We start from the raw sequence: 48,979 nt of genomic DNA, 5'->3' as shown, positions 1-48,979 counted from the left end.
CAGAAGTAGAGAAACCAGAAGTAGAGAAACCAGAAGTAGAGAAACCAGAAGTAGAAAAGCCAGATGGAAACAAGAATCCAGATGCTGACACAATGAAAGACGGCGAATACAGCATCAATTTTAAAACATTAAAAGATCAAACAGATGAAATATCAATGATGAACACATATACAAAAAGTCCAGGTGTGTTAAAAGTAAAAGATGGTAAGAAGTATGTATCATTTACGTTAACGAATAGCGCTTGGATTACAAAGTTTGAATTTGATAAAAATGGTTCGTTTGTTGATGCGAATGTATTAAGTGAAGATACGAAAGCTGATACACGTGTAGTCGAAGTGGAAGTAGCAGATTTATCGAAAAAATTAAATGCAAAAGTAAAAGTAGATATCGATTCAATGAATTATCACCATTTCTATGACATTCAATTTGTATTTGATAAAGGTAGCATTAAACCGTTAGACAACCAAGGTGGAAACGACAACCAAGGTGGAAACGATAACCAAGGCGGAAACAACAACCAAGGCGGAAACGACAACCAAGGCGGAAACGATAACCAAGGCGGAAACAACAACCAAGGCGGGAACAATAACCAAGGTAACAACACAACCATTGATCCAAAAGCCCTTAAAGATGGTGAATACAGCATTGGCTTTAAAGTTCTAAAAGATAAAACAGAAGAAATCTCAATGATGAACACATATACAAAGAGTCCAGCTGTACTAAAAGTGAAAGATGGTAAGAAGTATGTATCGTTTACATTAACGAATAGTGCATGGATTACAAAGTTTGAGTTTGAGAAGAATAGTTCTTTTGTTAATGCAAAAGTATTAAGTGAGAATAAAGAGCAAAATACAAAAGTAGTAGAGTTAGAAGTAGATGATTTATCTAAAAAATTAAACGCAAAAGTAAAAGTAGATATTGATGCGATGAATTATCACCATTTCTACGATGTTCAATTTGTATTTGATCAAGGTAGTATAAAAGTTTTAGGTAACCAAGGCGGAAACGACAACCAAGTTGGAAATGACAACCAAGGCGGAAACGACAACCAAGGCGGAAACGATAACCAAGGTGGAAACGACAATCAAGGCGAAAATAATCAACCAAAAGTAATAGTTGATCCAAAAAATTTAGTGGATGGTCAATATGATATTCCATTTAAAGTGTTAAAAGATAAAACAAATGAGCTTTCAAAGATGCATGACTATACTGTACATCCAGCAAAATTAATCGTTAAAGATGGTAAAAAGTACATTGAGATGACGTTGAAAAATAGTGCATGGATTACAAAATTCCAAACGGAAAATAACAGTCTTTTTGCTGATGCGAAAGTAGTAAGCGAAGATAAAAATGCAAATACGAGAGTAGTGCAATTTGAAGTAAGTGATTTATTTGCAAAATTAAATGCAAAAGTAAAAGTTGATATCGACGAAATGAACTACCATCATTTCTACGATGTCCAAATTCAATTTGATACAAAAAATATTGGTGCGTTAGGAACGATTAAAGAGGATCCAAAAAAAGATCCGAACAATGATCCGAACAATCCAGTGATTACACCGAAAGTAGATAATGTAAAAAAAGTAGATAATCCTGATTTTAACCGAAATGCAGATGATAAGAAGAAAAAAGAAGATCAAAAAAATGATTCGAAAAAAGAGAAAAACTCAAAAACGGCAGATACAGCACAACTAGGTTTATACATGGTGCTATTGCTTGGGTCACTTGCTTTACTAGTTCGTAAATATAGAGCAGGAAGATTGTAATTTTTGGAGTCTTGATGCATGTTCGCATGCATCAAGACTTGTTTCATATTGTTTGGAAAGGAGTGGTGATTGAGAGTGAAGAAAATTGCTAGTGTACTAATGGCTATCATTCTATTAGTGAGTATAGCTGGATGCTCGGCGCCCAAAAAAGAAGCAGCAAAACAGGTAAAGAGTGAGAGTAAAGAGAGAATTGTTGCAACGACAGTTGCTGTTACTGAAATTATGGATGCGTTAGAAGTAGATTTAGTTGGTGTTCCAACAAGTACGAAAGATTTACCAAAGAGATATAAAGGTTTACCTGAAGTCGGGAATCCGATGAGTCCTGATATGGAAAAGGTAAAATCATTAAAGCCGTCAGAAGTATTATCCGTGACAACACTTGAATATGAATTAAAGCCAGTTTTTGATGGTGTGGGCACGAAAGCAAACTTTTTAGATTTAACAAGCTTGAAAAATATGCAAAATTCCATTAGCGATTTAGGTAAGCAATATGGACGTGAAAAGCAGGCTGAAGCAGTTGTAACGAAGTTAGATAACAAGGTTGCAGAAATTAAAAAAGCAGTAAAGGGAAAGAAAGAACCGACAGTGCTTATTTTATTAGGTGTACCAGGGAGTTATTTAGTAGCAACAGAGCATTCTTATATTGGAGATTTAGTGAAACAACTAGGTGGTAAAAATATTGTGCAAGGTGAACAAGTAGAGTATTTAGCTTCTAATACAGAGTATTTAAAAAAAGCTGATCCAGATATTATTTTACGAGCAGCTCATGGTATGCCTGATGAAGTTGTGAAAATGTTTGATAAAGAATTTAAAACAAATGATATTTGGAAACATTTCGCTGCAGTTAAAAATAACCGTGTTTACGATTTAGAAGAGCGCTTATTTGGGACGACAGGTAATTTAGCAGCAATTGAAGCGTTAGATGAATTGAAAAAAATGATGTATCCGTGATGCATTTTAATATAAAGGAAGAGTGGAATGAATAAAAAAACTTGGAGTTTCCTCATTGTTACTGCATTGCTTATTGTTATGACATCATTGTCAGCGATGAAAGGGAGTTTAGAAATAGGTATTGTTGAGCTTGTGCAAGGGATATTTACAGGGGGGAATGAAGATGTTGAAGTGATTAAAGATTTACGTTTCCCACGTATTATTATTGCACTATTTACTGGAGCAGCTCTGGCCGTTTCAGGTGTGCTTTTTCAAGCTGTTATGAAAAATCCACTTGCTGATGCTGGGGTAATCGGGATATCTTCTGGAGCAAGTTTTATGACACTTGTTATTATTACGCTATTCCCGCAATTCTTTTTCTGGACACCAGTATTCGCCTTTTTAGGTGGTGCGTTTGCATGTTATCTCGTTTATGCATTTTCATGGAAGTCAGGGTTAAGTCCGCTTCGCATTATTTTAGTTGGTATAGCTATTAATGCAATGTTCACTGGATTAAATGAATCGTTCATTACGATTTGCGGATACTTCATTAAGAGTATTAAGCAAACGACGACTTCTAACATAACGATGAAGACGTGGGGCGATGTAGAAATAATGGTTACATATGGAACAATTGGTCTTATTCTTGCTCTGTTTGTAGGAGCTTGGTGTAACTTATTATCGCTACAAGATAAGACTGCGAAAAACTTAGGTTTGCACGTGACGAGAGTTCGTCTTATTATTTCTGCTATTGCAGTACTTTTAGCAGCAGTATCAACAGCAATTGCAGGTGTTATTGCTTTCGTAGGATTACTCGTTCCGCACATTTCAAGACAACTAGTCGGTTCGGATCATAAAGTATTAATTCCATTTTCTGCTCTTGCAGGAGCGTTATTAATTTTGACGGCGGATACGATTGGAAGGTTAATTGTGCCACCTAACGAAATTCCAGCAGCGACGATTATGGCAGTGATTGGTGGCCCATTCTTAATATTCTTGCTTAGAAAGAGTGATAAAGTTCATGGAAATTAAAAATGTAACCTTTTCGTATGATAATGTAACGGATCGATTAAAGTCGGTTAGTAGTGAAATAGAAATTGGTAAAATTACAACAATTATTGGTCCAAACGGTTGCGGGAAATCGACATTACTTGGCGTGATGTCAAGAAATCACGACCCTCGTAGCGGAGAGATAATACTCGATGGGAAGGTGATTAGTCAATATAAACCGAAAGAGTTTGCTAGAAAGTTAGCCGTTGTCCATCAACAAAATGAAGCACCGGCAGACATGACGGTAGAGAAATTAACAAGTTATGGTCGTATGCCTCATAAAAATATTTTTTCCTCGCAAACTGATGAAGATAGAGAAGCAATCGAAAGGGCTTTAGCATGTACGAATTTGCTAAGTAAACGTGATAAAGAGATTCACGCTTTATCTGGGGGAGAAAGACAACGGGTTTGGATTGCCATGACGTTAGCTCAGAAAACACCAATGCTCTTTTTAGATGAACCGACAACATATTTAGATATTTATTATCAACTTGAAATATTAGAGCTAGTAAAAGAGTTAAATGAAGTACATGGATTGACGATCGTTATGGTATTACATGATATCAATCAGGCGATTCGCTATAGTGATCATATCATCGTTATGAAAGACGGCGAAATTGTTACGAAAGGTAAGCCGAATGATGTTGTGACAGAAAGTATGATAAAGACGATATACGGTGTAGATGTCGTTGTAAAGCAAGATGAAGATACAGGGTTGTATATGGTCCCAATGGGTATTTAAATATGCGAACAATCCGTTTTGAGGTGATAATTTGAGTAGTAAAAAAGAACGGAAGAAGAATTCTTTTTTTCAACGAATACTTACAGTTGTTTTTTTAGGTACCTTTTTCTATTCAGTATATGAATTAGGTGATATTTTCATGGATTACTATGAAAATCGTAAAGTAATGGCCGAAGCACAAAACATTTATGAAAAGAGTCCGATGGAAGAGCAATCACAAGAAGGGGAAGTACGTAAACAGTTCAAAGCTCTGCAGCAAATTAACCAAGAAATAGTTGGATGGATTACGATGGACGATACACAAATTAATTATCCAATCGTTCAGGCGAAAGACAATGATTACTATTTATTTCGTAATTATAAAGGTGAAGATATGAGAGCAGGCAGCATTTTTATGGACTATCGTAATGATGTGAAATCTCAAAATCGAAATACTATTTTATATGGTCACCGTATGAAAGATGGTTCTATGTTTGGAAGTTTAAAGAAAATGTTAGATGAAGAGTTCTTCATGTCGCATCGTAAATTATATTACGATACATTATTTGAAGGATATGATCTTGAAGTGTTCTCGGTGTATACAACAACAACTGATTTTTATTACATTGAAACGGATTTTAGCAATGATACGGAATACACATCATTTTTGGAGAAAATTCAAGAAAAATCTCTGTACAAAACGGATACAAAATTGACAGCAAGTGATCAAATCGTAACACTTTCGACGTGTGACTATGCACTTGATCCGGAAGCAGGAAGGTTAGTCGTGCATGCGAAACTAGTAAAGAGACAGTAAAAAAAGTATAGAATATGAGAAGTGGTAACGCTTCTCATATTCTATACTTTAAAAAAGAAATATGTTTACTGTGCTGCAGCCATTGGCATACGTACAACTTCAACATTGTAGTAAGTGATTTTATTATCAAGAATATATTCTGGCATTCCGCCTTGATGTGAGTGAGCATCTTTAAATGCTGAGCTCTTCGTCCAACCCTGGAAATCTTCTTTTGCATTCCAGCGTGTGCTAATTGTTACTTCATCATAATCAACTGTATTTTGCGTTAAAAGAACTTCTAATCCTAAAAAGCCTGGCATCGTTTCGACTTGACCTACTTTATTAAAACGCTCAATTAATTTATGTCCATTTCCCTTTGTAATTTTAGCTGTGTTTGTAACAATAATCATGTTTTATTCCTCCTATAAATGTAGCCTTTATTTTCGAGAACTCATATACATTAAATGATAATGAAAATCATTATCATTGTCAATGGTAAATGTGAAACAAATAAGTTTTTTTATTATTTTGGACAGTAAGATTCCCGTTTCAAAATGTAGTAAATATGTGGCGGTTAAGTGAGAGAATGAGCTAGTTGTACTAGCAAAGCAATAATATGGTATAGTGAAACGAGGCTGTTTTTTAGCCTTGTTTTTTTATATGCTTCCTACTAATTAGAAAGCATTCAAATGGAAAGGAAGACATTACATGCGATCTGAAGTAACTATAAAAATAAAACCGAAATTTATAAAAGAAATTAAAAGTGGATATCCACTTATTTTAAAAGATGCTATTCAAAATTTAAATGATGTACGTGAAGAAGGGACAATCATCAAAGTAGTAGATGAGAAGAACCAATTCATCGGAAAAGGCTATTATGGAAGACAAAATAAAGGATATGGCTGGATTTTAACAAGAAAAGAGAAAGAGCAAATTAATCAACCTTTCTTTGAAAGTAAAATCAAATCTGCTTTACATAAACGAAAACATTTTTATAAATCAAATGATACAACAGCTTTTCGTGTCCTAAATGGTGAAGGTGATGGCCTTGGTGGTTTAATCATCGATTATTATGACGGTTATTACGTAATAAGTTGGTATAGTGAAGGGATTTATACTTTCCGCGATGAAATCGTAGAAGCACTTCAAAAAGTAGCGAACTTTAAAGGTATCTATGAGAAAAAGCGTTTTGATACGAAAGGGAAATACATTGAAGATGATGATTTTGTAGCAGGAGAGCGCGGTGAGTTCCCACTTATCGTAAAAGAAAACGGTGTAAACTTTGCTGTATATTTAAATGACGGGGCGATGGTTGGTGTATTTTTAGATCAGCGTAACGTTCGAAAACAAATTCGTGATAAATATGCACAAGGAAGAACTGTTTTAAATATGTTCTCTTATACAGGAGCGTTCTCTGTATTTGCAGCACTTGGCGGCGCAAGTAAAACAACAAGTGTTGACCTTGCCAATCGTAGTTTAAGTAAAACGATTGAGCAGTTCAGTGTAAATGAAATTGATTACGAAGCACAAGACATTATTGTAGAAGATGTATTTCTATATTTCAAATATGCAGCTAAGAAAAAGATGAAATTTGATATGGTGGTACTTGATCCTCCAAGTTTTGCACGCTCTAAAAAATATACATTTAGCGCAGCGAAAGACTATAAAAACTTATTAAAAGAAACAATCGCGATTACAGAAAATAACGGTATTATCGTTGCTTCTACAAATTGTAGCGCGTTCGATATGAAAAAGTTTAAAGGTTTTATCGATACAGCATTTAAAGAAATGAATGGCAAATATAAAATATTAGAAGAACATTCTTTACCAGAAGATTTCCGTACAATTGATCAGTTTAAAGAGGGAGACTATTTAAAAGTAGTTTTCATCGAGAAAATTAAAGGTTAATAAAGAAAAAGGAGCTCAAGTTTAAATGAGCTCCTTTTCTTATTGAACGATATTTTGCACTCTGCCAACTTGCCCATCCTGCAATCGTACTTTAATACCGTGCGGATGAGAGGGGGAGTTAGTTAGAATATCTTTTACAATTCCTCTTGTTAGCTTGCCTGTACGTTGATCTTGTTTTAATACAATATCAACTTCAAGACCTGATGAAATGTTAGATCGTTTTTGTCCGTTCATTTACACACCTGTACGTCTACGTTGGTTGTTTGTTTTCTTCGTTTGTTGGTTTTGTAATTTTTTTGTTGCTTGGCTTTGATTTGTATTATTTGAACCATTTCCATTTCCTTGCTTTTTCTTTGCAAGTTGTTCGCGCATTAAATCAGCTAAGCTTACTTTTTTGTTTTCTGACATGATAAGTCTCCTTTATATAAAGTTAATTATGAACAATAGTAGTGAATTTTATCATATCATTGTTAAGGAAGGAAGGGAAGTTGGTTTGAAAATTCATATAATTCTTTCCAGCATTCCTTCGTTACGATACAATTAAAATGTTAATGTTTGTAAAAAAGGGGATAGAAATATGTCACATCATATTTTATTAGTTGAAGATGACATCTCAATTCAAGAGATGGTTGAAACATATTTAGTAAAAGAAGGTTTTCAAGTTACAATCGCATCTGATGGACAAGAAGGCGTGAACACATATTTAAAAGGTTCATTTGATTTGATTATCCTCGATATTATGATGCCAAAGCTAGATGGCTTAGAGGTTGTGCGAATCATTCGAGAAAAAAGTGCCATTCCGATTTTAATGATGTCGGCAAAAGATACAGATGTTGATAAAGCTGTTGGATTAGGACTTGGAGCAGATGATTACATTTGTAAGCCGTTTTCTATGATTGAACTAGCTGCACGTGTAAAAGCGGGTATTCGGAGGTCTACAAAGTATTCAGCTGTGGAATCAAAAGATGAGGCCATTCAGATTGGTGATTTAATAATTGACCCAATTAATTTTACTGTGGAGAAAAAGGGAAGACAGCTTAAACTTACTTTAAAAGAATTTGAGATTTTAAAGCTATTCGTGAAGAATCAAAATCGTGTTTTTACGAAAGCACAAATATATACGCTTGTTTGGAATGAAGAATATTATGGTGATGATAATGTTATTAATGTTCATATGAGAAGATTACGTGAGAAAATTGAAAGTGATCCATCTAATCCAGAATATATTAAAACATTATGGGGCATCGGCTATAAGTTGGAAGTGATGTAGTATGGTTGTATTTTTAACAGTGGTGATTATTATATTGCTTATCGTTATTTACGTGCAATATAAAATTAGGAAAAATAGTAGTAGGAATTTACGCTACACGTATGAGAAGTTAAATCGAATTGTAAAAGAACAAACTGGTGAGAAGCTATTAATTATGACAGATGATCTAGAATTGCAAAAGTTATTAGTGGCGATTAATCATTTATTAGATGCAAAACAGAAAACGAATGCAGATCATGCGAAAGTAGAAATTTCGATGAGAAAAATGCTTTCAAATATTTCACATGATTTAAAGACGCCACTAACCGTTATTCTTGGATATACAGAAATGTTAAATAAAGATAAAACGATAACCAAAGAAGAACAGCAAATATTACTTGAAAAGGTGCATGTGAAAACACTAGAAGTAATGGAACTGATTCATAAGTTTTTTGATTTAGCAAAATTAGAATCTGGTGACAAAGCAATCGAGATGACAAAAGTAAATATGAATGAAGTTTGTCGCGAGAAGATTTTATCTTTTTATGATTTAGTGACGACGAAAGGGTTTCAAGTTCATATTGATATACCAGAAAGAAATATATATGCACTTGGAAATGTGGAAGTATTAGGCAGGGTATTGAATAATTTAATATCAAATGCGATTACATATGGAGACGATGGAAAGACACTTGGTATGACGTTAAGAGATGATGAAACGAGTGTGTATATAGATGTATGGGATACAGGAAAAGGAATTGATGAATCTCATATTGATAAAGTGTTTGAGCGTATGTACACACTTGAAGATTCCAGAAATAGATTGTACCAAGGGAGTGGTTTAGGGTTAACGATTACGAAAAGGCTTGTGGAAGCGATAGACGGAGAAATACATCTTTCTAGTAAGCCGTATGAAAAAACAATTTTTACAGTTGTATTAAAAAAGATGCTGTTTTAGCTTGTAGAGAAGTAGATTCTACAAGCTTTTTTTCAGCGTAAGGAATTTGTAAGGAACGGGTAAGAAAAAAGAGATTTCCGTTGTCTATTATAGAAGTATAAGGTAGTGCGAAAGGAGACAGTGACATGACATATATATTAAAAACGAATCAGTTAACGAAAGTGTTTAAAGGGAAAGAAGTTATTTCTAGCGTTAACATGCATGTGAAAAAGGGAGAGATATATGGTTTCTTAGGACCGAATGGTGCAGGTAAAACAACGATTATGAAAATGATCACAAATTTAATAAAACCGACGAGCGGTGATATTGAAATTTTTGGTGAGAAGTTAACGGATACATCTTATGAATTGTTAAAGCGCATGGGGACAATTATCGAATATCCAATCTTTTATGATAAATTAACGGCGAAGGAAAACCTAGAATTACATTGTGAATATATGGGGTATTACGATAAAAACGCAATTGATCATGCTTTACATTTAGTGAAACTGCACGGTATAGATGATAAAAAAGTAAAAGATTTTTCATTAGGGATGAAGCAAAGACTTGGTATTGCAAGGGCGATTATGACGAAGCCAGAATTACTCATCTTAGATGAGCCAATTAACGGTTTAGATCCAATTGGTATTAAAGAATTAAGAGACTTATTTAAAATGCTTTGCAAAGAATATGGTATTACGTTATTAGTCTCTAGTCATATTTTAGGCGAGATGGAACTAATGGCAGATACAATCGGTATGATTCAAAATGGAAAACTAATAAAAGAAGTTTCAATGAAGAGTATTAACGGAAAACAAACAGAGTACATTGAAATTACTGTTCCTGATGTGAAGCGTGCAGTTTATATTTTAGAAGATAAACTCGGTATAAAAAATTACAAAATAATGAGTGGAAATATGATTCGTGTGTATGATACGACAGCGTCTCAGCAAGCCATTTCAAAAGCACTCATTATGAACGATGTAGAAATTGAAAGTATTAATAAGAAACATAGTTCCTTAGAAGAGTATTTCTTAAATGTAATGGATGGAGAGGGCATTCATGCTTAATGGATTGTTAGTGAATCTAGTAAGTGGATTGATTGTAATGTTCATAAGTGGGATTTTATATTATAGAAAACCTGAGCGGAAATGGTTGTTAATTCTAATAGTAATAGGAATGTTCAGCGTAGTTACTGCTGGAATTAGAATGTTAGTAGCATAGAGATAGTTATGTCAGTAATGGAGGTGTGGTTTATATGTTTAAATTAATGAAACTTGAATGGAAGAAACATAAATTATCTAGTTACTTTAAAGGGGTAGCCATTTGTATTATAGCAATTTTTGCTGCAGTAAGTCTTATGGGGATGGGAGCAAAAGGTGAAGGAGATGCGGCGCTCACTGATTTCACAAAATATATGACTTTAGCAAACCTATTTATTAGGATTACATTTCTTATTTTTAGTGCGGTCATTTTATCACGTTTAGTAATTGATGAGTATAAGAATAAAACAATGCAACTATTGTTTATGTATCCACTACAAAGGAAAAAGTTAATGAGAGCGAAATTAACAATTGTTTTTAGTTTTTGTTTTGTGAGCATGATTATTGCTACTTTCACTATTAGTTTGCTCATATTTTTTATGAACCCAATGATGGAGCTGTTTGAAACACCTATGACGATGGGGGAAATAATAGCTACCGTTCCAGCTACTTTTATAAGTGCATTTATGATATCTGGTATTAGTTTAATTCCTTTATTTTTTGGGATGAGAAAGAAATCGGCACCGACAACGATTACTTCTGCAGTAATAATTGGGATGTTAGTGAACAGTAACGTTGGTCCTGGAAACGGTCAAGTAAGTATGTATGATTTTATATTTATCCCAATTGTACTCTGTTTATTAGGAATTTTTATTAGTTATCTATCGTATCGTAAAATTGATAAGATCGATGTAGCGTGAAGAAAGCATAAAACAACAACGAACTGGGGTATGCATGGTGAAAAAAATAATAGTAATTGTAATTTTATTTCTGACAATTGCTAGTGTGGTTTTTGGATTTAAGACATCTCAGGGGAAAGATTTTAAGAAAGAAAAGTCTTTTGAGATAAATCATATAAAAGAAATAGAAGTGGACAATGAAAACTGGGATGTTGAATTTAAAAGTACAGACGCTAATAAAATAGTAATTTCCGCTCAAGGTCAACGAGTAGATAAAGAGGTAGATCCTGTCGAAATAGAACATGAAGGAAATAAAGTTGTGATTAAGCAAAAACAAAAGGTGAACCAATTTTTTAATGGTTTTACGTTTCGGAAGAAAAATAGTATATCTATAGCTATTCCGAAGAAAGAAATAGATAAAATTACATTAAATAATAAATCGGGTGATGTGAAAATAAGCGATATAGAAGTGAAAAATATCGAGACAAAAAGTGAGTCTGGAGATGAAATGGTTGTAGGACTATCAGCGGAGAAAGGTGAATTCATATCGCAAAGTGGAGAGTTAGCTGTAAAAGATAGTTCAGTACAAGAATTAAATATAAAGTCTACGACTGGTGATAACTATATAACAAATGTAAGTAACTCAAATATGAACATCACTTCAACATCCGGTGAAGTATTATTGAAAGATATGACAGAAGGAAAATCGTTATTTGTAGAAACAAAATCAGGAGATATTGGCGTACGGTATAAAGGTGTTCCGACTTCTTTGAAACTTACGGCTAAAAGTAATTCGTCTGACGTAATGGTGAATGTAAAAGGACTTAAGAAAGATAAAAATACAGAAAAGATAAAAGCAGGAGCTATTGGTGATGCAAAAAACAAAGTGGAGATTTTAAGTAAAACAGGGGCGATTTATATCGATTAAAATGTAAATGAAAGGAGGACTATTATGCTACGTCTTATGAAGCTAGAATTGAAAAAGTTTAAGCTCGGATGGTATGTAAGGGGAGCGATTATTGCAAATATCGCTATACTGGCATTAATGATCTTTACGAGCATCGTTGCTCAAGTAGAAGGTGATCCGGAAATAAGGGATCCGCAGATGATGTTGTTAACGGCTAGTACATTAGTAAGAGCAACATTTATTATTTTTGGTAGTGTGTTAATCGCAAGGTTAATAATTAGTGAATATAAAAACAAAACAATACTACTTATGTTTTCTTATCCTATTAATCGGAGGAAAATGATGAGTAGTAAGTTGGCCATTATAGCGATAGTAACATTTATAACAGTTATTTTATCTAACATTTTAGTAGTAGGAGTTTTCTTTGGGATAGATAGCTATTTTTCAATTCTTCCTAATTCATTCACAATAGATCAATTGAAGCAAGAAGGGATAAACCTTGTTCCTTTAGCCATTGCAACTGCGGGAATAAGTTTAATCCCTCTATATTTCGGAATGCGTAAACGTTCGGTGCCAACTACAATCGTTTCATCTCTGATTGTTGTATCAATTGCAATTAATAATACTCCTATGTTTTCTACAGCAACTTTTCTTCCCCTTCAACTAGCACTTGCTGTAATTGGAGTTGCAATTGCATATTACGGAATTAAAAATATAGAGAAGGAAGATATAACTGTATGACAAGAATAAGAAAAAGAGTTGGCGTTACACCAACTCTTTTTTGTATATGTATGCTTCGTTACTACTCTGTAAATTTGGAGTGTTTGCTTAAATACGCTTGTACTCCTGGAGAAATGTTAAAGTTATTAGGACCTTTATATTCGATAGTAAACTCCCCATCTTCAATTGTTTCAAAGGCGATTGCATAGCTATCCATTTTAGAATCGTAAGAAGTATTTTTGACTTTTGCATCTAGATTAAAGTATTTTGTAATATACTCTTTTGATTCAGCAATTGCTGTTTGTTTTCCCCAAGGGGTACCATAACTTGTGAAATAAAGAGATACACCGATAACTCCAATGATAGAAGTTAGTAAGAGAGTTCTTATTGTTATTTTTTTGTTTTTTGTATTCAATTTAGTTCCCTCCAATTAATATGAATTTATCTTAACGTATTTTCTCATAAAATACCATTTAGTAGAAAATAGTTTCACATGAAACAAGTTACAGAAAAAGACAAGGTGCATAAACACCTTGTCTTTTTCTGTCGTTACATTTGGGGAGCTTCCATTCCAGTAGCAGCCCATTCTTCTTTTGCAGGACCATATACGCCAGGGACTGTTAAGCCAGCTTGTCGCATTAAAACCGTCATTTGTCCGCGATGATGATTTTGATGATTAATAAGTGTCATTAAAAATATAGAATTCGGCATAGGACGACCAAAGAAGTTATTAATAGTAGCTAAGTCTTCATCAGTCCACTCACTTTGAAGTGCTTCAATAAAAGCCGTATTCACTTTGCGATACCCATCTGCAATTGTTTTTGCTGAAGTTGGTACAGGATAATCTTTCGTTTCTCCTTCAAACTTAAGTCCTGTCCCTGATAGCATAACAGGAAGTGCTGTAACGATATGCCAAGCGACTCTCCCTAAAGTCCAGTGCCCAGGTGCAATTTCTTGTGATAAAGATTCATCGGTTAATGCATCGAGCATCTTCTGAGTAGACTCAGCCTCGTATGTCCATGATTGTAGAAAACCTTCAATAGTTTGGTACATTATTGTTATCCCCCCTACTTATGTTCATAGATTAAGTTCGTGGAGAAATGGCTAGTTTCCTTTATATTTTAATAAGGGTATTTAAAAGGTTTATATATAAATTTTATGATATTATTGAGTATATATGGAATTATATTGATTTAGTATATAGATTTTACAGCATCAAGGGGGATATTATGAAAAGATTGATTTTAGGAATCATAATTCTATTTTTAATGGCAGGATGTAGCAATGAGACTTATAAAAAGGCAATGGATCAGGGGAAATTAGCTTTAGCGAGTAAAGAATATGACACTGCACAAGCATCATTTGAATTGGCATTAGAAGAGAAAAAGAATGATAAAGAAGCAAAAGTATTAAAAGAACAAACTACTAAGATGATACGTGCAATAAAAGAGAAATCGAGTGGAAATATAGAACAAGCAATAGATTTGTTTCAAGAAGTAGAAAACATGAAAGAGGGTTCTACAACTCTTCAAAATCAAGCGAAAGAGCAAAAAGCTTTGCTCATGGAGAATAAAGAGTTAAAAAGTAAATATATAGGTCAATTGGAAAAGGCAGAGAAATTAAAGAATGATAAAAAGTATGAAGAGGCTAAAGTAATAGTAAATAAAATTATTGATGATACTGGTCAAAATGAACAATGGATTTCGGAAAATCACCAGGCCAAAGAGCTGAGTACGCAAATCGATGACATACTAACTCAACAGGCAGAAGCAAAGAAAAAAGAGGAAAAATTAAAAAATGAAAAGAAAAAAGAGGCTGATATTAGAAAGCTAGAGGGATCTTGGATGTCACAAGAAAGTACAGACAGACCAGTTGGTTTGGAAATAGAATTTAATAGTGAGAAAACAGGCGGAGAATTTATGGAACATAATATTTTTGGGAAAGGGACTACTATAGGGGATTTCCGGGTATTAAGTGTGAACAAAGGAATTATTTCTGTAGAGCTTGTATTTTTAGTGGGAGAAAGAAAGCAGAAAGCTGATTTGAAACTTGAGGAGAACACATTAACTGTACATCATGAGTTTATGGAGGGGAGTGAATCTGTGAAATTAGTGAGATCAGAGTAATTTATGTAGTATATAAAAAGGAGGCCTCTCATATAAGAAGCCTCCTTTTTAACTAACCTTCTTCCCACTCTTCCTCATCAACCACAAGAAATAAGGTGCTCCAAGTACAGCAACGACAAGACCAGAAGGGATTTCTTTCGGATATGCAATCGTTCGTCCGAGTAAATCAGCAATGGAAAGAAGTATTGCTCCAAACAGTGCTGAACAAACGAATAGTCTTTGATGATTCATACCAACGACGATTCGTGCTAAGTGAGGTGCAACAAGACCTAAAAAGGCAATTGTACCGACAGCAGTAATGTTAATTGATGCAAGTAGTGTCGCTAACACAATTAGAGCAAGACGCGTTTTATTTACAGGCTGCCCGAGTCCGGTTGCTAAATCATCTCCAAGTACAAGAACGTCAAGTTGTTTCATTAAGAAAAAGATAATTGGTATAAGAATAAGAGATGGATATAGAATGATATTTTCTAAGTGATTCCATCCTCTTGCATACGTACTGCCTGACAACCATGTTAAGGCCGCAGCAACATTCAAATTTGCCCTAACGATAAAGATTTGAATAATCGCTGAGCCGAGCGCTGAAATGCCAATTCCTATTAAAGCAAGAGCTGTTGGACTAAATCCTGATTTCCATGAGAAGAAGAGGACAATTCCAACTGCAAGTAGTCCACCAATAAATGCACCAATTGGTAGGAAGAAACCAGGAAGTGCAGGGAAGACATACATAATGGTTAAAGCGCCAACACCTGCTCCCGATGAAATACCAATAATAGAAGGATCGGCAAGTGGATTTCGTAATATACCTTGGAAAACAAGTCCGCTTATCGCAAGGCATGCTCCAGCAATAGCGGCAACGAGCATTCTTGGTAAACGAAGATTCATCATCATATTTTTATCAAATTGTGTTAATTGTCCTGTTATGGCATTTGTAATGCTTTCGATATAAGCGTTACTACCGATTGTAACACCAAGAGAAATCGTCACAATACAAAGCACGATAGATATAATGATTACTTTTTTATAAGAGTAATAACGGGAACTAGCTCCAGCTGTATTCGCTCCGTTATCATTCATATATTGTTTCGATTTCATCATTCGATACACTAAATAAATAAGCCAAGGTGATCCAATCATTGCCGTGACTGCTCCGACAGGAAGTTCAGCACCGGTTGGATCTATTAATCTACCAACAACGTCTGCTCCTAGTAATAATATTGCTCCCCATAAGAAAGAGGAGAGAAGGAGGGTAAAGTGTTGCCGATAACCAATAAGGCGCATTAAGTGTGGTGCAACTAAGCCGACAAACCCAATCGGTCCAACAACAGTTACAATTACTGCTGTTAAAAAGATGGCGGCGATAAATGCAATAAACCGTGTTACTGCGGTTTTCTCTCCAAGTGAAACAGCTATATCATCGCCGAGTAAGAGGACATTAAGCTTACGTGACATGAATAGTAAAACTAGGAAAGAAAAAATAATGAATGGAAATGCGAATTGAACACCGTTCCAGTTATTTTGAATAAGGGAACCAGCCCCCCATAAAAACAAACCTGCTGTTTCATTTTCATAGAAAAGTTGCATCGTTCCAGTAAAAGCTGAAAGCATTAATGTAACGACCATACCAGCTAAAGCCATACGAAGTGGAGTGCCTTTTTTTCCGCCAGAAATACGGTACACAAATAAAGCAGTAATTGCACCACCGATAAATGTGAAAAGAAGAGAGTTAATTTGTAACCCCTTCGGTAAAAAAATAGTAGCGGTTACTAGAAAGAAATATGCACCAGAATGAATTCCCATTGTACTGGCTTCAGCAAGTGGATTTTTCGTTAAAGTTTGTAAAATGACTCCAGATGCAGCAAGAGCCCCTCCAGCTAAAATGGCGATTACAGCTCTAGGTAATCGAAGCATGATTAAAGTTTGATGCTCTAGCGATTGGTTCGGTGAGATAAGAGCATCGATAATCATACTATAGGAAATATTTGCTTGTCCTTGTCCGATATGAATAAAGAAAAGGAGGAGCAAGAGAGCTGCTCCTCCTCCGAATACAAGACTTGCTCGAAGTGTATGTTGTAAGCTATTCATCGTGTAATCACTTCTTCGCTGTCATTACATCAGCTACTTGTGTTGCTAAAGATTTTGCAGACTCAGGACCACCGAAAATCCAAGTGTCGCCTTTTAATTTATACATTTTGTTTTCTTTTTTGAACTTTAACTCTTCCCAAGCAGGGTTACCTTTTAGTTGAGTGTCAAAAATATTATCTTCATCAGCTACAATGTAAATGAAGTTCGAATCTTGTACACTTTGTAATGATTCTACAGTAGTTTGTTTGAAACCATCTGCCTCTGATTTACCTGCTTCAAAAGTATTTGTTAAACCTAATTTTTTTGTAACTTGTAAAGCTGTAGAATTGTCAGTTAAGATACGGAATGTTGGCACGTTTTTAGCAGTAAATGCTTGTGCCATTGCGATGTTTTTATCTTTTAAGCCAGCTTTGTCAATTTTCGCTTTTGCATCTGCAAATGTTTTATCCATATCAGCTAATACTTTTTTACCTTCTTCTTCCTTTCCAACTGCTTTTGCAATTTGTTTAAATGTTTCTGTCATTTCTGCAAAGTGATCGTTATTGCTTGTTGATGGATCGAACATAACTGTAGGAGCGATTTTCTCTAATTCGTTTTTAATTGCTTTACCACGGAATGAAGCTGTGATAATTAAATCTGGTTTTAGACGGCTGATTTCCTCTAAGTTTGGTTGTTGACGAGTCCCAACATCTACAACATCCTTACTCGGTTTTGTTTCTGTATTTACCCATTTATTATAATTCTTAATGTCTGCCATCCCTACTGGCTGAACACCAAGTGCTAATAAGTCTTCTGAATATACCCACTCAAGTACAACAACTTTTTTCGCTGGTTTATCTAACTTCGTTTCCCCTTCAGCGTGTTTAATTGTTATAGCTTGATTTTTATTGTCCGCTTTTGTTTCTTTTTTCTCCTCTTTTTGCTGCCCACATCCAACAGCGAATAGAAGAACTACTATGAAAATACTGATAATTTTCTTCATCTTCTGCCCCCAAATAAAATGTTTTATTTGCAATATGTACGATAATGAAAATCGTTATCAATTACAACAACCAAATCATACTATGAGGGTATTTTAAGTGTCAATATTTTTTTAAAATTTCGACTAAGAATAACGATTTATACGGATTTTAATATATTGTATTGAAATGCATACGTGTATCAAGGTTGAAGGAGCTGAAATTCCTTTAATGAGGAAGGCGAAAGTACAAGCGAAAGGAGAGCGTATTGCATGTAATATTTATTAGAATGTAAGGAAAAAACTTTGTTTATAAAAGGTTTATCCCAGAGCGGGTAGTTGATAAGGAAAATAAAAACTGATTTTTATTAGAAAGATATTTTTAATTAGTGGGCTGTACTTAAAAGATTGAACACGGGGGAGGGATCAACATGTCTTTATGGAGTAATAATGCAAATGGATATTGTGGATGTAATAATCAAAATGGTTTACATGTTGATTCGTGCTGTTTTAGTTGCGATGGGACAGTTCCGAAGCTTGGTCCAACAGGTCCAACAGGTCCAACGGGAGTAACGGGAGCAACAGGAGCGACAGGTGACACAGGAGCGACAGGTGACACGGGAGCAACAGGTCCAACAGGAGCAACAGGAGCAACAGGAGCAACGGGAGTAACGGGAGCAACGGGAGCGACGGGAGCAACGGGAGCAACGGGAGCAACAGGAGCAACAGGTCCAACGGGAGCAACAGGAGCAACGGGAGTAACGGGAGCAACGGGAGCAACGGGAGCAACGGGAGTAACGGGAGCAACGGGAGTAACGGGAGCAACAGGAGATACAGGAGCAACGGGAGTAACAGGTACAAGTATAACTGCGACGTATGCATTTGCGAATAATACATCGGGTACGGCAATATCAGTATTACTCGGTGGGACAAATGTCCCACTTCCAAATAATCAGAATATCGGTCCAGGAATTACAGTTTCGGGAGGGAATACAGTATTTACGGCCGCAAATGCGGGGAATTATTATATTTCATATACAATTAATATAACAGCTTCATTATTAGTTAGTTCGCGAATTACAATTAATGGGGCACCGCTTGCTGGGACTATCAACTCTCCTGCGTTAGCAACGACTTCATTTAGTGCAACGATTATTACGACTCTTGCAGCGGGGAGTGCAATTAGTTTACAGTTGTTTGGATTGTTAGCTGTTGCAACATTATCAACGACTACCCCTGGTGCAGTTTTAACGATTATAAGATTAAGCTAATTAACGATAACTCTCTTATTCTTTTAAAATTAAGAGAGTTTATACATATAATAAGAAGTTAATGAAGTAAAGCATAGTTATATAAAAGTCAGAATATTATGATTGTAACGCTGTTCTGACTATAATATAATGAAAACAATCATCATGAATGAACATTCATTTATTTTAACAAGTATTGGAAGGGGGAATGAGAGTGGAAAAACCTTGGTTGCAGAGTTATCCAGAGGAAATCCCAGGGACGATTTCATATGATATTCAGCCACTTCATGGATATTTAGAGAAAATGGCTTCTCGTTATCCAGAAAAGAAAGCGCTTCACTTTTTAGGTAAAGATGTTACATTTTCAGATTTCCATGACAAGGTGAAGAAATTTGCAAATTACCTTCAAAGGCTTGGTGTTGAAAAAGGTGATAGAGTTGCGATTATGCTACCAAATTGTCCGCAATCTGTAATAGGTTATTATGGTACATTGCTTGCGGGGGGAATTGTCGTACAAACGAATCCTCTTTATACAGAAAGAGAGCTTGAGTATCAACTTCATGACTCAGGGGCAAAAGTTATTCTTTGTCTTGATTTGGTGTTTCCTAGAGTTACTAACGTTCAAAAGGCTACAAGGCTTGAGCACATTATCGTAACTCGTATTGCAGATTTTTTACCTTTCCCTAAAAATTTACTTTATCCATTTGTACAAAAAAAGCAAACAAATCTTGTTGTGAATGTGTCGGAAAGCGAAACAATTCATCTATGGAAATCAGTAGAAAGGGAAAGTAATGCTGGTGTTGAAGTTCCCTGTGATCCTGAAAACGATTTGGCTCTTTTGCAGTATACAGGTGGAACGACAGGATTTCCAAAAGGGGTTATGTTAACGCATAAAAATCTCGTTTCGAACACTTTAATGGGAGCGCATTGGTTATATAATTGTAAAGAAGGAGAAGAAGTGATTCTTGGTGTTCTTCCGTTTTTTCATGTGTACGGCATGACAGCTGTAATGAATTTGAGTATTATGCAAGGATATAAAATGGTTCTTATTCCAAAGTTTGATATGAAAATGGTCTTTGAAGCAATTAAGAAGCATAAAGTCACACTATTTCCAGGAGCACCAACTATTTATATTGCTCTTTTAAATAGCCCTCTTTTAAAAGAATACGATATTTCGTCTATTCAGGCTTGTATTAGTGGCTCTGCACCACTTCCGGTAGAAGTACAGGAAGAGTTTGAGAGAGTTACAGGTGGTAAATTAGTAGAAGGTTATGGATTAACGGAGTCATCACCAGTTACACATGGGAATTTCTTGTGGGAAAAACGTGTGCCAGGAAGTATTGGCGTGCCATGGCCGGATACGGAGGCAATCATTATGTCACTTGAAACAGGAGAGGCATTACCTCCAGGTGAAATTGGTGAAATTGTTGTAAAGGGTCCGCAAATCATGAAAGGCTATTGGAATAAACCAGAGGAAACGGCAGCAGTACTGCAAGATGGCTGGCTCCATACAGGTGATGTAGGATACATGGATGAGGATGGATTTTTCTATGTGAAAGATCGTAAGAAAGATATGATTGTTGCTAGTGGTTTTAACGTATACCCTCGTGAAGTAGAAGAGGTATTATATGAATGTGAAAAGGTGCAAGAAGTAGTAACAATCGGTGTTCCTGATCCGTATCGAGGAGAAACTGTAAAAGCTTTTGTTGTTTTGAAAGAAGGCGCCGAATGTACTGAAGAAGAATTAGATCAGTTTGCACGTAAATATTTAGCAGCTTACAAAGTTCCGAAAGTATATGAGTTTCGAAGTGAGTTGCCAAAGACGACAGTCGGAAAAATTTTACGTCGTGTCCTAATAGATGAAGAGAAGAGAAAGAATGAGGATGAGCAAACGGGCTAAGGCCCTTTCTTTTTGAAAAAATAGGATTGACACTTTTCTAAATAGTCAGTATTATAAGAATATGAATGACTATTCATTCAGTCATCTTCTTGAAGGGGACAGTAAAGTGAAGAAAAATAGACCGAAATACAATCAAATTATTGATGCAGCAGTCATTGTGATTGCGGAGAATGGATACCATCAAGCGCAAGTTTCTAAAATTGCAAAGCAAGCTGGGGTAGCTGATGGCACGATTTATTTATATTTTAAAAATAAAGAAGATATATTAATATCCTTATTCCAAGAGAAGATGGGAGAATTTGTTGAAACAATTCGTCAAAAAACAGCAGGAATTGAAAGCGCTGTAGCGAAGTTATTCATGTTGGTAGAAACGCACTTCTTGCTGTTGTCGCAAAATGATCCTCTTGCTATTGTTACGCAATTAGAGCTAAGACAGTCCAATCAAGACTTGCGCCTTAAAATAAATGAAGTATTAAAGGGCTACTTACAAGTTATGGATGAGATTTTAGAAACAGGTATAAAGCAAGGTGAATTCCAGGCGGATTTAAATGTTCGCGTGGCAAGACAAATGATCTTTGGAACAGTGGATGAAGTTGTGACCAATTGGGTAATGAGCGATCATAAGTATGATCTGGTCGCACTTTCGAAAACGGTACATGGGCTACTTAGTGCAGCTTGTGGTTATCGTCAATAATGGGAGGGATCATGTTGAAATTCCTATCTGTAAAAGTTGAAGACCATATTGCGGTGGCGACGCTAAATCATGCGCCAGCTAATGCAATGTCTTCACAAGTTATGCATGACGTTACTGAATTAATCGATCAAGTGGAAAAGGATGATAACATTCGTGTTGTTGTTCTACATGGTGAAGGGCGTTTCTTCTCAGCAGGAGCAGATATTAAAGAATTTACATCTGTTACTGAAGCGAAGCAAGCGACAGAATTAGCACAGCTTGGACAAGTTACGTTTGAGCGTGTTGAAAAATGTTCAAAACCAGTTATTGCGGCAATTCATGGAGCGGCACTTGGCGGCGGCCTGGAGTTTGCTATGTCTTGCCACATGCGCTTTGTAACTGAAAGTACAAAGCTTGGTTTACCTGAATTAACACTTGGATTAATTCCTGGTTTTGCAGGTACACAGCGTTTACCGCGTTATGTTGGTAAAGCGAAAGCTTGTGAAATGATGTTAACAAGTACACCAATTACTGGTGCAGAAGCATTACAATGGGGGCTTGTTAACGGGGTATTTTCTGAGGAATCTATTTTAGAAGATACGCTTAAAATTGCAAAACAGATTGCTGGAAAAAGTCCAGCAACAACTCGTGCTGTGTTAGAGTTATTACAAACGACAAAATCTTCTCATTATTATGAAGGTGTACAGCGTGAATCACAGATTTTTGGTGAAGTGTTTACGAGTGAAGATGGAAGAGAAGGTGTAGCAGCGTTTTTAGAAAAACGTAAGCCTTCATTTAGTGGTAGGTAGTCCAATTATTTTTTTAATATAAATTAACAGAATTTTAAAATTGATAGAATCTTTCTGAAAAACAAGGGGGTAAATGGAATGAACATCTACGTACTCATGAAACGAACATTTGATACAGAAGAAAAAATCGTAATTAAAAACGGTGCAATTTATGATGGCGAAGCGGAATTCATCATCAACCCTTACGACGAATATGCGATTGAAGAAGCAATTCAAGTAAGAGATGCACAAGGTGGAGAGGTTACTGTTGTAACAGTTGGTGGCGAGGATAGTGAGAAAGAACTTCGTACTGCGTTAGCGATGGGCTGCGATAAAGCGGTATTAATCAATATTGAAGATGATGTTGAAAATGGTGATCAGTTCACGACAGCAAAAGTACTTGCTGAATATTTAAAAGATAAAGAAGTAGATTTAATTTTAGGCGGGAACGTTGCAATTGACGGTGCATCTGGACAAGTTGGTCCACGCGTGGCTGAAGCGTTAAACATTCCATACGTAACGACAATTACAAAGCTTGAAATTGACGGTACAAATGTGAAGATTGAACGTGATGTTGAAGGAGATACAGAAGTAATTGAAACATCATTACCAGTTTTAGTAACAGCACAACAAGGTTTAAATGAACCGCGTTATCCATCACTTCCAGGTATTATGAAAGCGAAGAAAAAGCCACTAGAAGAAGTAGAATTAGATGATTTAGATTTAGAAGAAGATGATGTGGAAGCAAAAACAAAAACAATTGAAATCTATTTGCCTCCGAAGAAAGATGCAGGAAAAGTGTTACAAGGCGAGCTGCAAGATCAAGTAAAAGAACTTGTATCGTTGCTCCATACAGAAGCGAAAGTAATCTAATAAAATACGAAATTATATATGCAGGAGGGAAAATCTATGGCTCGTAAAGTATTAGTAATGGGTGAAGTTCGTGATGGATCGCTACGTAACGTTTCATTTGAAGCGGTAGCAGCAGCAAAAACAATTGCAGAAGGCGGTGAAGTGGTAGGTCTTCTAGTTGGAGACAGCGTTGCCTCTTTTGCAAATGAATTGATTCATTACGGTGCAGATCGCGTTGTGACAGTTGAAAATGATAAATTAAAATCATATACGTCTGATGGTTATGCGCAAGCGTTTTTAGCTGTATATGCTGAAGAAAATCCAGAAGGTATTGTATTTGGACATACAGCACTTGGTAAAGATTTATCACCAAAATTAGCAGCGAAGCTTGAAGCTGGTTTAGTTTCTGACGTAACTGCTTTAGAAGTTGAAGGTGGAAATGTTATCTTCACTCGTCCAATTTACTCTGGTAAAGCGTTCGAGAAGAAGATTGTAACAGACGGTATATTATTTGCGACAGTACGTCCAAATAACATTGCAACTCTTGAAAAAGATGAGTCTCGCAGCGGTGATGTATCTTCTATTACAGTTGATGTAAAAGATTTACGTACAATCATTCAAGATGTCGTCCGTAAAACTGCAGAAGGTGTTGATCTTTCTGAAGCGAAAGTTATTATTGCAGGTGGACGCGGTGTGAAGAGTGAAGAAGGATTTAAACCATTAAAAGAGTTAGCTGATGTGCTAGGCGGCGCTGTTGGGGCATCTCGTGGTGCTTGTGACGCTGAGTATTGTGATTACTCATTACAAATCGGTCAAACTGGTAAAGTTGTTACGCCAGACCTATACATTGCGTGCGGTATCTCTGGTGCGATTCAGCATTTAGCTGGTATGTCTAACTCAAAAATAATTGTTGCGATTAATAAAGATCCAGAAGCAAGTATCTTCAAAGTAGCTGACTATGGTATTGTTGGTGACCTATTTGAAGTCTTACCTCTTTTAACAGAAGAATTTAAAAAGTTAAAAGTACATTCATGATTTGATTACCCTTGAGTTCTAAGTGAAGTACCCCTATATATAGAAAAAGGTGAGGGATCCCCTGTCTCTCACCTTTTTAGTATTTAATCCGTATTTTTATATAGTATAAAGGAACATTTTTTTGTTACAATACATAACGATACATAATATTCGCCACGTATATAAGTTAATGTTATACTCTTGGTAGAATATACTTGAAGGAGGAAATAAAATGGCAATTGTAAATGCAAACGACCAAAGCTTCGCAGCTGAAACTGGCGAAGGTGTTGTATTATTAGATTTCTGGGCACCTTGGTGTGGACCTTGTAAAATGATCGCTCCTGTATTAGAAGAAATCGATGCAGAGTTAGGCGAGAAAGTAAAAGTAGTAAAAGTAGACGTTGATGAGAACCAAGAAACTGCTCGTCAATTCGAAGTAATGAGTATTCCAGCTCTTTTCGTATTAAAAGACGGTAAAGTAGTTGATCAAGCGTTAGGTTATAAACCGAAAGAAGCGTTAGTAGAATTAGTTGCTAAACACTTCTAAAATAAAGAAGCTACCATTTGGTAGCTTTTTTTATTTTCTTTTTTATAACCTTTCCGTTACAATAAAAGAACGTATGTTGGGTGTTTTGGCATAGTATGTTTTCATGTGAAAATAAAAATGCTAAGCATGTAGAAATGGAGGGTGACGAGTGCACGAACATTTGAAAGAGAAGTTGGCTATTTTACCAGATCAACCTGGTTGTTATTTAATGAAAGATAAGCAAGGAACGGTTATATATGTCGGTAAGGCAAAAGTACTAAAAAATCGTGTGCGCTCGTACTTTACTGGTTCGCATGATGGGAAAACACTTCGGCTTGTAGGAGAAATTGTTGACTTTGAATATATCGTAACCTCCTCGAATTTGGAGGCTCTTATTTTAGAGTTAAATTTAATTAAAAAATATGATCCAAAATATAATATTCAATTAAAAGATGATAAAACATATCCTTTCATTAAAATTACAGCTGAAAAACAGCCGCGCTTACTCATTACGCGAAATGTAAAAAAGGATAAAGGAAAGTATTTTGGTCCTTATCCGAATGCACAATCAGCTCATGAAACGAAAAAACTGCTAGATCGTATGTATCCGCTTCGTAAGTGCTCAAATATGCCCGATAAAGTTTGCTTATATTATCATATGGGTCAATGTTTAGCACCTTGTGTGAAAGAAGTGACGGAAGAACAAAATAAAGAAATTGTAGATGAAATTATTAAGTTTTTAAATGGTGGGCATAAAGAAGTTCGTTCAGAATTAGAAACAAAGATGTATGAAGCTTCAGAGAAACTAGAATTTGAACGGGCAAAAGAGTTGCGGGATCAAATTGCGCATATTGATGCGATTATGGAAAAACAAAAGATGATTATGAGTGACTTAGTGGATCGTGACGTGTTTGGATATGCGGTTGATAAAGGATGGATGTGTGTTCAAGTTTTCTTTGTTAGAAAAGGAAAGTTAATTGAGCGTGATGTTTCTATGTTTCCAATCTATGATGAACCAGAAGAGGGATTTTTAACGTTTATCGGTCAATTTTATGAAAACAGTAGTCACTTTAAACCGAAGGAAATTGTCGTTCCAGGAAGTATAGATTCAGAATTAGTCGAGCGCTTTTTAGAAGTTGAAGCGACACAGCCGAAACGTGGTAAGAAAAAAGACCTTGTAGAATTAGCAAATAAAAACGCAAAAATTGCACTAGAAGAGAAATTTTACTTAATTGAACGTGATGAAGACCGGACGGTTAAAGCCATTGATAATTTAGGGAAGCAGCTTGACATTGAAACCCCATATCGTATTGAAGCGTTTGATAACTCGAATATTCAAGGGACAAATCCCGTTTCCGCAATGATTGCTTTTATCGATGGGAAACCAGCAAAGAAAGAATATCGGAAATATAAAATTAAAACGGTTCAAGGTCCTGATGATTACGAATCTATGAGGGAAGTTGTAAGACGCCGTTATACGAGGGCGCTTAAAGAGAATTTACCTTTACCAGATTTAATCATTATTGATGGTGGAAAAGGCCACCTGGCCGCTACGAGTGATGTTCTGGAGAATGAACTCGGATTATATATTCCAATGGCAGGACTTGTAAAAGATGACAAACATAAAACATCACATTTAATCATTGGAGATCCGCCTGAACCTGTGATGCTTGAGAGGAATAGCCAAGAATTTTATTTATTGCAACGCATTCAAGATGAAGTGCATAGATTTGCAATTACATTCCATCGCCAGTTGCACGGGAAATCGGTCATTCAATCAGCGTTGGATGATATTCCAGGAATCGGCGATAAACGAAAAAAGGTATTGTTAAAACATTTTGGCTCGTTAAAAAAGATGAAAGAAGCTTCCATAGCTGAATTTGTCGAAGCAGGTATGCCGAAAAATGTTGCAGAGACGATATATACTTATTTAACAGATAAGAAGACGTTGTAGTTTACAACGTCTTCTGTTTTTTGGTATAATTTCTGAAGATTTAAAATAAACGCATCTGAATGAATATACAAAAAAGTCAACTAAACTTATCTGTCTAGTTGACTGTAGGTAGATGCTACGCTTCAATGAGATCTTTAATATCCCATTTAACAAGAAATGTAATAGAGTCTGAACGTTTCTTTTGTTCTTCGTAGGACTCTGCAACGACGTTTCTTTGTCTTTGAATTTGCTCGGCGATAAATCCAGCTTCTAATTGATAAGAAGAATGTCTCTTTTGTTTTTGACGCTCAGTAATAAGTGTACCCTTAAGTTGGAATTGCATTTCACGACGTTTATGTTCAACGATGCTTAAAGTGCCCCAACCAGCTTTTTCAAAAAACTGAATGACTTCTTCAATTGTTTCTAGCGGATATTTTCTTGCAAGGTTTCTGCCGGACCAGTATAAAATACCGTCTAAATCGTTACCAATTAAATCAGTTAGTAATTCTTCACGTAGCAATTCATAAGCGAAGGCGTTCAATGAAACATCTTCTAAAGATGTTATATCGATTGTATTTTTGCTCACAATATTCCCCTCTTTCTATAGGGAATATTATATAACATTTTTCATTTATAAAAACAGATTTTTCTTTAGGGAAATCTGAATATCTAAGAAGAAAAAAAGAATTGGCAAATTATATGCAAATTATGTATACGTTTTCTTGACGCTTCGACAAAAATAGGGGTAAAATGAACTTGTTATCAAATTATGCTGAAATATTTCGAATAATTTTTTCAGTTTTTCTTATGCCAATAGTGAAAAAACATTATTGTTGTAAATTAATCTGAAAACAGCAGTCAAACATTCAAGGGGGTAATGGGGACATGAAAGGCCGCGAGTATACGTTTCGTAAGTGGCACTCATTAATGGGGGTCATCCCGGTTGGTGTCTTTTTGACGCAACATCTAATTGTAAACAACTTTGCAACAAGAGGAGCAGAGGCTTTTAACAAAGCTGCAGGCTTTATGGAGCTCCTTCCATTCCGGTATGCGCTAGAAATTTTCATCATCTTTTTACCTATACTGTACCATGCTATATATGGCTTATATATTGCATTTACAGCTAAGAACAATGCGGTATCTTACGGTTATTTCCGTAACTGGATGTTCGTCTTCCAACGAATTTCAGGTATCGTTACGCTGATCTTCATTTCTTGGCACGTCTGGGAAACTCGTATTCAAGCAATGTTAGGTAAAGAGGTAAACTATGATATGATGGCAGATATTTTAAACAACCCATTTATGTTTGGTTTCTATTTAGTTGGTGTTGTTTCAACAATTTTCCACTTTGCAAATGGACTATGGACATTCTGCATAAGCTGGGGAATTACAGTATCTCCACGTTCACAAAAAATCTCTACTTATGTAACATTAGCTATTTTCTTAGGTCTATCTTATGTAGGTGTGAGTGCATTATTAGCGTTCATCGATCCACAGCTAGCAAACCAGTAAGGAGTGGGAGAGCATGAAAGGGAAACTTATAGTAGTCGGCGGTGGCTTGGCCGGCTTAATGGCAACGATTAAAGCGGCAGAAGCAGGAGTAAATGTTGAACTATTTTCTTTAGTACCAGTAAAACGTTCACATTCTGTATGTGCCCAAGGTGGAATTAACGGTGCCGTAAATACAAAAGGTGAAGGGGATTCTCCATGGATCCACTTTGACGATACAATTTATGGTGGGGACTTCTTAGCGAACCAACCGCCAGTTAAAGCGATGTGTGAAGCAGCACCAGGTATTATTCATTTAATGGACCGCATGGGTGTTATGTTCAACCGTACGGAAGAAGGACTTCTTGATTTCCGTCGCTTTGGTGGAACACAACATCACCGTACAGCATTTGCTGGCGCAACAACTGGTCAACAATTACTATATGCATTAGATGAGCAAGTACGTCGTCATGAAGTAGCAGGACTTGTAACGAAATACGAGGGCTGGGATTTCTTACGAGCTGTTGTTGATGATGAAGGTGTGTGCCGAGGAATCGTCGCACAAGACTTACAAACTATGGAGATTAAAAGTTTCCAAGCTGATGCCGTGATTATGGCAACAGGGGGCCCTGGTATCATCTTTGGAAAATCAACTAACTCTATTATCAATACAGGTACAGCAGCATCTGCTGTATATCAACAAGGTGCATATTATGCGAACGGTGAGTTCATTCAAATCCATCCAACGGCAATTCCTGGAGACGATAAGTTACGTCTTATGAGTGAATCTGCACGTGGTGAAGGTGGGCGTGTTTGGACATATAAAGATGGTAAGCCATGGTACTTCTTAGAAGAAAAATATCCTGCTTACGGAAACCTTGTACCTCGTGATATTGCAACGCGTGAAATCTTTGATGTTTGCGTAGAGCAAAAACTAGGTATTAACGGTGAAAACATGGTATATCTAGATCTTTCTCATAAAGATCCGAAAGAACTAGATATTAAACTTGGTGGAATTATTGAAATCTATGAGAAGTTTACAGGTGATGATCCTCGTAAACTACCAATGAAAATCTTCCCAGCGGTTCACTATTCAATGGGCGGACTATGGGTTGATTACAAACAGATGACAAGTATTCCAGGTTTATTTGCAGCAGGTGAGTGTGATTATTCTATGCACGGTGGTAACCGCCTTGGTGCGAACTCACTATTATCAGCAATTTACGGTGGTATGGTAGCAGGACCAAACGCAATTGAGTATATGAAAGGTCTTTCTAAATCATCTGATGCTGTTTCATCTACTGTATATGAGCAAAATGAATTAATCGAAACAGAGAAATTTAACAATATTTTAACGCTTGATGGTAATGAAAATGCATATGTTCTTCATAAAGAGCTTGGAGAATGGATGACAGATAACGTTACAGTAGTTCGTGAAAATAAAAAATTACTAGAAACAGATGCGAAAATTGAAGAGTTAATGGCTCGTTACAAACGTATTAACATTAACGATACTGCAAGATGGAGCAACCAAGGTGCTTCGTTTACACGCCAACTTGCAAATATGTTTGAGTTAGCACGTGTTATTACAATTGGGGCATATAACCGTAATGAAAGCCGCGGAGCTCATTACAAACCAGAATTCCCAAATCGTGATGATGCAAACTTCTTAAAAACTACGATGGCGAAATTTGAAGGAGAAGGAAATGCACCAGCATTCCATTACGAAGAAGTGGATGTTTCATTAATTAAACCACGTAAACGTGACTATTCTTCAAAACACGATGTAGCTGCTAAGGATGAAGAGAAGGGGGATAAACAACATGTCTGAGAAAACAATCCGCCTCATCATTACGAGACAAGATGGACCAGATGCACAAGAATTTGACCAAGAGTTTGAAATTCCGTATCGTCCAAATATGAATATTATTTCAGCGTTGATGGAAATTCGTCGTAATCCTGTTGATTCAAAAGGGAATCAAACGACTCCGATTGCATGGGATATGAACTGTTTAGAGGAAGTATGTGGTGCTTGTTCGATGGTGATTAACGGAAAACCACGTCAATCATGTACAGCTCTTATTGACCAGTTAGAACAACCAATTCGCTTAAAGCCGATGAAGACATTCCCAGTTGTACGTGACTTACAAGTTGATCGTAGCCGTATGTTTAACGCGTTAAAACGTGTTAAAGCTTGGATTCCAATCGATGGTACGTATGACCTAGGACCAGGACCAAGGATGCCAGAGAAAAAGCGCCAATGGGCATATGAACTTTCAAAATGTATGACATGTGGTGTTTGCTTAGAGTCATGTCCGAACGTAAACAGTAAATCTGACTTTATTGGACCAGCACCACTTTCACAAGCTCGTTTATTTAACTCGCATCCAACTGGTGAAATGCATAAAGCAGATCGCTTACGTGCAATTATGGGTGATGGAGGACTTGCAAACTGTGGTAACTCTCAAAACTGTGTGCAATCATGTCCGAAAGGTATTCCATTAACAACTTCAATTGCAGCATTAAACCGTGATACAACAATTCAATCGTTCAAAGATTTCTTTGGTAGCGACAATAACTATTAATAAATATTGCCTCTTCATGTTGAAGAGGCAATATTTATAACTTTATTTTTCTGTTTATTCTGTTTATTTTAAGAGCGAAAAGGAGAGGTAGCAATGAAGAGAATTTCTTATATTGAAGACTTTGAGCAATGGGAAAGTGGTTTTTCATTTTATAATCCTGTCAAAGTTCGTTTTGGTGAAGTAGATATGTTTGGGCATGTAAATAATGTCGTTGCTTTTACCTATTTTGAAGAAGCACGTATCGCATTGTTTAAAGAACTTGGATTTATGCAAGAATGGACACATGAATCATCAGAAACGATGATAGTCGTCGCAGATCTACAATGCAATTTTATTAAACAACTTTATTTTGATGAGCAGTTGAAAGTATATGTAAAGGCAGGAACGGTTGGAAATTCCTCATTAGATTTACACTACATGGTCAAAAATGCAGAAGGGGAAGTTTGTTTAGTTGGACGCGGTATGATGGTGCAAGCATCGAAGAAAACGGGAAGAGGCGAACCATGGCCTGAAGAATGGAAGGAGAAATTACAACAATAATAGAAGAGAAGACAAAAAATAAGAGAGCAAATCGCTCTCTTATTTTTTGTCTTCCATCGCTTCTTCTAATGTTAAATGATGCTTATATATGTATGTGGCAGATGGATTACCAACGTAGCGTAAGTGCCACGGTTCGTATGAATACTCTGTCGCCTCTGTTTTATCCTCTAAATAACGAATGACAAATCCGAATTCATGGGCATGTTTTGCAACCCATTTTCCTTCTGCTGTCTCTCCGAAGATTGGTTCTAATTGGAATTTAGCAGATTTTGAGCTAATATCCATTGCTAGACCGGTTTGATGTTCACTTGTTCCAGGAATTGCACTGACTGAATTAGCTTCAGCTTTCCCTTGACGTCTAACGTATGTATCATGCAATGATTTTTGGCGTTTGTATGAACGATAACCAGATACAGCTGTAAGTTCAATTCCTTCTTTCTTTGCTGATTTGAACATATTTTCAAGCGCGTCTGCAGCATCTTTGCGTAGTAGTGTTTTTTCTTTATCTTTTGGACTAGTAAACGGTACGTTTGGTCTGGTTAAGTCTTCAGGTATGTATCCGTCTGGTAGTTTTCGATGTTTATTAACTAAGACAAGATTAGACTCTGGATTTGTTACAACTGAAAAATTATTGTCTAGTTTCTTTGCATTATTATTAGCTTTTGGAAAAGCAGGAATCTCTTCTTTTTGATGGTTACTATGTTTTTGACTTTCGACAGCCTTCGCCTCGTTTTGTAGTGGTGATTTAGAACCAAAGTAAGCGAAAGATGTGATACCGATTACAATAGTAGCGGCAGAAACAATTATTATCTTTTTCATAATGCCTTGTAATCACAGTCCTTTCTTAATAAAATATGTATCGTTTTTATTATAAGTCTAGTTTATTGAAAAAGAAATGTAAGAGTCATAACGTAATAGAAATGCAAAGAAAATGTCGTAAAATGTCAGAAAATGTGTGAAATTGTAGTATTTTTTCATATAATTCATTTCTTATCTTTCATGAAATTAATTTATTGTGTAATATATACATATAAGAAGATGTAACGATTATTAAGAATAAAGGACTTCTTGTATAGACTAGGAGTGAATGGGAATGGATTTTGCAACAATTATTGGAATCATTTTAGGAGTAGTGGCGGTAGTAGTAGGAATGGTCGTCAAGGGCGCTGACATAATGGCCTTATTGAATCCTGCCGCGGCACTAATTATTTTTGTCGGTACATTTGCTGCAGTATGTATTGCATTTCCGATGAATCAACTAAAAAGATTTCCAAAATTATTTAAAGTTCTTTTTGGTTCAAATAAAAAAGATTTAAGCCATGAACAGTTACTAGAGTTATTTGTTCATTGGACTTCTGAGAGTAGAAAATACGGTATTTTGTCTTTAGAACAACAATTAGATAAAATTGAAGACGAGTTTCTTTTACGTGGTATGAAATTTGTGATTGATGGCGTATCCGCAGAAGATTTAGAACAAATTTTAGAAGCTGAATTAGAAGCAATTGAAGAAAGGCATGCAAAAGGAGCGGCAATTTTTTCTCAAGCTGGTACGTATGCACCGACATTAGGGGTTTTAGGTGCTGTTATTGGTCTTGTAGCTGCACTTGGAAATTTAACTGATATTGAAAAGTTAGGACATGCTATTTCAGGTGCATTTATTGCAACGATTTTCGGTATCTTTTCAGGTTACGTGTTATGGCATCCATTTGCAAATAAATTAAAGCAAAAGTCTGCCGCTGAATTAGAGAAGAAACGTTTAATTATTGATTGTTTATTAATGTTACAAGAAGGTACATATCCATTTATTATGAAAAACCGCATTTTAGGTGCGCTTTCTGCAACTGAGCGTAAAAAGCTAGAAAAAGGAGCGAAAAAAAATGCGGAGTAGGAAGAATAGAAGAAGTAAAAAGAAAAAGCATGAAGAACATATTGATGAAACGTGGTTAATTCCGTATGCTGATATGCTAACGCTATTGTTTGCATTGTTTATAGTTTTATTTGCAATGAGTAGTATAGATGCTGCGAAATTTAAACAGATGGCAGTAGCTTTTCATAGTGAACTAGCAGGTGGAACAGGAAATAAAGAGTTTTTAAGTGATCAAAAGCCAAATGATGAAAAAGAATTATCAGCAAGTAGCCTTGAGGTGGAACAAGCAAGAAAACAAGAAGAAGCTAGAGCCGAAGAAAAAAAAGAAATGGCTGAGTTAAAAGCATTACAAAAAAAGATTGATCAATATATTAATGAGAACCAATTATCCTCTGCTTTCCAAACTAAATTAACTGAAAAGGGATTAATGGTGACAATACTAGAGAATGTGCTGTTTGATTCGGGGAAAGCCGATGTGAAATTAGAATCTTTAGGGATTGCAAAAGAGCTGTCTAACTTGCTTGTTTCAGCGTCACCTCGTGAAATTACAGTATCTGGTCATACGGATAATGTCCCGATTGCCAATGCGCAGTTTGCATCGAATTGGGAATTAAGTACGCAGCGTGCAGTTAATTTTATGCAGGTATTACTCCAAAATAAAGAATTACAACCAGAAAAATTTAGTACAATTGGTTACGGAGAATACCGTTCAATTGCTCCGAACGATACACAAGAAGGAAAGGCAAAGAATAGACGTGTGGAAGTGTTTATCTTGCCTTTAACAGAGAATGGAAAATAAAAGAGGATGGCGAAAGCCATCCTCTTTTATTTTCCATCAAATGATTTTAAGTTGTCACGACGGATTTTATCTTTTTCTGCATCTGATTTTTTGAAATTATAGTCATATAAAGCGCCTTCCCAATCACCGTACATTGGGTTAGGGAAAATGATGAATTTCTCACCAAATTGTGCTTTTGATTCTTCCACTGTTTGATTACGATCGTTTACAGATTTTCCATCAAAACCAGTGAAATCAGATAAGTTATCACCGAAGAATAAAACAATATCATGTGTTTGAGAAACGAGTTCACGGCGTTTTTCTTTTCCTTTTTCTTTCGGGTCTTGTAGTAATATATGTTCTTTCGTTGCTTGAGGAGCACCTACGCGCTCAAGGTTTTTAATAGTTGCATCTAGTTGGTTCGTTTTACGATTTGAGATGTAGTAAATATCTACACCTTTAGACTCTGTATATTTTAAGAAATCAATTGCGCCTGGAAGGGCTTCAGCTTCAGCCTTATTAATCCAATCGTCCCATTTGTAAGGATAGCCTTTTCCTGTTTTTACGCTCATAGCTTGATGAGGACTGTTATCTAAAACAGTTTCATCTAAATCAAGTACGATAGCAGGTTTTTTTTCTGTGCCTTTTGCAAGAGCTGCATCAAGCTTCAATTGACCGATATTGTACCCTTGGTAGTAAAGTGCTTTCGTTTCACCAGCTGTTTGATACCATAAATCAGCCATTAATTGCTGTTCTGTTAATTTTACTTTTTCTTCTTTTGCCACTGTTTTCTCTGGTGTTCCTGAACATGCTACAAGCGATGTAGATAGAACCGCTACAGATAATAAAGTGGTAATACCCCTCTTCATCTTCATATGTATCCTCCTTGATGTTAGAAAATCATCTTATATTATATATTAAAATATAAAAATTTTTTTATGAACATTTGCATATTGTCTTTTGTATATATAGTAGTTTGTCCTATAGTAGATAAGGTGAATAAAAAAGATGTGATAAACAGTAAGTAGTTGAAGAAAAGGAATGTATGTAAGAAGATGGAATAAGGTTACTATATGTTGTTTTAAACAATCATATTGTGAAAGTGAGAATGCTATTGAAGGGGAGGATATATACATTGAGTTTACAAATTCAAAACTTAACAAAAATATTCGGAGAATCTAAAGCAGTTAATGGTTTGCAAATCTCGTTACCGAAAGGTGAAGTGTTAGGGTTACTTGGCCGAAATGGTGCAGGGAAAACAACGACAATTAAAATGTTACTAGGTTTATTAACGCCAAATGAAGGTTCTATTACGTGGGATGGAAAATCATTTGGTGATAGCGGGGTAACAATTGGATATTTACCAGAAGAAAGAGGACTATATACAAAAAGTAGAGTAATAGATCAGTTGCGATATTTTGGTAGATTAGAAGGAATGACGAAAAAAGAAGTGGATCTTGCAATTGATCACTGGTTAGAGCGCTTAGCAATCCCAGAATATAAATTCAAAACAGCAGGAGAACTTTCGAAAGGGAACCAGCAAAAAATTCAATTGATTGCTGCTCTTCTTCATGATCCAGAACTTCTTATTTTGGATGAACCATTTAGCGGACTTGATCCAGTTAATGCTGGAATGTTGGCTAGTATTATTGGAGAACAAGTACAGAGCGGGAAGACAATTATTTTATCTAGTCACCGTATGGAGCAAGTAGAGGCTTTTTGCCAACATGTATGTATTTTGAAAAAAGGTGAAGCAGTCGTAGAAGGACAATTAAGTGATATTAAGAAAGAATACGGTTTTCGTAATTTAACAATCGAAGATACAAAAGAGAATGAAAAAGGATTAGAAGCTATACATGTTCCATATGAAAAACAACAAGGTCTTCTTTATGTGAAAGTACAAGATGATGCAGAAGCTCTAAAGATTTTGCAACAATTGCAAGAACAAGGTGTTGGTTTACGACAATTTAAAATGTTAGAGCCGACGCTAAACGAAATCTTTGTAGAGAGGGCGAAATAAAGATGCGTAAATTTTCTCATGTATTTTCATTTTATTTTAAAGAAGCATTTTTATCTAAAAAATCATTAATTACGAGTGCGATTTTATTTTTAGTTGTGTTTGGGATTTTTGCATTTAATCATTTTACTTCAGGTGATGATAAAAATAAGGATAAAGATAAAATTGCAGTTGTAGTAGAGAGCTCCATATACAAAGTACAAAAAGAAGAGCTAAATAAGCTATTGCCATCAGCAAAAATAACGGTTGGTTCAAAGGATGATTTTGATAAACTGCATAAGCAAGTAGAAGAAGGTGATTTAGATGGTCTATTCCATGTGACGGAAAAGGATGGGGCTCCGGCGGTTACATATATGTATAATGGATTTCCAAGCCAAGCAACTTCTGCAATTATGGCAGGCTATTTAAAACAACAATATACGATGGTGACGATTGCAAAAAATAATGTTTCACCAGAAATTGCACAGCAATTACAAGCAGAAATTCAAGTGAAGCAAGAAGCGATAAAAGATCGTACATCTTCTTTCGGAATTGCGTATTTCTTTACATTTGCTTTGTATATGTTTATTGTAGCTTTCGGAAATACAATCGCAATGAATATTGCATCTGAAAAGGCGTCACGTGTAATGGAAGTAATGCTTCCGAAAGTAAAGCCACTTACGATGATGTATGCGAAAATTTTAGCGGTTGTTTCAACGGCGTTATTGCAACTTGTAATATTGGCGTGTGGTTACCTTATTCCTTATTTGCTAGGTTGGGTCGATTTAGAAAGTGCCTCATTATTTGGTGTTCCAATTGACTTTACAAAATTAGATGCAAAGGTTATAAGCATGTTTCTTGTCTATTTCATTACGGGATATTTACTTTATGCGATGATGTACGCTGCGGCTGGAGCTGTTGTGTCTAAGACGGAGGATTTACAAGCCGTATCTTTCCCGGTAATGATTTTGATCATGGCTGCATTCTTCATTAGTATTAAATCATTAAGTGATCCGAATAGTACCATTGTTGTTGTAAGTTCGTATGTTCCGTTTTTCACACCGATGGTCACCTTCTCTCGGATTGTAGCCGGTGAAGCAGGTATGTTAGAGATTACGATAACATTAGTAGTATTATTGGCGACAATTGGTATATTAAATGCTGTTACAAGTCGTATCTATGTAAACGGAGTAATGAATTACTCAGACAAAGTGAAATTCAAAGATTTGGCGAAATTTATAAAGCGTCAATAAGGAGAGAAAAGCATGGTTTTCTAATGGAATCATGCTTTTTCTTTATGTATAAATTAAAAATAGTATATAATGATAAGAGTCGTCTTTTAATAGAATGAATAAAAAGGAGGGTGTGCAGATGGGAATTAGTAGTCGTTTTACAGTAGGTGTTCATATGTTAACGTTACTTGCGATAGATCGAAACTCTCGCTGTACCTCTGAATGGATTGCTGGTAGTGTGAATACAAATCCAGTTGTGATTCGTCGCATTACAGGAATGTTGAAGAGAGCAGGACTTGTTGATGTACAAGCTGGTAAAGGTGGTACGACACTTGCTCGTGATTTAGAAGAAATTACATTACTTGATGTATATAAAGCAGTGGAAGTTGTAGAAGAAGGACATCTATTTTCCTTCCATGAAAATCCCAACATTGAATGTCCAGTAGGAGCTAATATTCAATCAGTATTAGAAATTATTTTAATGCAAGCGCAAGAAGCGATGGAAAACGTACTTGCAAATGTAACGGTAGAGCAATTAGTTACAAATTTAAAATCGAAAATTAAAGAATAAAAAAGCGAGCATCCTCATAGTGAGGGCTCGCCTTTTTTTATTCAGAAATATTGAAAATTCTATTTTTCAGTATTTAAAATGAATTTACCAACAATAGCTGCTACGATACCACCAAGAATTGGTGCAACGATGAATACCCATAGTTGAGAAAGTGCTTCTCCGCCAGCGAATAAAGCTGGTGCGATACTACGAGCCGGGTTAACAGATGTTCCAGTTAAAGGAATACCTAATAAGTGAACTAAAACTAATGTAAAACCAATTACTAATCCAGCTAGAGAAGAACTTCCTTTTTTACCTGTTACAGCAACGATAACTAAAATGAATACGAAAGTTAAAATGAATTCAACTAGAAATGCTCCAGATAAACCAAGAGTTCCAAAACCATTTTGTCCTAAATTATCTAAAGGTGTTTTAGCAGAGCGTAAAATTGTTACTAACGTTGCAGTTCCTAATAAACCACCTAAAATTTGAGCTAATACATAATAACAAAGTTCCATAGCGTTCATTCTTTTGTTGATGAACATAGCTACTGATACCGCTGGGTTAATGTGACATCCAGAAATTGTTCCGATGCTATATGCCATAGCCACAATAGATAGACCGAAAGCCATAGCGATTCCTAATGTTCCAATTCCTTCAATTCCGCCACCAATGACAGCTACTCCAGTTCCGAATAATACAAGTACAAATGTACCAATAAATTCAGCGATTGCTTTTTTTAACATAATTTACCTCCTAATATTGCGCATGAAACGTATTATAACATAGGTTTTAGTATAAACAGCTAATGAAATACTATTCTGATAAGGCGAAATAGGGGGACAATAAAAATAGATATGGTTCTATGAAGAAGAACCATATCTATTTTTATGCCGATTTTTTTTGCTTAATAACTGGAACAGAACGGTTTAAAACGCTATTTACGACCATTCCTAACATGATAATAATCATCCCAATCAGTGACAGACCACTAGGGAATGAACCATTTAAGAAAATAATCTCACCAAGCACGGTAAAGACCATCGTTCCAGCTTGTGTTGCTTCAACAGCTCCAAGTAAAGCAAGATTGTCTTTTGCTAAATCAGTAGCAAAGAAAAATGTCATCGTCGCAATAACTCCAGAACATAGTGCTAACAAAAATCCTTGAAGCATTTGAGTTGATGAAGGAATACCAGTAGTGGAAAATCCGTATATCCCAAGGAGAATTGTAATAGGAAGACTTCCAATTGCCATTCCTAATACACGTTGAAATGTATCAAGACGTCCGCCAACAAGTTCCATCATTTTTCGGTTGCCGAAGGGATATAAGAAAGCTGCTAAAACGACAGGTAAAAAGCCTGAAATGAACTGATTCATTGTAATGTGGCCTGCTGCAGTCGCTTGCATACAAATTACACCAAGTAAAATAAATAAAGCGACGTATAAACTGCGTAGTGGAATTTTTCCACGTACAAGTTTTGTACCTGATTTCGTTTCTATTTTAATGAAAAATAATGGCGATAAAAGCAAACCTGCTAATATAGTAACTTGCCAAGTTCCAGCAACGAGCCAAGCTGGAGAGAAGACAGCGGCGAAACTTAATAAAGAATAGAAACCAATCCCTGCAACGGAACCCCATCCGATCCATGCAAATGGATGTTTCTTTAACTCTACCCATAACCCCCTTAAGTTTTTGCGAAATAAAACGATAAGGAATAAAATAGGGAGAGCAAATAAAAAGCGGAAGGAAGCTGTCCAAGCCCAGCTTGTTCCAGACACATTCATCGCTCTATTAATAATAAAAGTTGCAGAAAAGAAGGCGGATGATAAAAGGCCTAATAATATTGCACGCATGAAGTGTAACACTCCTTTCGGAATTAAATAATTATGTATAGTATGATATACTTTAAATCGAAAAAAGTAAACTATTTTATATTTTAAGGTGGTTTTATAGATGAAAGAAAATGAGGACATGCAAACAAAAGAAGTGATTCAGCAAGTAGGTCAGTTATTACGACAAATTCGAAATGAACAAAAACTAAGTTTAGAAGAATTAGCCCAAAAGACGGGTGTGAGTAAATTAACGCTGGGAAAAATCGAAAGAGGAGAAACGAATCCGACGTTAGCTGTCATTTGGAAAATAACAAAAGGGTTATCGATTCCTTTATCAAGATTAATGGTTGTTGGAGAGCCAGTAGCTGTTGCGCGCTGCGGAGAAGGGTTTGCAGTAGATGTAGGACAAGCATGGCACTTAGAAATAATGTTCCGTTACACGAAAGAAACGGGGATGGAAATGCACCGTGCTTGTTTAAGGTCGAATAGTATATATGAGCCAGAAGCTCATCATGAAGGTGCTATTGAGCTTGTAACGGTAATGAAAGGGAAAGTATCGATTCAAGTTGAGAACGATGTGTACGAACTTAATGAGTTTGATTCCATCCAATTTGAAGCGAATAAGAAACATAGTTATAAAAATCAAGAGGATGAAGTGGCGGTATTACATTTAACGATGAAATATTCTTCATGAAAAAATCACCTATAGAATTCTATAGGTGATTTTTTATATGCTCTTCTTAAGTATATGAAGTGATGCCATTAGTACGAACGTGGCATAAGTAATAAACAAATAAAATAAACTAAAAATCCTGTTCCGAAACATAAAACAGCAATAACCCAAAGTATGCGAATGAGAGTAGAGCTAATATCAAAATATTCTCCTAAACCACCACATATACCAAATACCATTTTATCAGTTTCGGATTTACATAATCTTTTTGACATATAACGATCAACTCCTTTTTTATATGAAGCTACATACTTTTATTCTATATGGAAATTTATGAGAAGACTATGAGGTTGTATTACATTTTTTTAGAGAAACGATCATATTAATTGTCTTAATTTTCAGCTGATATTAAAATTATAGTAAGAGGTATGAGGCGATTTTTAATAAAGGGTGGGGAAATAGAGATGACAGTATATTGGTTGACTAATGTAATGGTTGAATCAAGGTATGCATATGAAGAAGGGGAAATTTCACGAACAGAAACAGAATTATGTAGTTTACTCATTGAAGATCGACGAATTAAAAAAATTATAGAAGGGATTGTTCAAGAGGAAGGGATGGTAACTCTTGATGCCAATCGCTTATTAATTTTACCCGCTTTCGAAGAAATGCATATTCATATTGATAAAACATATTATAGTGGGCCTTGGAAAGCTTGTATGCCAGCAGAAAATATTTTCACACGTTTTAATGAAGAAAAAAGGATTTTGCCAAAGCAATTAGCAACTGCTCAAGACAGGGCGGAAAATATGCTAGAGTTATTGCTTCGAAATGGTGCAACGAATATTAGAACGCATTGTAATGTGGATCCAGTTATTGGACTTCGTAATTTAGAGGCAACGTTAGCGGCATTAGAAACATATAAAAATCGATTGTCTGGTAGAATAGTTGCATTTCCGCAACATGGATTATTGCGCAGTAATTCTGTACAACTTGTAAAAGATGCGATGCGTATGGGTGCGAATCTAGTCGGTGGAGTGGATCCAGCTACAGTGGATAATGATATCGAAAAATCATTACATACAATTATGGATATCGCAGTAGAATTTAATGCGGATGTTGATCTTCATTTGCATGATGCGAATAATCTTGGGACGTTTACGATGAAGAGGTTGGCAAGTCTAACAGAAGAAGCTGGATGGCAAGGACGTGTAACAATTAGTCATGCGCTTGGACTTGGTGGTGTTACGGATAAAGAAGCTGAAGAAGTGGCAGAAAGACTAGCAGCCTTGAAGATTGATATTACTTCAACCGTGCCAATTGGTAAACAAGTAATCCCAATTCCATTATTAGATAAAAAAGGTGTTAAAGTTTCATTAGGAAATGATAGTATTACAGATCATTGGTCGCCGTTTGGAACTGGCGATATGCTTCAAAAGGCAAATCGATTAGCAGAGCGTTTTGGATGGAGTGACGAAAGGTCTTTAGGAAAAGCCCTTCGCTTTATTACGGGAGGAAAAGAAACGTTAAACAATGAAGGGAAGCGAGCATGGCCGAATGTAGGAGATGAAGCGAGTTTTGTTTTGACGAATGCAACATGTACAGCTGAAGCGGTAGCGCGTCAAACAGAGAAGCGTGTAGTCGTGCATAAAGGAAATGTTGTTGTTGGAAGCTTAAATGAGGTGGAATTAAATAACCTTGTGTAGAAGAATCGTTTAAATGCCTTGAGGAGGGTTCTAATGGTGGGTATAGAACTCTTCTTTTTTATTCTTACAATATATTTTTTATAGGAAAGCTAGAAGGGATGAAAATTTTGGACAATCAACATAACCAAAATCATATTATGGGAACTTTGCAATGGTTTATTTTTTTATTAGCAAACTCAATCGCACTACCAATTGTCGTTGGCGGATTATTTCATCTTACGACGGAAGAAGTGTTTTATTTAATGCAACGTACGTTTTTCGTAGTTGGTATATCTTCTTTTTTACAAGGATGGCTTGGACATAAACTGCCTATTGCGGATGGACCAGCTGGATCTTGGGTTGGTGTATTTACCGTACTTGCTTATGCTACCGTAGGGCAGGATCAATTACATAGTACATTGCAAATTTTAGAATTAGGAATGATAATCTCCGGTGTTATTTTAATAGGATTAGGTGTAACTGGTTTTATAGGACGTATTTTATTTTTATTTACGCCAGTTGTGACAGGAACGTTTTTACTTTTATTATGTTTACAATTAAGTGGTGTATTTTTAAAAGGAATGCTAGGAATTACAGCTACTATTTCTCAAATCGATGGATTTACAGCGATAATTGCGTTTAGTATATTTTTGTTCGTTATTATACTATCTAATTTTGGAAAAGGCTTTGTCAAAAGTTATGCAGTTTTAATAGGATTAATTAGCGGGTGGATTATTTTTCTTATTGCAGGAAAAGTGACGATTCCATCTCAAGTAACTCATTTTGTGCAACTTCCACATATATTTGCTTGGGGACTTCCAAAATGGAATACAGGTATGGCTGTATCAAGTTTCGTTATGGTATGTATTTTAGTTTCTAATACAGTGGCAGCTATTATAGCGATCAATCAAGCTACCATTCAAAAAGGGACTATTGAACAGAAACAGTTGAAGGATGGTACGTGGGTTGGAGGGATTTCACATATCATTTCTTCTGTATTTTCAACTGTAGGTGTCGTTCCGTTACCAGCGACGGCAGGATTTATACGCTTAACAAAACAAAAATATATACGATCGTTCTTAATGGCATGTGCGTTACTAGTCATAATGTCTCTTTTTCCAAGTATTATTCGTTACTTAGCGTCTTTACCATCCGCTGTCGCATCTGCAGTTTTAATGGCTTCGTTCGTACAGTTAATTGGAATTGGATTTAATAATATAAAACAAGTGGAGCTCAGCGAAAGGAATGTAACGATTTTAGGAGTTGCAGTATTATTTGGCAGCGGCGTTATGTTTTTACCGTCTGGAGCACTCCAATCCTTGCCGTCTGTTATGCAATATATATTCGGGAATGGTTTATTTGTAGGTACAGTTGTAAGTATATTGCTAGAACAAATATGGCGTACTGGAAAGTAAGTGGATAAAAAGAGTATCCGCACTGTATAAAAGTCTAAAATAACATAGGAAATAAAGCCCATTTTCATTCACCACCGGCACATTTCGTTCATACAATATCTTGACTAAATAAACACCCAACTTACACATATACAGCTCTGGCTTAAGCAAGGAGGGTTATACCAGTTGAAGGAAAAAGCGTATCAATCTAAACCGTTACTCACAAAGAGAGAAAGAGAAGTATTTGAATTACTCGTTCAAGATAAAACGACGAAAGAAATTGCAGGTGAACTTTTTATAAGTGAAAAAACAGTACGCAATCACATTTCAAACGCAATGCAAAAGCTAGGAGTTAAAGGACGTTCACAAGCAGTTGTAGAGCTTCTTCGTATGGGAGAACTCGAGCTATAAAAAGAAAGCCGACTTTTATATGAAGAGTCGGCTATTTTTCTGTCTGTTTCACGTGCTATATGAATGATAAGAATGTTTCATACATAAATAGGTAGTAAGGAGGGGATATGTTGAAAAGGATATTGTTAGTTTCAACAAGCGCTCATGATATGAATGGACACCCGACTGGTTTATGGCTTGAAGAGCTCGCAGCTTCGTATAATTTATTTAAAAAGGCTAAGTTCGATGTTGATCTTGTATCTATAGAAGGTGGAAGGGTACCTATTGATAGAGTGTCTATTCCGAATGGCATACCTCGTGAATTTAAGTATATCGCTTCTTTATTGCAAAATACGAAGCCGATTTCGAAGGCTCATTTTTTAGATTATGATGCAGTTTTATTTGGTGGTGGACACGGGGCTATTGTGGATTTTCCAGGTAATCCATATGTAGCGAATTTGATTGTGAATATGTATAACAATAACCGGATTGTAGCGGCTGTTTGTCACGGAGTAAGTTCTTTGGTCGGTGTGAAAAATAAAGATGGCTCGTTTTTTGTTGCGGGTAAGCGTATAACAGGTTATACAAATGATGAAGAAACAGCTGTGCATTTAGAAAATCGAGTTCCATTTTTGCTAGAAAGTAAGTTGAAAGAAGAAGGGGCATTATTTTATGTAGCACCTAATTTCACGCCGCATGTTATAGTAGATGGGCATTTAATTACAGGGCAAAATCCGCAGTCTAGTATGGAAATAGGGAAAGCTATAAAAAGAGCTGTAAATAAATTATAGAAAAGGTGCCCGCTACTAACAAAGGTAGCGGGTACTTTTTATGTATAGCGTAGATTGAAATTGTAATAAACTAAAAAGACGTAATGAGTATAATAACTTCATTTATAAACATTCATGAATTTGCTATACTATTTTGTATGAACAAAAGGGGAGGCTCTTTTAAATGAGAAAAGTAGCGTGTGCAAATACGTATATTAATAAAATAAAGCCCGTTATTCGAAAGACGAGTTTTAGCCAATTAAAAATAGATGAAATTGCGAAATATATGGATATTAGTAAAGCTACTTTATATAAACGTTTTTCTTCGAAAGATGAGATTATTGAGGCGGTAGTAGAGGATTTTATAAATTATCTTCTTGAAGGAGATGCGGATAATCAAGATGAAAGTATGTCGTTTACAGAACGTTTCCAAAAGACGTTTATCCATTCTTTAAAATGTGTGACGTATATTTCGGATGTCTTTTTACAAGATTTGAAAGAAGCGTATCCGCATTTGTCGGATCAATTAGTCGCTGCACAACAAAATCGTAATCGTAATTTGCAAATGTTTTTTGAGTCGGGTATGGAACAAGGTTACTTTAATAAAATGAATGCGCAACTATTTATGGTGCAAGATGATGTGATGTTAAGACGCATTATAGATCATACTTTTTGTATTCAGTACGATATTACGTTAAAGCAAGCGATACTTGATTTCTACAATTTGAAGAAATACCAACTGTTTAAACCGGAATTTTTAGATGTAGTTGATGATTCTGAAATTGAAAAAGAAATTATAGCTAATTTACAAATGATTTCGTAAAAAAAGCAGATTTCCCTTGCTAGAGGGAAATCTGCTTTTTTAGTACATATTATTTTTGCAACTGTTTTAATACTAATTCAGCTACTGGACCACCTGAAGCAGGGTTTTGACCAGTAATTACACGATTATCTTCTACAGCGTAAGCTTCCCAAGGTTGCGCAGCTTTTTCGTAAAGTCCCCCATATTTAACGAGTTCATCTTCTGTTAAAAATGGAACGAATCGATCTAATTCAGCTAGTTTCTCTTCTTCATTTGAGAATCCTGTTACTTTTTTATCGTTAATTAAACGATCCCCGTTACTTAATGTGATATGGAATAAACCAGCAGCTCCGTGACAAACAGAGGAAACAATTCCGCCATTTTCATAAATGTTGCGGCTAATATTTTGAAGTTCTTTGTTTTCTGGGAAGTCCCAAATAACTCCGTGACCACCCGCGTAATAAATAACAGCGTAGTCTTCTTGATTCACTTCACTCGGTTTCATTGTAGAACCGAGGCGATTCATAAATTCTTTCTTTTGATACCATTCCCAATCGATGCTCTCCGCCATCGCTAAACTATGCGGATCAATCGGTGTATAGCCGCCTTGTGGACTGACATAATCTACTTCGTAACCAGCTTCTTCTACTTTTTTAACGAAATGGACAGCTTCACCAAGCCAAAGCCCGGTAGCTCTATTTAAATTTGGGTATTTTTCTACGCTCGTTAATACAACTAACATTTTTTTCTTCATCATAATCCTCCTGTAGTGTTTCTTCTATATAAAAGTTCTTTATTTACTTAATTTTATTAAGTTAGAAATTGCAAATTTGAATAACCATGTCAGTCCCCCTTATACCGGATTCGAAATTAGTGTATAACAATTTTTGAACAAAGTAAACTAAAAATACCAAATTAGTTTACTTTGTATATTTTTCGTTGACAAACTGTAATGCTGAAACTATGATAGTTCCATGAATATCGAACAACATACATGTTTCGTTTCGAATTCGGTTTGTCGCGCGATAAATTATCATCTTTTATACATTTGATGAAGTTGTTTAGTAGTGATAGAGGAGCTAAACAACTTTATTTTTCATTTACAGTTACTACAATCAGAAGAGGTGTTACACATGGGGAAAGATATAAGTAACCATTCAAAATGGTTTGTTTTCACATTATGTTTTATCGTTTTATTAGGACCGATGAATGCGGTTTTATTTAATGTAGCGTTAGAGGGTATTGCTAATGATTTATCAATTAGTCAATCGAAAGTTAGTTGGGTTGTAGTAGGGTATTCTTTAGTTGTCGGTATTGGTTCGATGGTATATGGGAAACTAGCGGATCGTTACAGTGTAAAAAAACTATTAATTAGCTCAATAATCATATTTGTAGTTGGGTCCATTATTGGATTTGTAAATCAATCTTATGCGATTGTCATTTTCGCAAGATTAGTGCAGGCGAGCGGAGGAGCTGCATTTATTGCGCTTAGTATGATTGCAGTGGCAAAATTAGTTGTTCCTGCTAAGAAGCCTGGTGCATTAGCGATGATTAGTTCTTCTATTGCATTAGCAATAGGCATTGGTCCTTTAGTTGGCGGGGCTATTACAAATACATTAGGGTGGCCATATTTATTTTTATTTATGGTTATTTCAGTAGTTGGGATTTTCTTGCTTATAAAATTTATGCCGGAAGAAGTGCAGCATACGGATGAAGCGTTTCATTTTGATTACATTGGAGCGGCGTTATTATTTGCATTCATTACGACTGTTTTATTAGGTGTCAATATTAATAGTTGGCTATTTGTGTTATCGGTAGCTTTCTTATTTTTATTCACGGTTCGTATGAAGAACGCGGAGCATCCATTTATTGATATTGAGTTATTTTCGAACAAACCATTTCTTCGTTTAATAGCGGTCGGGTTTATAATTAATGTGGCGTTATGTGCTAGTCTATTATTATTGCCATTACTGTTAGGAAGAGTGCACGGATTGTCGCCATTCGTTATCGGAATTGCATTGTTTGTTGCATCACTCTTTGGTATTGTATCTAGTTTTATGACCGGAAAGATTGTTCCTTCGTTTGGGAATGTAAGAATGATTTATGTAGCGTCTGTAGTTATGATCGTTGGCTTTTTAATTTTAGGGCTTATTCCGAACGGGAACTTAATCATTATTTTAGTGGCGGTTATTTTAACATTTATGAGTTATTCAGCTATTCAAGTATCATTAAACACATTTATACCGAAAACATTACATCCAGCTAAAGTTGGAGTTGGTCTTGGTTTATATAATTTAATTAACTTTTTCGGTATGGCATTTGGACCAGCTGTAGCGAGCAAGGTTATGGAATCTACAAATAGTTATCGTTTGAATTTTATTTTAATCATCATTTTAATTTCTGCTCATTTCTTCTTATTAATAGGAATGTCTTCTTTCCAAAAAAAGATGGAGCAATAAAGTGAAACTTTAATTAGTGGGGGGCATCCCCCACTAATTATTAGCCCACACTAATCGGGCTTTTATGGACAGCCCGATCCCCCACCTAACTTATTTGCTTTCGCTGAATTTTGAGGTGGGGGTCTTATTGTCCGGCAAATAGCGGGGTAAATACGCACTTTATATAGAAGAAACCGACTTTCATATAGAAGGTCGGTTATTTTTCTGTCTTGCAAATTATGAAAAAAAGGAGCAAAATAAAAAAGGTCCTAGTCTATACAGGTACAAATGAAAATTTTCATACAGAAGCAGTTTAAGTGAGCGAACTTAAAGTGTGTAAAATATAATGATAAAATAAGATGATGAATGAGAAAACGGGTGATTAAGTTGAATAGAGCGATCGGTGTTATTGATTCAGGAGTGGGCGGTTTAACAGTAGCGAAGGAATTAATTCGTCAGTTGCCGAAAGAGCGTATTATATATTTAGGGGATACAGCACGTTGCCCTTATGGTCCGCGTTCTCGTGAAGAAGTGCGTCAATTTACGTGGGAAATGACGGAGCATTTATTAGATTTAAATATCAAAATGTTAGTGATTGCGTGTAATACAGCAACTGCGGTTGTGTTGGAAGAAATGCAGAAACAGTTGCCAATTCCGGTAGTTGGAGTTATTCATCCAGGATCACGTACAGCTTTAAAAGTGACAAATACGTATCATGTTGGGATTATTGGAACGATTGGAACAGTAAAAAGTGGTGCCTATGAAGAGGCACTAAAATCTATTAATAACCGTGTTATGGTAGAAAGTTTAGCGTGCCCACCTTTCGTTGAGCTTGTAGAGAGTGGGAATTTCGAAAGTGAAATGGCGTATGAAGTTGTAAGAGCAACATTGCAACCGTTGAAAAGTACGGACATTGATACACTTATT

Annotated in this window: 53 protein-coding genes (1 of these 53 running past the window's edge); 39 read left to right on the top strand and 14 right to left on the bottom strand. The window is 35.8% G+C overall.

What is annotated here, in order from left to right:
* The 5 genes from MRBLBA3_RS10465 to srtB all read left to right on the top strand — a co-directional run.
* On the top strand, window positions 1-1,766 hold a 1,766-nt coding region (locus MRBLBA3_RS10465; RefSeq protein WP_363381143.1), incomplete at its 5' end, for an NEAT domain-containing protein.
* Window positions 1,767-1,835: 69 nt separating this feature from the next.
* Window positions 1,836-2,717 (top strand): heme ABC transporter substrate-binding protein IsdE, encoded by an 882-nt coding sequence (isdE, locus tag MRBLBA3_RS10460; protein ID WP_044737610.1) that lies wholly within the window; start codon window positions 1,836-1,838, stop codon window positions 2,715-2,717.
* 27 nt (window positions 2,718-2,744) lie between these two features.
* A complete protein-coding gene (locus tag MRBLBA3_RS10455) occupies window positions 2,745-3,728 on the top strand; it encodes a FecCD family ABC transporter permease (protein WP_001036828.1) in 984 nt (327 codons plus the stop codon).
* Window positions 3,718-4,488, top strand: a complete 771-nt coding sequence (locus MRBLBA3_RS10450; protein WP_044737611.1) for an ABC transporter ATP-binding protein — start codon at window positions 3,718-3,720, stop codon at window positions 4,486-4,488. Before MRBLBA3_RS10455 ends, MRBLBA3_RS10450 begins: the two co-directional genes overlap by 11 nt.
* Window positions 4,489-4,519: 31 nt before the next feature.
* The gene (srtB, locus tag MRBLBA3_RS10445; protein WP_212088106.1) at window positions 4,520-5,284 is read left to right on the top strand and encodes a class B sortase; all 765 of its coding nucleotides are present in this window, start codon (window positions 4,520-4,522) and stop codon (window positions 5,282-5,284) included.
* Between the two features lie 65 nt (window positions 5,285-5,349).
* On the opposite strand, the gene isdG is transcribed toward srtB, so the two are convergent.
* Window positions 5,350-5,673 (bottom strand): heme oxygenase, encoded by a 324-nt coding sequence (isdG, locus tag MRBLBA3_RS10440; RefSeq protein ID WP_000587825.1) that lies wholly within the window; start codon window positions 5,671-5,673, stop codon window positions 5,350-5,352.
* Between the two features lie 298 nt (window positions 5,674-5,971).
* Between isdG and MRBLBA3_RS10435 the strand changes: the two genes are divergently transcribed.
* Window positions 5,972-7,171 carry a class I SAM-dependent rRNA methyltransferase gene (locus MRBLBA3_RS10435; protein ID WP_001255949.1) on the top strand — a complete coding sequence of 400 codons (1,200 nt, stop codon included), beginning with the start codon at window positions 5,972-5,974 and terminating at the stop codon, window positions 7,169-7,171.
* A 39-nt stretch (window positions 7,172-7,210) separates the two neighbouring features.
* Here MRBLBA3_RS10435 and MRBLBA3_RS10430 read toward each other — a convergent pair whose 3' ends face one another.
* Both MRBLBA3_RS10430 and MRBLBA3_RS10425 read right to left on the bottom strand, forming a co-directional pair.
* Window positions 7,211-7,405 carry a YwbE family protein gene (locus MRBLBA3_RS10430; protein WP_001014316.1) on the bottom strand — a complete coding sequence of 65 codons (195 nt, stop codon included), beginning with the start codon at window positions 7,403-7,405 and terminating at the stop codon, window positions 7,211-7,213.
* Complete coding sequence (locus tag MRBLBA3_RS10425) at window positions 7,406-7,579, bottom strand: hypothetical protein (protein ID WP_001293584.1); 174 nt, start codon at window positions 7,577-7,579, stop codon at window positions 7,406-7,408.
* A gap of 169 nt (window positions 7,580-7,748) precedes the next feature.
* On the opposite strand from MRBLBA3_RS10425, the gene MRBLBA3_RS10420 reads away from it, so the two are divergent.
* The 7 genes from MRBLBA3_RS10420 (at window position 7,749) to MRBLBA3_RS10390 (ending at window position 12,947) form a co-directional block, all read left to right on the top strand.
* Window positions 7,749-8,441: a response regulator transcription factor gene (locus tag MRBLBA3_RS10420; RefSeq protein WP_044737614.1), complete on the top strand. Its 693-nt coding sequence runs from the start codon at window positions 7,749-7,751 to the stop codon at window positions 8,439-8,441.
* 1 nt (window position 8,442) lies between these two features.
* Window positions 8,443-9,378, top strand: a complete 936-nt coding sequence (locus tag MRBLBA3_RS10415) for a HAMP domain-containing histidine kinase (protein WP_044737615.1) — start codon at window positions 8,443-8,445, stop codon at window positions 9,376-9,378.
* A gap of 125 nt (window positions 9,379-9,503) precedes the next feature.
* On the top strand, window positions 9,504-10,427 hold the full coding sequence (locus MRBLBA3_RS10410) for an ABC transporter ATP-binding protein (RefSeq protein ID WP_044737616.1): 924 nt from the start codon (window positions 9,504-9,506) through the stop codon (window positions 10,425-10,427).
* Window positions 10,420-10,581, top strand: a complete 162-nt coding sequence (locus tag MRBLBA3_RS10405) for a hypothetical protein (RefSeq protein WP_212088104.1) — start codon at window positions 10,420-10,422, stop codon at window positions 10,579-10,581. Before MRBLBA3_RS10410 ends, MRBLBA3_RS10405 begins: the two co-directional genes overlap by 8 nt.
* Before the next feature lie 34 nt (window positions 10,582-10,615).
* Window positions 10,616-11,320, top strand: a complete 705-nt coding sequence (locus tag MRBLBA3_RS10400; protein WP_044737617.1) for an ABC transporter permease — start codon at window positions 10,616-10,618, stop codon at window positions 11,318-11,320.
* A 34-nt stretch (window positions 11,321-11,354) separates the two neighbouring features.
* Window positions 11,355-12,227 carry a DUF4097 family beta strand repeat-containing protein gene (locus MRBLBA3_RS10395; protein WP_044737618.1) on the top strand — a complete coding sequence of 291 codons (873 nt, stop codon included), beginning with the start codon at window positions 11,355-11,357 and terminating at the stop codon, window positions 12,225-12,227.
* Between the two features lie 24 nt (window positions 12,228-12,251).
* Window positions 12,252-12,947: an ABC transporter permease gene (locus tag MRBLBA3_RS10390; RefSeq protein WP_044737619.1), complete on the top strand. Its 696-nt coding sequence runs from the start codon at window positions 12,252-12,254 to the stop codon at window positions 12,945-12,947.
* 61 nt (window positions 12,948-13,008) lie between these two features.
* Here the strand turns inward: MRBLBA3_RS10390 and MRBLBA3_RS10385 are convergent, their stop codons facing one another.
* Both MRBLBA3_RS10385 and MRBLBA3_RS10380 read right to left on the bottom strand, forming a co-directional pair.
* Entirely contained in the window at window positions 13,009-13,341 is a 333-nt protein-coding gene (locus MRBLBA3_RS10385; protein WP_044737620.1) for a hypothetical protein, read from the bottom strand.
* A gap of 134 nt (window positions 13,342-13,475) precedes the next feature.
* Entirely contained in the window at window positions 13,476-13,979 is a 504-nt protein-coding gene (locus tag MRBLBA3_RS10380) for a DinB family protein (RefSeq protein ID WP_044737621.1), read from the bottom strand.
* Window positions 13,980-14,155: 176 nt separating this feature from the next.
* Between MRBLBA3_RS10380 and MRBLBA3_RS10375 the strand changes: the two genes are divergently transcribed.
* A complete protein-coding gene (locus MRBLBA3_RS10375; protein WP_044737664.1) occupies window positions 14,156-15,052 on the top strand; it encodes a hypothetical protein in 897 nt (298 codons plus the stop codon).
* Window positions 15,053-15,100: 48 nt separating this feature from the next.
* Here the strand turns inward: MRBLBA3_RS10375 and fhuB are convergent, their stop codons facing one another.
* Together fhuB and MRBLBA3_RS10365 are read right to left on the bottom strand one after the other, a co-directional pair.
* A complete protein-coding gene (fhuB, locus tag MRBLBA3_RS10370) occupies window positions 15,101-17,137 on the bottom strand; it encodes a Fe(3+)-hydroxamate ABC transporter permease FhuB (RefSeq protein ID WP_363381136.1) in 2,037 nt (678 codons plus the stop codon).
* Between the two features lie 7 nt (window positions 17,138-17,144).
* The gene (locus MRBLBA3_RS10365; RefSeq protein WP_363381133.1) at window positions 17,145-18,119 is read right to left on the bottom strand and encodes an ABC transporter substrate-binding protein; all 975 of its coding nucleotides are present in this window, start codon (window positions 18,117-18,119) and stop codon (window positions 17,145-17,147) included.
* 407 nt (window positions 18,120-18,526) lie between these two features.
* Here MRBLBA3_RS10365 and MRBLBA3_RS10360 point away from each other — a divergent pair, with 407 nt between their 5' ends.
* The 8 genes from MRBLBA3_RS10360 (at window position 18,527) to uvrC (ending at window position 27,052) form a co-directional block, all read left to right on the top strand.
* Window positions 18,527-19,366 (top strand): BclA C-terminal domain-containing protein, encoded by an 840-nt coding sequence (locus MRBLBA3_RS10360; RefSeq protein WP_363381131.1) that lies wholly within the window; start codon window positions 18,527-18,529, stop codon window positions 19,364-19,366.
* Window positions 19,367-19,559: 193 nt separating this feature from the next.
* On the top strand, window positions 19,560-21,245 hold the full coding sequence (locus MRBLBA3_RS10355) for a long-chain-fatty-acid--CoA ligase (RefSeq protein ID WP_000414750.1): 1,686 nt from the start codon (window positions 19,560-19,562) through the stop codon (window positions 21,243-21,245).
* Between the two features lie 61 nt (window positions 21,246-21,306).
* On the top strand, window positions 21,307-21,939 hold the full coding sequence (locus MRBLBA3_RS10350) for a TetR/AcrR family transcriptional regulator (protein WP_002077415.1): 633 nt from the start codon (window positions 21,307-21,309) through the stop codon (window positions 21,937-21,939).
* A gap of 11 nt (window positions 21,940-21,950) precedes the next feature.
* On the top strand, window positions 21,951-22,727 hold the full coding sequence (locus MRBLBA3_RS10345; RefSeq protein WP_002088868.1) for an enoyl-CoA hydratase: 777 nt from the start codon (window positions 21,951-21,953) through the stop codon (window positions 22,725-22,727).
* Window positions 22,728-22,805: 78 nt separating this feature from the next.
* Window positions 22,806-23,579 (top strand): electron transfer flavoprotein subunit beta, encoded by a 774-nt coding sequence (gene etfB / locus MRBLBA3_RS10340; RefSeq protein WP_001029036.1) that lies wholly within the window; start codon window positions 22,806-22,808, stop codon window positions 23,577-23,579.
* Between the two features lie 36 nt (window positions 23,580-23,615).
* Window positions 23,616-24,593 carry an electron transfer flavoprotein subunit alpha gene (etfA, locus tag MRBLBA3_RS10335; RefSeq protein WP_016086063.1) on the top strand — a complete coding sequence of 326 codons (978 nt, stop codon included), beginning with the start codon at window positions 23,616-23,618 and terminating at the stop codon, window positions 24,591-24,593.
* A gap of 211 nt (window positions 24,594-24,804) precedes the next feature.
* The gene (gene trxA / locus MRBLBA3_RS10330) at window positions 24,805-25,119 is read left to right on the top strand and encodes a thioredoxin (RefSeq protein ID WP_001018940.1); all 315 of its coding nucleotides are present in this window, start codon (window positions 24,805-24,807) and stop codon (window positions 25,117-25,119) included.
* A gap of 148 nt (window positions 25,120-25,267) precedes the next feature.
* Window positions 25,268-27,052 (top strand): excinuclease ABC subunit C, encoded by a 1,785-nt coding sequence (gene uvrC / locus MRBLBA3_RS10325; RefSeq protein ID WP_044737625.1) that lies wholly within the window; start codon window positions 25,268-25,270, stop codon window positions 27,050-27,052.
* A 115-nt stretch (window positions 27,053-27,167) separates the two neighbouring features.
* Here the strand turns inward: uvrC and MRBLBA3_RS10320 are convergent, their stop codons facing one another.
* Window positions 27,168-27,617 (bottom strand): YslB family protein, encoded by a 450-nt coding sequence (locus MRBLBA3_RS10320; protein WP_000042216.1) that lies wholly within the window; start codon window positions 27,615-27,617, stop codon window positions 27,168-27,170.
* 299 nt (window positions 27,618-27,916) lie between these two features.
* Between MRBLBA3_RS10320 and sdhC the strand changes: the two genes are divergently transcribed.
* From sdhC to MRBLBA3_RS10300, 4 genes are all read left to right on the top strand, one after another.
* Window positions 27,917-28,543: a succinate dehydrogenase cytochrome B558 gene (sdhC, locus tag MRBLBA3_RS10315; RefSeq protein ID WP_000678356.1), complete on the top strand. Its 627-nt coding sequence runs from the start codon at window positions 27,917-27,919 to the stop codon at window positions 28,541-28,543.
* Between the two features lie 13 nt (window positions 28,544-28,556).
* Window positions 28,557-30,350, top strand: coding sequence for a succinate dehydrogenase flavoprotein subunit (gene sdhA / locus MRBLBA3_RS10310; protein ID WP_000676748.1), 1,794 nt, complete (start codon window positions 28,557-28,559; stop codon window positions 30,348-30,350).
* Complete coding sequence (gene sdhB, locus MRBLBA3_RS10305) at window positions 30,343-31,104, top strand: succinate dehydrogenase iron-sulfur subunit (RefSeq protein ID WP_001291830.1); 762 nt, start codon at window positions 30,343-30,345, stop codon at window positions 31,102-31,104. Before sdhA ends, sdhB begins: the two co-directional genes overlap by 8 nt.
* A gap of 93 nt (window positions 31,105-31,197) precedes the next feature.
* Window positions 31,198-31,644: an acyl-CoA thioesterase gene (locus MRBLBA3_RS10300; RefSeq protein WP_044737626.1), complete on the top strand. Its 447-nt coding sequence runs from the start codon at window positions 31,198-31,200 to the stop codon at window positions 31,642-31,644.
* 39 nt (window positions 31,645-31,683) lie between these two features.
* Here the strand turns inward: MRBLBA3_RS10300 and MRBLBA3_RS10295 are convergent, their stop codons facing one another.
* Window positions 31,684-32,463 (bottom strand): M15 family metallopeptidase, encoded by a 780-nt coding sequence (locus MRBLBA3_RS10295; protein WP_044737627.1) that lies wholly within the window; start codon window positions 32,461-32,463, stop codon window positions 31,684-31,686.
* A 274-nt stretch (window positions 32,464-32,737) separates the two neighbouring features.
* Between MRBLBA3_RS10295 and motA the strand changes: the two genes are divergently transcribed.
* Window positions 32,738-33,532, top strand: a complete 795-nt coding sequence (motA, locus tag MRBLBA3_RS10290) for a flagellar motor stator protein MotA (protein ID WP_044737628.1) — start codon at window positions 32,738-32,740, stop codon at window positions 33,530-33,532.
* Window positions 33,522-34,310, top strand: a complete 789-nt coding sequence (motB, locus tag MRBLBA3_RS10285) for a flagellar motor protein MotB (RefSeq protein WP_001257711.1) — start codon at window positions 33,522-33,524, stop codon at window positions 34,308-34,310. Before motA ends, motB begins: the two co-directional genes overlap by 11 nt.
* A gap of 26 nt (window positions 34,311-34,336) precedes the next feature.
* On the opposite strand, the gene MRBLBA3_RS10280 is transcribed toward motB, so the two are convergent.
* Entirely contained in the window at window positions 34,337-35,164 is an 828-nt protein-coding gene (locus MRBLBA3_RS10280) for a 5'-nucleotidase, lipoprotein e(P4) family (RefSeq protein WP_000782762.1), read from the bottom strand.
* A 260-nt stretch (window positions 35,165-35,424) separates the two neighbouring features.
* Between MRBLBA3_RS10280 and MRBLBA3_RS10275 the strand changes: the two genes are divergently transcribed.
* The 3 genes from MRBLBA3_RS10275 to MRBLBA3_RS10265 all read left to right on the top strand — a co-directional run bounded on the left by MRBLBA3_RS10275 (window position 35,425) and on the right by MRBLBA3_RS10265 (window position 38,088).
* On the top strand, window positions 35,425-36,309 hold the full coding sequence (locus MRBLBA3_RS10275; protein ID WP_000058101.1) for an ABC transporter ATP-binding protein: 885 nt from the start codon (window positions 35,425-35,427) through the stop codon (window positions 36,307-36,309).
* 2 nt (window positions 36,310-36,311) lie between these two features.
* Window positions 36,312-37,538: an ABC transporter permease gene (locus MRBLBA3_RS10270; RefSeq protein WP_044737629.1), complete on the top strand. Its 1,227-nt coding sequence runs from the start codon at window positions 36,312-36,314 to the stop codon at window positions 37,536-37,538.
* A 118-nt stretch (window positions 37,539-37,656) separates the two neighbouring features.
* Window positions 37,657-38,088: an Rrf2 family transcriptional regulator gene (locus MRBLBA3_RS10265; protein ID WP_000512996.1), complete on the top strand. Its 432-nt coding sequence runs from the start codon at window positions 37,657-37,659 to the stop codon at window positions 38,086-38,088.
* A 59-nt stretch (window positions 38,089-38,147) separates the two neighbouring features.
* Here the strand turns inward: MRBLBA3_RS10265 and MRBLBA3_RS10260 are convergent, their stop codons facing one another.
* Together MRBLBA3_RS10260 and MRBLBA3_RS10255 are read right to left on the bottom strand one after the other, a co-directional pair.
* Window positions 38,148-38,813, bottom strand: a complete 666-nt coding sequence (locus tag MRBLBA3_RS10260) for an MIP/aquaporin family protein (RefSeq protein ID WP_000913204.1) — start codon at window positions 38,811-38,813, stop codon at window positions 38,148-38,150.
* A 142-nt stretch (window positions 38,814-38,955) separates the two neighbouring features.
* A complete protein-coding gene (locus MRBLBA3_RS10255; RefSeq protein WP_044737630.1) occupies window positions 38,956-39,921 on the bottom strand; it encodes a multidrug resistance efflux transporter family protein in 966 nt (321 codons plus the stop codon).
* Between the two features lie 100 nt (window positions 39,922-40,021).
* Here MRBLBA3_RS10255 and MRBLBA3_RS10250 point away from each other — a divergent pair, with 100 nt between their 5' ends.
* Window positions 40,022-40,594 carry a helix-turn-helix domain-containing protein gene (locus MRBLBA3_RS10250; protein WP_044737631.1) on the top strand — a complete coding sequence of 191 codons (573 nt, stop codon included), beginning with the start codon at window positions 40,022-40,024 and terminating at the stop codon, window positions 40,592-40,594.
* 68 nt (window positions 40,595-40,662) lie between these two features.
* Here the strand turns inward: MRBLBA3_RS10250 and MRBLBA3_RS10245 are convergent, their stop codons facing one another.
* The gene (locus MRBLBA3_RS10245) at window positions 40,663-40,848 is read right to left on the bottom strand and encodes a PspC domain-containing protein (protein ID WP_000044338.1); all 186 of its coding nucleotides are present in this window, start codon (window positions 40,846-40,848) and stop codon (window positions 40,663-40,665) included.
* Window positions 40,849-41,037: 189 nt separating this feature from the next.
* Here MRBLBA3_RS10245 and MRBLBA3_RS10240 point away from each other — a divergent pair, with 189 nt between their 5' ends.
* From MRBLBA3_RS10240 to MRBLBA3_RS10220, 5 genes are all read left to right on the top strand, one after another.
* Complete coding sequence (locus MRBLBA3_RS10240) at window positions 41,038-42,279, top strand: amidohydrolase family protein (protein WP_044737632.1); 1,242 nt, start codon at window positions 41,038-41,040, stop codon at window positions 42,277-42,279.
* A 98-nt stretch (window positions 42,280-42,377) separates the two neighbouring features.
* Window positions 42,378-43,673 carry a purine/pyrimidine permease gene (locus tag MRBLBA3_RS10235; protein WP_000697132.1) on the top strand — a complete coding sequence of 432 codons (1,296 nt, stop codon included), beginning with the start codon at window positions 42,378-42,380 and terminating at the stop codon, window positions 43,671-43,673.
* A gap of 165 nt (window positions 43,674-43,838) precedes the next feature.
* A complete protein-coding gene (gene gerE, locus MRBLBA3_RS10230) occupies window positions 43,839-44,063 on the top strand; it encodes a spore germination transcription factor GerE (RefSeq protein WP_000659484.1) in 225 nt (74 codons plus the stop codon).
* Between the two features lie 107 nt (window positions 44,064-44,170).
* Window positions 44,171-44,833, top strand: a complete 663-nt coding sequence (locus MRBLBA3_RS10225; protein WP_044737633.1) for a type 1 glutamine amidotransferase domain-containing protein — start codon at window positions 44,171-44,173, stop codon at window positions 44,831-44,833.
* A gap of 163 nt (window positions 44,834-44,996) precedes the next feature.
* Entirely contained in the window at window positions 44,997-45,635 is a 639-nt protein-coding gene (locus MRBLBA3_RS10220) for a TetR/AcrR family transcriptional regulator (RefSeq protein ID WP_001233017.1), read from the top strand.
* A 49-nt stretch (window positions 45,636-45,684) separates the two neighbouring features.
* On the opposite strand, the gene MRBLBA3_RS10215 is transcribed toward MRBLBA3_RS10220, so the two are convergent.
* A complete protein-coding gene (locus MRBLBA3_RS10215) occupies window positions 45,685-46,368 on the bottom strand; it encodes a type 1 glutamine amidotransferase domain-containing protein (RefSeq protein WP_044737634.1) in 684 nt (227 codons plus the stop codon).
* A 379-nt stretch (window positions 46,369-46,747) separates the two neighbouring features.
* Here MRBLBA3_RS10215 and MRBLBA3_RS10210 point away from each other — a divergent pair, with 379 nt between their 5' ends.
* Window positions 46,748-48,073 carry an MFS transporter gene (locus MRBLBA3_RS10210; protein ID WP_044737635.1) on the top strand — a complete coding sequence of 442 codons (1,326 nt, stop codon included), beginning with the start codon at window positions 46,748-46,750 and terminating at the stop codon, window positions 48,071-48,073.
* Window positions 48,074-48,430: 357 nt separating this feature from the next.
* On the top strand, window positions 48,431-48,979 hold the 5' portion of the coding sequence (gene racE, locus MRBLBA3_RS10205) for a glutamate racemase (protein ID WP_000593836.1). Its footprint extends 264 nt past the window's final position; only the first 549 of its 813 coding nucleotides appear in the window; its start codon is at window positions 48,431-48,433; its stop codon lies off the right edge, out of view.

This window comes from Bacillus sp. LBA3-1-1.1 (genome assembly GCF_040676495.1).
Taxonomy (GTDB): domain Bacteria; phylum Bacillota; class Bacilli; order Bacillales; family Bacillaceae_G; genus Bacillus_A; species Bacillus_A nitratireducens.
This window is presented reverse-complemented; position numbering and strand designations above follow the sequence as displayed.

Coding starts and splice junctions, on each gene's coding strand:
- MRBLBA3_RS10455 (WP_001036828.1), top strand. CDS start 2,745: ATGAATAAAAAAACTTGGAGTTTCCTCATTGTTACTGCATTGCTTATT.
- MRBLBA3_RS10450 (WP_044737611.1), top strand. CDS start 3,718: ATGGAAATTAAAAATGTAACCTTTTCGTATGATAATGTAACGGATCGA.
- isdG (WP_000587825.1), bottom strand. CDS start 5,673: ATGATTATTGTTACAAACACAGCTAAAATTACAAAGGGAAATGGACAT.
- MRBLBA3_RS10435 (WP_001255949.1), top strand. CDS start 5,972: ATGCGATCTGAAGTAACTATAAAAATAAAACCGAAATTTATAAAAGAA.
- MRBLBA3_RS10430 (WP_001014316.1), bottom strand. CDS start 7,405: ATGAACGGACAAAAACGATCTAACATTTCATCAGGTCTTGAAGTTGAT.
- MRBLBA3_RS10425 (WP_001293584.1), bottom strand. CDS start 7,579: ATGTCAGAAAACAAAAAAGTAAGCTTAGCTGATTTAATGCGCGAACAA.
- MRBLBA3_RS10420 (WP_044737614.1), top strand. CDS start 7,749: ATGTCACATCATATTTTATTAGTTGAAGATGACATCTCAATTCAAGAG.
- MRBLBA3_RS10415 (WP_044737615.1), top strand. CDS start 8,443: ATGGTTGTATTTTTAACAGTGGTGATTATTATATTGCTTATCGTTATT.
- MRBLBA3_RS10410 (WP_044737616.1), top strand. CDS start 9,504: ATGACATATATATTAAAAACGAATCAGTTAACGAAAGTGTTTAAAGGG.
- MRBLBA3_RS10405 (WP_212088104.1), top strand. CDS start 10,420: ATGCTTAATGGATTGTTAGTGAATCTAGTAAGTGGATTGATTGTAATG.
- MRBLBA3_RS10400 (WP_044737617.1), top strand. CDS start 10,616: ATGTTTAAATTAATGAAACTTGAATGGAAGAAACATAAATTATCTAGT.
- MRBLBA3_RS10395 (WP_044737618.1), top strand. CDS start 11,355: ATGGTGAAAAAAATAATAGTAATTGTAATTTTATTTCTGACAATTGCT.
- MRBLBA3_RS10390 (WP_044737619.1), top strand. CDS start 12,252: ATGCTACGTCTTATGAAGCTAGAATTGAAAAAGTTTAAGCTCGGATGG.
- MRBLBA3_RS10380 (WP_044737621.1), bottom strand. CDS start 13,979: ATGTACCAAACTATTGAAGGTTTTCTACAATCATGGACATACGAGGCT.
- MRBLBA3_RS10375 (WP_044737664.1), top strand. CDS start 14,156: ATGAAAAGATTGATTTTAGGAATCATAATTCTATTTTTAATGGCAGGA.
- fhuB (WP_363381136.1), bottom strand. CDS start 17,137: ATGAATAGCTTACAACATACACTTCGAGCAAGTCTTGTATTCGGAGGA.
- MRBLBA3_RS10365 (WP_363381133.1), bottom strand. CDS start 18,119: ATGAAGAAAATTATCAGTATTTTCATAGTAGTTCTTCTATTCGCTGTT.
- MRBLBA3_RS10360 (WP_363381131.1), top strand. CDS start 18,527: ATGTCTTTATGGAGTAATAATGCAAATGGATATTGTGGATGTAATAAT.
- MRBLBA3_RS10350 (WP_002077415.1), top strand. CDS start 21,307: ATGAATGACTATTCATTCAGTCATCTTCTTGAAGGGGACAGTAAAGTG.
- MRBLBA3_RS10345 (WP_002088868.1), top strand. CDS start 21,951: ATGTTGAAATTCCTATCTGTAAAAGTTGAAGACCATATTGCGGTGGCG.
- etfB (WP_001029036.1), top strand. CDS start 22,806: ATGAACATCTACGTACTCATGAAACGAACATTTGATACAGAAGAAAAA.
- etfA (WP_016086063.1), top strand. CDS start 23,616: ATGGCTCGTAAAGTATTAGTAATGGGTGAAGTTCGTGATGGATCGCTA.
- trxA (WP_001018940.1), top strand. CDS start 24,805: ATGGCAATTGTAAATGCAAACGACCAAAGCTTCGCAGCTGAAACTGGC.
- sdhC (WP_000678356.1), top strand. CDS start 27,917: ATGAAAGGCCGCGAGTATACGTTTCGTAAGTGGCACTCATTAATGGGG.
- sdhA (WP_000676748.1), top strand. CDS start 28,557: ATGAAAGGGAAACTTATAGTAGTCGGCGGTGGCTTGGCCGGCTTAATG.
- sdhB (WP_001291830.1), top strand. CDS start 30,343: ATGTCTGAGAAAACAATCCGCCTCATCATTACGAGACAAGATGGACCA.
- MRBLBA3_RS10300 (WP_044737626.1), top strand. CDS start 31,198: ATGAAGAGAATTTCTTATATTGAAGACTTTGAGCAATGGGAAAGTGGT.
- MRBLBA3_RS10295 (WP_044737627.1), bottom strand. CDS start 32,463: ATGAAAAAGATAATAATTGTTTCTGCCGCTACTATTGTAATCGGTATC.
- motA (WP_044737628.1), top strand. CDS start 32,738: ATGGATTTTGCAACAATTATTGGAATCATTTTAGGAGTAGTGGCGGTA.
- motB (WP_001257711.1), top strand. CDS start 33,522: ATGCGGAGTAGGAAGAATAGAAGAAGTAAAAAGAAAAAGCATGAAGAA.
- MRBLBA3_RS10280 (WP_000782762.1), bottom strand. CDS start 35,164: ATGAAGATGAAGAGGGGTATTACCACTTTATTATCTGTAGCGGTTCTA.
- MRBLBA3_RS10270 (WP_044737629.1), top strand. CDS start 36,312: ATGCGTAAATTTTCTCATGTATTTTCATTTTATTTTAAAGAAGCATTT.
- MRBLBA3_RS10265 (WP_000512996.1), top strand. CDS start 37,657: ATGGGAATTAGTAGTCGTTTTACAGTAGGTGTTCATATGTTAACGTTA.
- MRBLBA3_RS10260 (WP_000913204.1), bottom strand. CDS start 38,813: ATGTTAAAAAAAGCAATCGCTGAATTTATTGGTACATTTGTACTTGTA.
- MRBLBA3_RS10255 (WP_044737630.1), bottom strand. CDS start 39,921: ATGCGTGCAATATTATTAGGCCTTTTATCATCCGCCTTCTTTTCTGCA.
- MRBLBA3_RS10250 (WP_044737631.1), top strand. CDS start 40,022: ATGAAAGAAAATGAGGACATGCAAACAAAAGAAGTGATTCAGCAAGTA.
- MRBLBA3_RS10245 (WP_000044338.1), bottom strand. CDS start 40,848: ATGTCAAAAAGATTATGTAAATCCGAAACTGATAAAATGGTATTTGGT.
- MRBLBA3_RS10240 (WP_044737632.1), top strand. CDS start 41,038: ATGACAGTATATTGGTTGACTAATGTAATGGTTGAATCAAGGTATGCA.
- MRBLBA3_RS10235 (WP_000697132.1), top strand. CDS start 42,378: ATGAAAATTTTGGACAATCAACATAACCAAAATCATATTATGGGAACT.
- MRBLBA3_RS10225 (WP_044737633.1), top strand. CDS start 44,171: ATGTTGAAAAGGATATTGTTAGTTTCAACAAGCGCTCATGATATGAAT.
- MRBLBA3_RS10220 (WP_001233017.1), top strand. CDS start 44,997: ATGAGAAAAGTAGCGTGTGCAAATACGTATATTAATAAAATAAAGCCC.
- MRBLBA3_RS10215 (WP_044737634.1), bottom strand. CDS start 46,368: ATGAAGAAAAAAATGTTAGTTGTATTAACGAGCGTAGAAAAATACCCA.
- MRBLBA3_RS10210 (WP_044737635.1), top strand. CDS start 46,748: ATGGGGAAAGATATAAGTAACCATTCAAAATGGTTTGTTTTCACATTA.